The 55,558-nt window shown below is 72.8% G+C and carries 54 protein-coding genes and 1 pseudogene (1 of these 55 cut by a window edge); 23 read left to right on the forward strand and 32 right to left on the reverse strand.

The window, feature by feature from the left end:
* From AB0D10_RS18550 to AB0D10_RS18570, 5 genes are all read left to right on the forward strand, one after another.
* Window positions 1-618: HAD-IC family P-type ATPase (locus AB0D10_RS18550; RefSeq protein WP_360257314.1), on the forward strand; the 618-nt coding region annotated here is incomplete at its 5' end.
* A gap of 13 nt (window positions 619-631) precedes the next feature.
* The gene (gene kdpC / locus AB0D10_RS18555; RefSeq protein WP_360257317.1) at window positions 632-1,249 is read left to right on the forward strand and encodes a potassium-transporting ATPase subunit KdpC; all 618 of its coding nucleotides are present in this window, start codon (window positions 632-634) and stop codon (window positions 1,247-1,249) included.
* A gap of 167 nt (window positions 1,250-1,416) precedes the next feature.
* Window positions 1,417-3,975 (forward strand): sensor histidine kinase KdpD, encoded by a 2,559-nt coding sequence (locus AB0D10_RS18560; protein ID WP_360257319.1) that lies wholly within the window; start codon window positions 1,417-1,419, stop codon window positions 3,973-3,975.
* The gene (locus AB0D10_RS18565) at window positions 3,972-4,646 is read left to right on the forward strand and encodes a response regulator transcription factor (RefSeq protein ID WP_360257321.1); all 675 of its coding nucleotides are present in this window, start codon (window positions 3,972-3,974) and stop codon (window positions 4,644-4,646) included. Before AB0D10_RS18560 ends, AB0D10_RS18565 begins: the two co-directional genes overlap by 4 nt.
* 66 nt (window positions 4,647-4,712) lie before the next feature.
* Window positions 4,713-4,937 carry a hypothetical protein gene (locus AB0D10_RS18570; protein ID WP_360257323.1) on the forward strand — a complete coding sequence of 75 codons (225 nt, stop codon included), beginning with the start codon at window positions 4,713-4,715 and terminating at the stop codon, window positions 4,935-4,937.
* 48 nt (window positions 4,938-4,985) lie between these two features.
* Here the strand turns inward: AB0D10_RS18570 and AB0D10_RS18575 are convergent, their stop codons facing one another.
* The 4 genes from AB0D10_RS18575 to AB0D10_RS18590 form a co-directional block, all read right to left on the reverse strand.
* Entirely contained in the window at window positions 4,986-5,228 is a 243-nt protein-coding gene (locus tag AB0D10_RS18575) for a hypothetical protein (protein WP_360257325.1), read from the reverse strand.
* A gap of 194 nt (window positions 5,229-5,422) precedes the next feature.
* Window positions 5,423-6,046 (reverse strand): hypothetical protein, encoded by a 624-nt coding sequence (locus AB0D10_RS18580; protein ID WP_360257327.1) that lies wholly within the window; start codon window positions 6,044-6,046, stop codon window positions 5,423-5,425.
* 254 nt (window positions 6,047-6,300) lie between these two features.
* Window positions 6,301-7,476 carry a hypothetical protein gene (locus AB0D10_RS18585; RefSeq protein ID WP_360257329.1) on the reverse strand — a complete coding sequence of 392 codons (1,176 nt, stop codon included), beginning with the start codon at window positions 7,474-7,476 and terminating at the stop codon, window positions 6,301-6,303.
* Window positions 7,477-8,022: 546 nt separating this feature from the next.
* Window positions 8,023-8,844: an SDR family NAD(P)-dependent oxidoreductase gene (locus tag AB0D10_RS18590; RefSeq protein WP_360257331.1), complete on the reverse strand. Its 822-nt coding sequence runs from the start codon at window positions 8,842-8,844 to the stop codon at window positions 8,023-8,025.
* A 907-nt stretch (window positions 8,845-9,751) separates the two neighbouring features.
* On the opposite strand from AB0D10_RS18590, the gene AB0D10_RS18595 reads away from it, so the two are divergent.
* Entirely contained in the window at window positions 9,752-10,204 is a 453-nt protein-coding gene (locus tag AB0D10_RS18595) for a GNAT family N-acetyltransferase (RefSeq protein WP_360257333.1), read from the forward strand.
* 167 nt (window positions 10,205-10,371) lie between these two features.
* Entirely contained in the window at window positions 10,372-11,160 is a 789-nt protein-coding gene (locus AB0D10_RS18600; protein ID WP_360257335.1) for a DUF6585 family protein, read from the forward strand.
* Window positions 11,161-11,652: 492 nt separating this feature from the next.
* Here AB0D10_RS18600 and AB0D10_RS18605 read toward each other — a convergent pair whose 3' ends face one another.
* Window positions 11,653-12,423: a class I SAM-dependent methyltransferase gene (locus AB0D10_RS18605; RefSeq protein ID WP_360257337.1), complete on the reverse strand. Its 771-nt coding sequence runs from the start codon at window positions 12,421-12,423 to the stop codon at window positions 11,653-11,655.
* 7 nt (window positions 12,424-12,430) lie between these two features.
* Window positions 12,431-12,970 carry a hypothetical protein gene (locus tag AB0D10_RS18610; RefSeq protein ID WP_360257338.1) on the reverse strand — a complete coding sequence of 180 codons (540 nt, stop codon included), beginning with the start codon at window positions 12,968-12,970 and terminating at the stop codon, window positions 12,431-12,433.
* Between the two features lie 105 nt (window positions 12,971-13,075).
* Between AB0D10_RS18610 and AB0D10_RS18615 the strand changes: the two genes are divergently transcribed.
* The gene (locus AB0D10_RS18615) at window positions 13,076-13,873 is read left to right on the forward strand and encodes a class I SAM-dependent methyltransferase (protein ID WP_360257341.1); all 798 of its coding nucleotides are present in this window, start codon (window positions 13,076-13,078) and stop codon (window positions 13,871-13,873) included.
* A gap of 154 nt (window positions 13,874-14,027) precedes the next feature.
* On the opposite strand, the gene AB0D10_RS18620 is transcribed toward AB0D10_RS18615, so the two are convergent.
* The 6 genes and pseudogenes from AB0D10_RS18620 to AB0D10_RS18645 form a co-directional block, all read right to left on the reverse strand.
* Entirely contained in the window at window positions 14,028-15,257 is a 1,230-nt protein-coding gene (locus tag AB0D10_RS18620) for a glycosyltransferase (RefSeq protein WP_360257343.1), read from the reverse strand.
* Entirely contained in the window at window positions 15,254-16,051 is a 798-nt protein-coding gene (locus AB0D10_RS18625) for a MerR family transcriptional regulator (RefSeq protein ID WP_360257345.1), read from the reverse strand. Before AB0D10_RS18625 ends, AB0D10_RS18620 begins: the two co-directional genes overlap by 4 nt.
* A 130-nt stretch (window positions 16,052-16,181) precedes the next feature.
* Window positions 16,182-16,577 (reverse strand): annotated as a pseudogene (locus AB0D10_RS18630) (DUF6745 domain-containing protein); the annotation flags it as partial.
* A 524-nt stretch (window positions 16,578-17,101) separates the two neighbouring features.
* Window positions 17,102-17,404, reverse strand: coding sequence for a hypothetical protein (locus tag AB0D10_RS18635; protein ID WP_360257347.1), 303 nt, complete (start codon window positions 17,402-17,404; stop codon window positions 17,102-17,104).
* Window positions 17,401-17,874 carry a hypothetical protein gene (locus AB0D10_RS18640; RefSeq protein WP_360257349.1) on the reverse strand — a complete coding sequence of 158 codons (474 nt, stop codon included), beginning with the start codon at window positions 17,872-17,874 and terminating at the stop codon, window positions 17,401-17,403. Before AB0D10_RS18640 ends, AB0D10_RS18635 begins: the two co-directional genes overlap by 4 nt.
* 148 nt (window positions 17,875-18,022) lie before the next feature.
* Window positions 18,023-18,463, reverse strand: a complete 441-nt coding sequence (locus tag AB0D10_RS18645) for an ATP-binding protein (RefSeq protein ID WP_360257351.1) — start codon at window positions 18,461-18,463, stop codon at window positions 18,023-18,025.
* Window positions 18,464-18,965: 502 nt separating this feature from the next.
* Between AB0D10_RS18645 and AB0D10_RS18650 the strand changes: the two genes are divergently transcribed.
* Window positions 18,966-19,346, forward strand: a complete 381-nt coding sequence (locus AB0D10_RS18650; protein WP_360257354.1) for a VOC family protein — start codon at window positions 18,966-18,968, stop codon at window positions 19,344-19,346.
* Between the two features lie 232 nt (window positions 19,347-19,578).
* Here the strand turns inward: AB0D10_RS18650 and AB0D10_RS18655 are convergent, their stop codons facing one another.
* Both AB0D10_RS18655 and AB0D10_RS18660 read right to left on the reverse strand, forming a co-directional pair.
* Window positions 19,579-22,263, reverse strand: a complete 2,685-nt coding sequence (locus tag AB0D10_RS18655; protein WP_360257647.1) for a glycosyl hydrolase — start codon at window positions 22,261-22,263, stop codon at window positions 19,579-19,581.
* A 326-nt stretch (window positions 22,264-22,589) separates the two neighbouring features.
* Window positions 22,590-23,309, reverse strand: a complete 720-nt coding sequence (locus AB0D10_RS18660; RefSeq protein WP_360257356.1) for a rhomboid-like protein — start codon at window positions 23,307-23,309, stop codon at window positions 22,590-22,592.
* Between the two features lie 287 nt (window positions 23,310-23,596).
* Between AB0D10_RS18660 and AB0D10_RS18665 the strand changes: the two genes are divergently transcribed.
* From AB0D10_RS18665 to AB0D10_RS18675, 3 genes are all read left to right on the forward strand, one after another.
* Complete coding sequence (locus tag AB0D10_RS18665) at window positions 23,597-24,256, forward strand: rhomboid-like protein (protein WP_360257358.1); 660 nt, start codon at window positions 23,597-23,599, stop codon at window positions 24,254-24,256.
* Window positions 24,257-24,714: 458 nt separating this feature from the next.
* Entirely contained in the window at window positions 24,715-26,127 is a 1,413-nt protein-coding gene (gene argG, locus AB0D10_RS18670; RefSeq protein ID WP_360257360.1) for an argininosuccinate synthase, read from the forward strand.
* A 289-nt stretch (window positions 26,128-26,416) separates the two neighbouring features.
* The gene (locus AB0D10_RS18675) at window positions 26,417-26,644 is read left to right on the forward strand and encodes a hypothetical protein (RefSeq protein ID WP_360257362.1); all 228 of its coding nucleotides are present in this window, start codon (window positions 26,417-26,419) and stop codon (window positions 26,642-26,644) included.
* A 518-nt stretch (window positions 26,645-27,162) separates the two neighbouring features.
* Here AB0D10_RS18675 and AB0D10_RS18680 read toward each other — a convergent pair.
* From AB0D10_RS18680 to AB0D10_RS18690, 3 genes are all read right to left on the reverse strand, one after another.
* Window positions 27,163-28,002, reverse strand: coding sequence for a hypothetical protein (locus AB0D10_RS18680; RefSeq protein ID WP_360257364.1), 840 nt, complete (start codon window positions 28,000-28,002; stop codon window positions 27,163-27,165).
* Window positions 28,003-28,200: 198 nt separating this feature from the next.
* Window positions 28,201-28,773, reverse strand: a complete 573-nt coding sequence (locus AB0D10_RS18685) for a sigma-70 family RNA polymerase sigma factor (RefSeq protein WP_360257367.1) — start codon at window positions 28,771-28,773, stop codon at window positions 28,201-28,203.
* A gap of 423 nt (window positions 28,774-29,196) precedes the next feature.
* On the reverse strand, window positions 29,197-29,670 hold the full coding sequence (locus AB0D10_RS18690) for a MarR family transcriptional regulator (protein WP_360257369.1): 474 nt from the start codon (window positions 29,668-29,670) through the stop codon (window positions 29,197-29,199).
* A gap of 159 nt (window positions 29,671-29,829) precedes the next feature.
* Here AB0D10_RS18690 and AB0D10_RS18695 point away from each other — a divergent pair, with 159 nt between their 5' ends.
* On the forward strand, window positions 29,830-30,240 hold the full coding sequence (locus AB0D10_RS18695; RefSeq protein ID WP_360257372.1) for an organic hydroperoxide resistance protein: 411 nt from the start codon (window positions 29,830-29,832) through the stop codon (window positions 30,238-30,240).
* A gap of 138 nt (window positions 30,241-30,378) precedes the next feature.
* On the opposite strand, the gene AB0D10_RS18700 is transcribed toward AB0D10_RS18695, so the two are convergent.
* The gene (locus AB0D10_RS18700; RefSeq protein WP_360257374.1) at window positions 30,379-30,798 is read right to left on the reverse strand and encodes an SHOCT domain-containing protein; all 420 of its coding nucleotides are present in this window, start codon (window positions 30,796-30,798) and stop codon (window positions 30,379-30,381) included.
* Between the two features lie 152 nt (window positions 30,799-30,950).
* Between AB0D10_RS18700 and AB0D10_RS18705 the strand changes: the two genes are divergently transcribed.
* Window positions 30,951-31,340 carry a hypothetical protein gene (locus AB0D10_RS18705; RefSeq protein WP_360257376.1) on the forward strand — a complete coding sequence of 130 codons (390 nt, stop codon included), beginning with the start codon at window positions 30,951-30,953 and terminating at the stop codon, window positions 31,338-31,340.
* Window positions 31,341-31,539: 199 nt separating this feature from the next.
* Here the strand turns inward: AB0D10_RS18705 and AB0D10_RS18710 are convergent, their stop codons facing one another.
* Both AB0D10_RS18710 and AB0D10_RS18715 read right to left on the reverse strand, forming a co-directional pair.
* Window positions 31,540-32,190 carry a beta-glucanase gene (locus AB0D10_RS18710; RefSeq protein WP_360257379.1) on the reverse strand — a complete coding sequence of 217 codons (651 nt, stop codon included), beginning with the start codon at window positions 32,188-32,190 and terminating at the stop codon, window positions 31,540-31,542.
* Between the two features lie 263 nt (window positions 32,191-32,453).
* On the reverse strand, window positions 32,454-33,080 hold the full coding sequence (locus AB0D10_RS18715; RefSeq protein ID WP_360257382.1) for a CBS domain-containing protein: 627 nt from the start codon (window positions 33,078-33,080) through the stop codon (window positions 32,454-32,456).
* A gap of 782 nt (window positions 33,081-33,862) precedes the next feature.
* On the opposite strand from AB0D10_RS18715, the gene AB0D10_RS18720 reads away from it, so the two are divergent.
* Window positions 33,863-34,099 carry a hypothetical protein gene (locus AB0D10_RS18720; protein ID WP_360257384.1) on the forward strand — a complete coding sequence of 79 codons (237 nt, stop codon included), beginning with the start codon at window positions 33,863-33,865 and terminating at the stop codon, window positions 34,097-34,099.
* 168 nt (window positions 34,100-34,267) lie between these two features.
* Here the strand turns inward: AB0D10_RS18720 and AB0D10_RS18725 are convergent, their stop codons facing one another.
* The gene (locus AB0D10_RS18725) at window positions 34,268-35,485 is read right to left on the reverse strand and encodes an FAD-dependent monooxygenase (protein WP_360257387.1); all 1,218 of its coding nucleotides are present in this window, start codon (window positions 35,483-35,485) and stop codon (window positions 34,268-34,270) included.
* A 207-nt stretch (window positions 35,486-35,692) separates the two neighbouring features.
* Here AB0D10_RS18725 and AB0D10_RS18730 point away from each other — a divergent pair, with 207 nt between their 5' ends.
* Together AB0D10_RS18730 and AB0D10_RS18735 are read left to right on the forward strand one after the other, a co-directional pair.
* A complete protein-coding gene (locus tag AB0D10_RS18730; protein ID WP_360257389.1) occupies window positions 35,693-36,415 on the forward strand; it encodes a TetR/AcrR family transcriptional regulator C-terminal domain-containing protein in 723 nt (240 codons plus the stop codon).
* Between the two features lie 152 nt (window positions 36,416-36,567).
* A complete protein-coding gene (locus AB0D10_RS18735) occupies window positions 36,568-37,368 on the forward strand; it encodes a HEAT repeat domain-containing protein (RefSeq protein WP_360257391.1) in 801 nt (266 codons plus the stop codon).
* Window positions 37,369-37,420: 52 nt separating this feature from the next.
* Here AB0D10_RS18735 and AB0D10_RS18740 read toward each other — a convergent pair whose 3' ends face one another.
* Entirely contained in the window at window positions 37,421-37,786 is a 366-nt protein-coding gene (locus AB0D10_RS18740; RefSeq protein ID WP_360257394.1) for a hypothetical protein, read from the reverse strand.
* A 258-nt stretch (window positions 37,787-38,044) separates the two neighbouring features.
* On the opposite strand from AB0D10_RS18740, the gene AB0D10_RS18745 reads away from it, so the two are divergent.
* The gene (locus AB0D10_RS18745; protein WP_360257397.1) at window positions 38,045-38,314 is read left to right on the forward strand and encodes a GlsB/YeaQ/YmgE family stress response membrane protein; all 270 of its coding nucleotides are present in this window, start codon (window positions 38,045-38,047) and stop codon (window positions 38,312-38,314) included.
* A gap of 112 nt (window positions 38,315-38,426) precedes the next feature.
* Here AB0D10_RS18745 and AB0D10_RS18750 read toward each other — a convergent pair whose 3' ends face one another.
* Window positions 38,427-40,367, reverse strand: a complete 1,941-nt coding sequence (locus AB0D10_RS18750) for an amino acid transporter (protein ID WP_360257399.1) — start codon at window positions 40,365-40,367, stop codon at window positions 38,427-38,429.
* A gap of 395 nt (window positions 40,368-40,762) precedes the next feature.
* Here AB0D10_RS18750 and AB0D10_RS18755 point away from each other — a divergent pair, with 395 nt between their 5' ends.
* From AB0D10_RS18755 to AB0D10_RS18765, 3 genes are all read left to right on the forward strand, one after another.
* Window positions 40,763-42,298: a N,N-dimethylformamidase beta subunit family domain-containing protein gene (locus AB0D10_RS18755; protein ID WP_360257650.1), complete on the forward strand. Its 1,536-nt coding sequence runs from the start codon at window positions 40,763-40,765 to the stop codon at window positions 42,296-42,298.
* Between the two features lie 241 nt (window positions 42,299-42,539).
* A complete protein-coding gene (locus AB0D10_RS18760) occupies window positions 42,540-43,274 on the forward strand; it encodes a polyprenol monophosphomannose synthase (RefSeq protein ID WP_360257402.1) in 735 nt (244 codons plus the stop codon).
* Window positions 43,275-43,389: 115 nt separating this feature from the next.
* A complete protein-coding gene (locus AB0D10_RS18765) occupies window positions 43,390-44,664 on the forward strand; it encodes an aromatic acid exporter family protein (protein WP_360257404.1) in 1,275 nt (424 codons plus the stop codon).
* Between the two features lie 146 nt (window positions 44,665-44,810).
* Here the strand turns inward: AB0D10_RS18765 and AB0D10_RS18770 are convergent, their stop codons facing one another.
* The 6 genes from AB0D10_RS18770 to AB0D10_RS18795 form a co-directional block, all read right to left on the reverse strand.
* A complete protein-coding gene (locus AB0D10_RS18770) occupies window positions 44,811-45,260 on the reverse strand; it encodes an SRPBCC family protein (protein WP_360257406.1) in 450 nt (149 codons plus the stop codon).
* Between the two features lie 4 nt (window positions 45,261-45,264).
* Entirely contained in the window at window positions 45,265-45,738 is a 474-nt protein-coding gene (locus tag AB0D10_RS18775) for a VOC family protein (protein ID WP_360257408.1), read from the reverse strand.
* Window positions 45,739-45,827: 89 nt separating this feature from the next.
* Complete coding sequence (locus AB0D10_RS18780) at window positions 45,828-47,825, reverse strand: phosphocholine-specific phospholipase C (protein ID WP_360257410.1); 1,998 nt, start codon at window positions 47,823-47,825, stop codon at window positions 45,828-45,830.
* 29 nt (window positions 47,826-47,854) lie between these two features.
* Complete coding sequence (locus AB0D10_RS18785) at window positions 47,855-49,291, reverse strand: endonuclease/exonuclease/phosphatase family protein (protein WP_360257412.1); 1,437 nt, start codon at window positions 49,289-49,291, stop codon at window positions 47,855-47,857.
* Between the two features lie 447 nt (window positions 49,292-49,738).
* On the reverse strand, window positions 49,739-50,005 hold the full coding sequence (locus AB0D10_RS18790) for a metal-sensitive transcriptional regulator (protein ID WP_360257415.1): 267 nt from the start codon (window positions 50,003-50,005) through the stop codon (window positions 49,739-49,741).
* Between the two features lie 105 nt (window positions 50,006-50,110).
* Window positions 50,111-50,467 (reverse strand): PRC-barrel domain-containing protein, encoded by a 357-nt coding sequence (locus AB0D10_RS18795; protein WP_360257417.1) that lies wholly within the window; start codon window positions 50,465-50,467, stop codon window positions 50,111-50,113.
* 349 nt (window positions 50,468-50,816) lie between these two features.
* Between AB0D10_RS18795 and AB0D10_RS18800 the strand changes: the two genes are divergently transcribed.
* Together AB0D10_RS18800 and AB0D10_RS18805 are read left to right on the forward strand one after the other, a co-directional pair.
* Entirely contained in the window at window positions 50,817-51,632 is an 816-nt protein-coding gene (locus AB0D10_RS18800; RefSeq protein WP_360257653.1) for an SAM-dependent methyltransferase, read from the forward strand.
* 276 nt (window positions 51,633-51,908) lie between these two features.
* The gene (locus tag AB0D10_RS18805) at window positions 51,909-52,076 is read left to right on the forward strand and encodes a hypothetical protein (RefSeq protein WP_360257419.1); all 168 of its coding nucleotides are present in this window, start codon (window positions 51,909-51,911) and stop codon (window positions 52,074-52,076) included.
* Window positions 52,077-52,875: 799 nt separating this feature from the next.
* Here AB0D10_RS18805 and AB0D10_RS18810 read toward each other — a convergent pair.
* The 3 genes from AB0D10_RS18810 to AB0D10_RS18820 form a co-directional block, all read right to left on the reverse strand.
* Window positions 52,876-53,526 (reverse strand): hypothetical protein, encoded by a 651-nt coding sequence (locus AB0D10_RS18810; RefSeq protein ID WP_360257421.1) that lies wholly within the window; start codon window positions 53,524-53,526, stop codon window positions 52,876-52,878.
* A 220-nt stretch (window positions 53,527-53,746) separates the two neighbouring features.
* Window positions 53,747-54,424, reverse strand: coding sequence for a response regulator transcription factor (locus AB0D10_RS18815; protein WP_360257424.1), 678 nt, complete (start codon window positions 54,422-54,424; stop codon window positions 53,747-53,749).
* On the reverse strand, window positions 54,421-55,558 hold the 3' portion of the coding sequence (locus AB0D10_RS18820; protein WP_360257427.1) for a sensor histidine kinase. The gene runs 281 nt beyond the window's last position; only the last 1,138 of its 1,419 coding nucleotides appear in the window; its start codon lies beyond the right edge, outside the window — the gene reads right to left on this strand; the stop codon is at window positions 54,421-54,423. The genes AB0D10_RS18815 and AB0D10_RS18820 overlap by 4 nt, the downstream gene beginning before the upstream one ends.

Here is a 55,558-nt window from a genome sequence, read left to right on the forward strand (position 1 = left end):
AAGGCGATCGCGGAGGAGGCCGGCGTCGACGACTTCCTCGCCGAGGCCACCCCCGAGGACAAGATGGCCCTGATCAAGAAGGAGCAGGAGGGCGGGAAGCTGGTCGCGATGACCGGCGACGGCACCAACGACGCCCCCGCGCTCGCCCAGGCCGACGTCGGCGTCGCGATGAACACCGGGACCATGGCGGCCAAGGAGGCCGGCAACATGGTCGACCTGGACTCCAACCCGACCAAGCTGATCGAGATCGTGGAGATCGGCAAGCAGCTGCTGATCACCCGTGGCGCGCTGACCACGTTCTCGATCTCGAACGACGTGGCCAAGTACTTCGCGATCATCCCCGCGATGTTCGCCGGGGTCTACCCGGGCCTGAAGCACCTGAACATCATGGGCCTGCACAGCCCCCAGTCCGCGATCACCTCGGCGATCATCTTCAACGCCCTGGTCATCATCGGCCTGATCCCGCTCGCCCTGCGCGGCGTCAAGTACCGGCCCTCCGACGCGAGTTCGCTGCTGGCCCGCAACATCGGGGTCTACGGCGTCGGCGGTCTGGTGGTGCCGTTCGTCGGCATCAAGCTGATCGACCTGATCGTCCAGTTCATCCCCGGTCTGAGCTGAGAGAACGAGAACCATGCCCACCATCGTGCGCACCCACCTCACCGCGCTGCGGGCGCTGCTGGTGATGACCGTCCTGTGCGGCATCGCCTATCCGCTGCTGATCACCGGCATCAGCCAGGCCGTGTTCAGCGACAAGGCCAACGGCTCGATCGTGAAGTCCGACGGCAAGGCGGTCGGGTCCAGCCTGCTCGGCCAGAACTACAACCTGCCGAAGAAAAACCCGGACGACCCGAAGGAGGAGGCTCAGCCGGACCCGAAGTGGTTCCAGCCCCGGCCGTCCGCCAACAACTACGCCGGCGACAACTCGGGCGCCAGCAACCTCGGCCCGAACAGCGACGACCTGCTGAAGGCCGTCAACGACCGCCGCGCCGCCGTCGCCGCCTTCGACGGCGTCGACCCGGCGAGCGTCCCGGCCGACGCGCTGACCGCCTCCGCCTCCGGCCTCGACCCGCACATCTCCGTGGCCTACGCCAAGGAGCAGGTCAACCGGGTCGCCAAGGAACGCAACCTGCCGGCCGACACGCTGAACCAGCTCATCGACAAGTACACCGAGGGCCGCTCGCTCGGCTTCCTCGGCCAGGAGGGCGTCAACGTCGTCCTGCTCAACAAGGCCGTGAGCGAGACGAAGTGATCGCCGCGGCGACCTGAGGATCCAGACCGGCCCGAGCGCGCAGGACCACCTGCGTGCCCGGGTCGGTCACCCGCGTTGCGCGCCGTCCCAGCGGACCACACTCCACGGTCCGCCTTTCCCGGACACCCCTTCGTACCGGCCGCCCTTCGTCAGAAAGCGCAGCACCCATGTCCCCTGACCTCATTCCCGGCACCGTTCATCGCCGCGGACGGCTGCGGGTCTACCTCGGATCGGCCCCCGGCGTCGGCAAGACGTACCGGATGCTGGACGAGGCCCACCGCCGGCGGGATCGCGGCGCGGACGTGGTCGTCGGCTTCATCGAGACCCACGGGCGCAAGCACACCGCAGGGATGCTCGACGGACTTGACATCGTCCCCCGCGTCCACCGCTCCTACCGCGACGCCGAGTTCGAGGAGATGGACCTCGACGCCGTGCTGGCCCGCCGCCCCTCCGTCGTCCTGGTCGACGAACTCGCCCACACCAACATCCCCGGCGGCCGCAACGCCAAGCGCTGGCAGGACATCGAGGAACTGCTCGCCGCCGGCATCGACGTCATCACCACCGTCAACATCCAGCACCTGGAATCACTCAACGACGTCGTCCGGAAGATCACCGGTATCCCGCAGCGCGAGACCGTCCCGGACGAGGTCGTCCGCCGGGCCGACCAGATCGAACTCGTCGACATGGCCCCGCAGGCGCTGCGCCGCCGCATGGCCCACGGCAACGTCTACAAGGCCGAGAAGGTCGACGCGGCCCTGTCCAACTACTTCCGGGTCGGCAACCTCACCGCCCTGCGCGAACTCGCCCTGCTCTGGGTCGCCGGACGGGTCGACGAAGGACTGCGCGACTACCGCGCGACTCACAACATCGACCGGGTCTGGGAGACCCGCGAACGCGTCGTGGTCGCCCTCACCGGCGGCCCCGAAGGCGAAACGATCATCCGCCGCGCCGCCCGGATCGCCGACCGCACCGCCGGCGGCGAACTGCTCGCCGTCCACATCACCCGCAGCGACGGCCTCGCCGGCGCCTCGCCCGGCGCGCTCGCCCAACAGCGGCAGTTGGTGGAGGACCTGGGCGGCAGCTACCACGTGGTCGTCGGCGACGACGTGCCCACCGCGCTACTGGCCTTCGCCCGCGCTCACAACGCCACCCAGCTGGTGCTCGGGACCAGCCGCCGCGGCCGGATCAACCGTTTCCTCACCGGCCCCGGAAACGGCCAGACGACCATCGACGCGTCCGAGGACATCGACGTCCACATGGTCACCCACGAGTTCACCGGCCGCGGCCGACTGCCATCGCTCGGCCGCCGCCACTCCAAGCGCCGCACCATCGCCGGCTTCGCCGCCGGCCTGGTGGTGCCCGCGCTGCTGACAGCCGTACTGTCCCAGTTCCATCACTCGGTCAACCTCACGACGGACGCGCTGATCTTCCAACTCGGCGTCGTGGCCGTCGCCTTGCTCGGCGGCGCGACCTCGGCACTGCTGGCCTCGCTGGTGGCGTCGCTGCTGCTCAACTACTTCTTCATCCCGCCCGTCCACACCTTCACCATCGACGAGACCAACAACTTCATCGCCCTGGTGGTGTTCGCGGTCGTCGCGCTCATCGTCTCCACCGTCGTCGACCACGCCGCCAGGCTCACCACCCGGGCCGCCCGCGCTACCGCCGAGGCCGAGACCCTCTCCACCCTGGCCGGCAGCGTGCTGCGCGGCGCCGACGCCCTGCCCGCCCTGCTGGACAAGACCCGCACCGCCTTCGGCCTGGACTCCGTCGCCCTGCTGGATCGCGACGGCGGCACCATCGCCCGATGGGGGTCCCCCCGGACGGAGTCTGGGGGAGACTCCGACGGCGACCCGGCCGCGGACCGTACGGTCACCGAACTGCCGGCCGGACCGGACGCGCTGCTGATCCTGGCCGGCCGCCGGCTGTCCGCCGCCGACCAGCGCGTGCTGACCGCCTTCACCGCACACATCGCCGCCGCGCTGGAACGCGACCGCCTCGCCACCGCCGCCGCCGAGGTCGAACCGATCAAGGCCGCCGACAAGATGCGCACCGCCCTGCTCGCCGCCGTCAGCCACGACCTGCGCACCCCGCTCGCCGCCGCCCTCGCCGCCGTCGGCTCGCTGCTCAGCGCGGACGTGGAGTTCGCCCCCGCCGACCGCGACGAACTGCTCACCATGGCCAACGAGTCACTGCTCAAGCTCACCGCACTGGTCGACAACCTCCTCGACATGAGCCGCCTCCAGGCCGGCGCCCTCACCCTCCACCTGGAGGCCGCCCAGCTCGACGAAGTACTGCCCCGAGCCATGGACTCCCTCGCCGACCCGGACGCCGCCGTCCAGCCCCTCGACCTGGACACCGCCCCGCCGGTGCTCGCCGACCCGCCCCTGCTGGAACGCGTCCTGGCCAACCTCATCGCCAACGCACTGCGGCACAACGCCCCCGGCGCGCCCGTCCTGGTCACCGCCAGCCACCACGCCGACCAGGTCGAGATCCGTGTCGTCGACCGCGGCCCCGGCATCGCCCCCGAGGACCGCGACCGGGTCTTCCTGCCCTTCCAACGCCTCGGCGACACCGACAACACCACCGGCGTCGGCCTCGGCCTCGCCCTCTCCCGCGGCCTCGCCGAAGCCATGGGCGGCACCCTGGAGGTCGAGGACACCCCCGGCGGCGGCACCACCATGCTGCTCACCCTGCCCGCAGCCACACAGGTCGAGGAGGAGCAGTGAGCCGAATTCTCCTGGTCGACGACGATCCCCTGCTGCTGCGGACCCTGCAGCTCAACCTCCGCGCCCGCCAGTACGCGGTCCTCACCGCGAGCAGCGGCCGGGAGGCCCTCGACGTGGCCGAGAACGAAACGCCCGACGCCGTCCTCCTCGACCTCGGCCTGCCCGACCTCGACGGCATCGACGTCCTCCGCAGCCTGCGCGCCCACCTCGACGCGCCGATCATCGTCCTGTCCGGCCGCACCGACCCCGAGGAGACGATCCGCGCCCTCGACTCCGGCGCCGACGACTACGTCACCAAACCGTTCGACCCCAACGAGCTGTTCGCCCGCCTGCGGGCCGCCCTGCGAAGACCGCTCCACCTCGTACGCGAACAGAACCCCAGGATCGGCGAGTACGAGATCGACACGGACACCACCACCGCCGCCGGACCGGACGGGCCCGTCCGGCTCACCCCCATCGAGTGGAAGATCCTCACACTCCTGCTGGCCAACCCGGGCCACCTGGTGTCCGGCCGACAGATCCTGCAAGAAGTCTGGGGCCCCACCGCCGAGAAGCAGCGCCACTACCTGCGCGTCTATGTTGCGGGCCTGCGCCGCAAGCTCGAACCCGACCCCGCTCACCCCCGCCACCTCATCACCGAGGCCGGCATGGGCTACCGCTACGAGCCCTGACCAGCCCACGGGGATACCGGGTCCGGAGGCAGTGGGCCGAACACGAACGGCCCATCGGGCAGGTCGATGGTGATCCTCTGGCTGGAGGCCGCCGACGACCTCGGCAACCAGTACACCGACTACGGCGGTGCCCACGGGCTGAGCGCCGACGGTCTGCGGACGGACGGTTCCACCCCCGGGCAGCCGGCGATCGATGCGAAGACCGGCCCGCTCACCGTGCGCCTGGTCTTCCTCCAGGGGCAGACGGAATCCGACTGCGAGTTCTCGTTGGCGCGGCCGGACCGGACCTGAAGCCCGGTCCACCGCCGATCGCCTCAGTCCCCGCCCGGGGCAGGCGCTCTACTCGCCGTGGTCCGCCGACGGCGGGAAGCGGAACATCTGCCGGCGCAGCCATCCGTCCGGCAGGGCGGCCCTGCCGAACATGATCAGACCGATCCCGAGCGAGAATCCGGCGGGATAGACGCAGACCGTGGACAGCCATCCGATCCGGCGCTCGTCGGCGATGCCGCCCACGACGGCAGAGGCCACGAACAGCACGGTGCAGACCGCACTGATCAGCCCGTACACCCACCGCGGGCGCATAGTGGTCCTCCGATCGTCCGGTCATCCGCTGGCCGCAGGCCCATGCGACGCACTGCATACGCAACTGCGCACTGCGATCAGCACTGTAGGTCACTCACGCCGCTCCCGGACGCGGAAACGACCCGGGCTTCCCTGGACGGCCATGGAGCCCGGCCTCGGGCCACGGCCCCGCTCTGCGGCTTCCCACGGCCCGGTCAGGCGAACTCGCGCAGGCGCGGCCGCACGCCCAGCACGGTCAGGGCGAGCGCCACCGCCAGGGCGTCCGCCGAGGGCCGGCCAGCCGCGGCGTGGGCCTGCTCCTCCAGCAGCTGGGCGCGGGCCACCAGGGCTTTGTAGCGGCCGAGTTCACCGATGACGGTCTGCACGGCCCGCTGCCCGGCCGCATCGCCCGCCACCGCTTCCGTGACGCGCTGCAGGTCGGTGTCGGCCCGGGTGCGCCGCTGTTCGTAGGTGTCCAGGGTCTCCTTGCGCAGCGCGGCGTAGTCCGGATCGGCGCCGAACAGCAGCAGGTTCGCGGCCTGGGCGTCCATGTCGTTGAGCGCGAAGTACAGGTCCGCCGAACGCACCACCTGCGGGGCGGCCTCGTGACCGATGACGTCCGTTCGCTCCCGGGCCCCGCCCGGAACGGCACCGGTCGCCGTGCCCGCGGAACGCAGCGCCACCAGGCAGAGGCCGGTGAGCCCGCGCACCAGGCGCGGGGTGTTCCACCACGCCCGGCTGCGCCAGGAGTCTCCGAGCCTGTTCCGGGGGGCGCGCGGCACGGGGAGCGGTACGGCCGTCTCCTGTCGCGCCGTCTCCGACGCGAGCGTTGTCCCCATGACAGCCGTACCGCTCGACGTTCCCGTTGGCATCGCCGCGCGCCCCCTCCCCTGTTTCTCACTGGCCGCCGAACCTGTCCCGGAGGAACCCGCCGGGGGTCGGGGTTCGGCAAACGGTTCGCCGCCAGGCCCCACGCCCGGGCAGCGAACCGTTTCCTCGCAGCTCACGCTAGATGCGGTCGAACATCCGTCCGTCGCTCCTGACGCGTCCTTGATGCCTTCGACGACCGTCTTGACGCAGCATTGGCGGTGCCTCAGCGGGTGATCGGCCACTGCTGCTCGGCGGACCCGTCGCAGGTCCACACGCCGAGCGTCTTCCGGTCCGCGTGGTAGGTCAGGCAGTCCTGGTCGCTGATCCTGATCCGGTACGCGTCACCCGTGATGCTGAGGACCTCCCACCTCTGCTCCGAGCTTCCCTTCCAGCCGTTGACGTCGGCGAAGTAGGTGTTGGTGTTCTCGGTGAGCTCCGGGCCGAGGCCGTTGGTGATCCGGTAGCGGCCGCCACCGGCATCCTTGAACGTCCAGCGGGAGCCGGCGCCGCCGAGCTTGTCGGCGATCACCGTCGAGCCCGGGGCGTCGTCGGTGGCGACGGCGCCGAGGCCGTTGACCGTCCGCAGGTACACCGGGGTGTCCTGCGGCGGGCGGCCCGAGCCGGACGGCCTGCCTGGCTTGGCAGGCCCGCCGGGCTTGCCGGGGTGGGCAGGCTTGCCTGGCTGTATCGGCACGCCCGGCGTGGCGGGCTCCCCGCCCCTGGGGACAGCGGGAACGGTGGGCACGAACGGCGAGGCGATCTGGCCAGGCTGGGCCGGCGTGCCGGACGGGACGGCACTGGTAAGCGTCCGCCGGAAGTTCACTACGGCATCGGTGTGGTTGTACCGCTGGCCGGGGCGGCTGGTGCCCGGCGGATAGGCCCAGTTGTGCTCGCGGCTGGTCCGGTCGAACAGGCCGTAGAACGCCCAGTTCCCCCAGCCGCCGTCGAATCCGTTGGCGAACATGCCGCCACCGTGGAAGATCCAGATCCGGTAGGTCTGGTCCTCCCGCGAGGTCTGGTGGCGGTAGGTGACGTCGTACGTGAAGTCGACATCCTCCAGGTGCTCCTCGTAGTTGTGGACGTACCACGGATCCCCGAAGGCGTTGTTGCCCCTGATGTCGAAGATCATCACGTTGTAGTAGCCGTTCGTCTGCTTCACCAGCAGGTCGAGCAGCCCTTTGACGAAGTCCTCGCGCGCCTTCCGCTTGGCCTCACCGCTCTGTTGCGCCTGCTGGATGCACCACACCAGGGCGGTGGAACCCGGCGTCACCACGTTCGCGGCGTTGCAGTTCTCCTTGCCCGGGTCGTAACTCCCGTCGGCCGCCGCCGGCCCGGCCAGACCCGCGACGGCCAGGGTGCTGAGGCCCGCGGCCACCGCCGCCAACCTGATCCTCGACAACTCGTGCTCTCCTTCGCATTCGGACCCGAACGGATCCGATCGGAAAGCACGATGACAGTGCAGAAGGTCGATTCCGAGATTCCGCAGGTAATCCTGACGCGATCCATGCGAGAGGTGTCAAGAGGGCGCGAATTCTGTTGAACGCCTTTGCGCAGAAGGGCCGTTGATACTCACAGGAGCCTTGGGCCGAAAGAGATGAGCCCCGACACGGAACGTGAGTTTCGGCGTTCCGGATTTCAGCCGGGTCAGGGCCGGAACCGGCAGCCGGCCCCGGGTTCCGCCAGCAGGTGGCGCGGACGGCCCGTGTCGGTTCGAGCTTCCGCGACCGGACATGCCACAACCCCTGAGGCCCACCGTCCGCACACCCGGACGACGGGCCTCAGGGGCCGAGGGAGTGCACCCGGTGCCGGCGGCACACGGCACCGGGTGGGCCAGCGGGTTACTGCCCGGGCTTGCGGCCGTGGTTCGCCTTCTTCTTCCGGCGGGCCTTCTTCTTGCGGGCGCGCTTGGACATCGCGGGTCCTCCGGTCTCTCGGGTCGTACGGTTCAGGCGGCCCGGCCGACCAGCTGGTCGGCCAGCTTGGCCAGGCGCTTGAGCGAGCGTTCCTCCTGAGCGGCCTGCGCGGTGGGCGCGATGGTGCCGCCGTCGAAGTAAGCGCCGTTGGTGACGACCGTCTCCGGCAGGCAAAGCCGGACGACCTCGGCCGCACCGTCGGCGGCCGGCGCGCCGACCCGCCCGTACAGCGGCAGCAGCGCGGTGTCGCACAGGCCGGGGTTGACGCTGACGGCGGTGATCCCGGAGCCGGTCGGGGCCATGTCGGCGGTCGCCATGGTGAGGGCGAGCTGCGACTGTGCGTACGCGGCGACCCGCGAGTACTTCTTCACCCGGTGCGGATCCGACCAGTTCATCGAGGCGGTCCGGTGCAGGGACGAGGACACGTTGACGATCCGGGCGTCGCCGGCCGCCGAGAGCGGGGCGCGCAGCAGTTTCGCCAGCAGGTGCGCGGCGAGGAAGTTGACCTGCAGCGAGACCTCGTTGCCGTCGTCGGTGAGGGTGCAGCGCTCGGGCGCCATCGCGGCGGCGTTGTTCACCAGCAGGTCGAGGGCCGGGTAGTGCTTGACGACCGTGCCGGCGAGCACCGCGACCTCGGACAGCCTCGTGAAGTCGGCTGCCAGCTCGACGAGTCGGTCCCGTCGGACACCCGCGTCGACCAGCCGCTCGACGGCCGCCTCGGTCTCGGCGGTGGTGCGGGCGTGCACCAGCACGGTCGCGCCGTGCCCGGCGAGCAGCCGGGCGGTCTCCCAGCCGATCCCGGAGGAGGCGCCGGTGACGAGGGCGGTGCGGGCGGACAGAACAGCGTCGGACATGACCCATCCAAGGGTGGAAAGGCACCGGCGGGGTGCGAAGGCGGCGTGGCACGAAGCCGTGCGCCTCCGGGGCCGCCGGTGCGAAAGGGGTGTGGTGCGAGGAACGAACGCGCGCCCGTCCCCGGGCCCTCGGAGCCGGTTGGAGCCGAGGGACGGGCGGCGGTGATCAGCACGGGACCGGTGGAAGCCACCGGATCCGTGCCCACGGCCGGCGCCGAGCGGGGTAGCGGCTCGGTCCTACCGGACGGCGGTGGCGACCGCGACAGCGACGATCCGCGGCCGGCTATGCGGCGGGCGGTCGTGGTGGCGTGTCGAGCGGTGCATGTCCCCCATCAAAGCCCTCCCCGCCGCCCCGGGGCAAGCCGGTTCACTCTCCCTGACGAACCCCTGACGCCCCGCCGACGACTCCTTGACGACGCAGGCGCATCCCGTCCTGCCGGAGGTGTCAACCACACCAGCGCTGCGAGCAGTTGCGGACCATCCCCTCGCGACATCGCCAAGGATTCGTCAGAAGGCGCCCCACCACCGCCAGGCTTCCGTCAACGGGGCGACGCCAGGCGGTCGCGGTACGCCGTACTGGAGGGATGCTCGTCAACACCCTCCCCGCCACCGACTGGTTCTCCCCCGAACGGCCCGGCGCACGCGTCCTACCCGCCCACGTCACCCGGAGCGCCCACGGCGGCTGGTGGGCGGACGACCCGGAGGCGGCCCGGGCACTGCTGGTGCACTGCGGACCCGAACGGCTGCTGCACGGGGATCCGGACCACCTGGACCGGATGTCCTGGCCCGCTTCGGGAGAGGCCAGTTCCACGCCCCGGACCGGTTCCTGCCGCTGCTGGGACGCACCTTCACCCACCTCACCCCGTGGGTGCGCGTGCTGCACGTCCACACGGAACGGCCCCGACCGGTGCCGCGCAACACGGCCGCGTGGGTCCGCCCGCTGAACGCCGGTGATGAGGCCGCGCTCGACCGGCTCGCCCGACGAGCCACCTCCCCGGGACAGCGCCCGGACGACCCGCACTGGGCCGCCGCGACCTGGGGCGGCCATCGCGCGCTCGCGAGCAGCGGCTTCGCCTGGGGCGCGTTCCTCGGGCCCTACCTCGCCTCCCTCGCCTGCGGCTACCTCGTCGGACGCGACCACCTCGACATCGCCGTGGCCACGGACCCGGCCTTCCGCCGGCTCGACCTCGCGCTCGCCTGCGTCCACGCCGCGACCACCGCCGCCCACGCACAGGGTTTGACCGCGACCTGGTCGGCCCCCGGGAGCAACCACGCCAGCCGCGCGCTGGCCGCAGCGGCTGGCTTCCGGCCGGTTCACCAGGAGGTGGTGTACTGGGCGGGCCCGGCCCTCCCCCGCTGACAGCAGTGCTCGAAAGGGTGCCAGGAAGGCGTCGGAGCCGTGCCCGACGCCGTCGAGCCCGCATCAACGACCGCCTTCGACCACCTACGCCGTGGTCAACTCGGACCGTGTCCACCCCCTAATTCAGCGCGGAACAAGTGCTCGCCCGATCAAAGCCGGAGGTTCAGATGGACCACACCACCGGGCCTGATGACGGCCCGCTGCCGAATCAAGTCGTCGAGGCGGCCGCGCAGCGACAACTGGGCAGCCACCGTGCGACCTACGTTCCGATTCCGCCCTCACCAGCCGCCCATCGGTCGGACCGCATCGTCCTGTCCGTCTCCTTCGCCCTCCTGGTGTCCGCCGGCATCGCCCTCGCCCCCACGTCCCCGGCCCTCGGCGTCTTCTGCATCGCGCCGATCACGGTCCTCGTGGTCTCCCGGGTCGTACGCGAGAATCGCATCAGGAGAACCCGGAAGGACGCCGGCCTCCATTTGTACGAGCACGGCCTGGTCGTCGCCGCAGGGGGGAGGCTGCGGGCGCTGCGCTGGGACGCCATGACGGTGCACCAGAACATCGGCCGCTACCACACCTTCGGCCGGAGCACTCGCATCAAGCACGCCTACACGCTGCGTGATGGCGACGGCCGGGAGGTGACCGTCCGCGAAGGGTTCCCGAACGCCGAGGAGTGGGGCCCGCGGATCCAGCAGGCCGTGGCCGACGCACAGCTGACGGACGCGATCACCGCGCTCCGGGCAGGAAAGACGCTGCCGTTCGGCTGCTTCCGGCTGAGCCGTAACGGCATCGATGCGGGCGGCAGGCGAGTCACCTGGTCCCAGGTGAAGGGTGTCGGCACGAGGCAGGGACTCGTCAGCGTCGAGGTCGCCGGCAGGCGCGCGGGGCTGTCCGGCGACCCGGTTCGGATGTTCCCGAACCTGCGGCTCTTCACCTCGCTGGTCGAGCAGCTGCGTTCGTGACCGGCGAGCGTGATCGGCCACGACCGAACTGTTCCTGGATCGGTCGACCCCGTGCTGGGCCTTCGTCCGCCTGCGGAGCCGCCAGGCCCCTCGCAGGATACGAGGGGCGGTCACTGCCGTCAGGCGCTTCACTGTGGCCGCAACATATGCCTGATGAGCCATCAGGCGCGGTCAGCAGAAGGTCAGCATAGGTACGAGCAAACCCTGTCCAACGAGCACAGACGTGAGACTCGACCACTCGCGGAGCCCCCACTCGACGAGGAGCCCCCTGACTGGAGGCCCATGAGCCCTCTCGTGCCGACTGGAGTCGGCCGCTCGGCACCTGTCGAAGAGCTCTAAACGCACGACTGCACGAGGCATCCGTCCAGTTCAGAGCGATATCGGGCCGTCTCCTGGATCAAACGGTGCTCTCAGCAGGGACGGCCAGCCGGACCTTCCGGGCTTTCCTCAACCCTTCCATATCTGTACGGTGCGGACACCGGATCGGTCGATCTACTTGCGCGCCTCGATCAGGAAACGCGCCGAGTGAGCGACGAACGGCCCCTCGGAGCGGATCCGGGCGTCCAGTTCGCGCAGCCGGTCGAGGTGGCCGGCCACGGTGAAACCGGGCACCATCCAGATCACCTTGCGCAGGAAGTACACCACCGCGCCGATGTCGCGGAACTCCATCCTCAGCCGCTCGGACCGCAGGTCCACCACCTCCAGTCCGGCAGCCCGCGCCTCCTCGCTCTCGACCTCGGGCCGGCGGCCCTCGCGCGCCTCCGGCTGCGGCCCGAGGAAGTACTCGACCAGCTCGAAGACGGACGCCGGACCCACGTGCTGGGCGAAGTAGCTGCCGCCGGGCCGCAGCACCCGGGCGATCTCCGCCCACCAGGCCCGCACCGGGTGCCGGCTGCTGACCAGGTCGAAGGCCCCGTCGGCGAAGGGCAGCGGAGGTTCGTCCTGATCCGCGACCACCAGCGCGCCCAGCGGGTGCAGCAGCCGGGTGGCCCGGGCGAGGTTCGGCGGCCAGGACTCGGTCGCCGCGAGGACGGCCGGGATCCGGCCCTGCGGCCCGGCGAGCCGCAGGGCCCCGGCCAGCACCTCGCCACCGCCGGTCTGGATGTCCAGGGCCGCCGACGCCTCACCCAGGCGTCCGGACAGCAGCCGCTGGTAGCCCCAGGACGGGCGTTCCTCGGTGGCCCGGCCGTCCAGCCAGGAGAAGTCCCAGCCGTCCACGGACACGGTCCCGGCCTCGGCGATCAGCTCTTCGAAGGTGCGCATGCCCGCATCATCCCGGTGGCGGTGCCGTCCGGCCACCGGATTCCTGACCGCGCGAGTGGCCGGCAGGGTCCGTGTGGCACGAGCCGGGCGGACGGCCGTCGGGCTGCTGGCCGGGCCGACGGCCGTCGGACTTCTGGCCGGGCGGACGGCCGTCAGGCTCCGCGCCGCGTCCGTAGCGCAGGACCAGCCCGACCCGTACCTCCAGACTCCCGGCGGCGATCAGCCCGGACACCGGCTCCGCGCCACCGCCGTCCGCCTCGAAGGCGACCAGCACACCCGGTGGTTCGCCGCACTGCCGCTCGACGAGCCGGCGTTCCTCGGGCGCGGGAGCGCGGAACACCGGGTCCTGGAAGCCTGCCGGGCAGCGCACGTAGAGCGGATCGGCGAAGACCAGCTCCAGCCCGTGGTGGTAGGAGAGGTCGTACCCGGCGGCCAGGCGCAACTCGCCCGGGCGCCAGGAGAAGACGTCCCAGTCCCACCAGGAGCCCTCGGGCAGCACCACCGGCTGCTCCACCGGGCCGGCCGACCGGTCCTGCCCGGCTTCCATCCGTTCCTCCTGCTCGGCCCGTCCCCGCCCGCCCCCGGGTGATCCCGGCGCCCGGCGCCTGCGAAAACCGCTGCACCGCGCCGACGGCCCCGCGAGGATGGTGCCATGACCACATCCCCCGTCGCCCGCTTGTACGACGACTTCGCGCCCGGCTACCACCTCCTCTACGCCGACTGGGACGCCTCCGTCATCCGTCAGGGCACCGCGTTGGACGCCCTGGTCCGCGACCGGCTCGGGGACCGCGCCGCCGAGGTCCTGGACTGCGCCTGCGGCATCGGCACCCAGGCGATCGGTCTCGCCGGCCGCGGGCACCGGGTCACCGGGACGGACCTCAGCCCGGTGGCCGCCGGCCGCGCCGCCGCGGAGGCCGTCCGGCGCGGGCTGGAACTCCCCACCGCCGCCGCCGACATGCGGCACCTCCCCTTCCCCGACGGCAGCTTCGACGTCGTGGTCTGCGCGGACAACGCGTTGCCCCACCTGCTCACCCCGGAGGACGTCCTGGCCGCGCTCGGTGAGATGCGCCGCGTCCTGCGCCCCGGTGGCCTGCTGCTGCTCACCACCCGCCCGTACGACGAGCTGCGCCGCGGCCGGCCGTCCTCCACCGCGCCGCAGACCGCCGAGCGGGAGGGACAGCGGTCCGTCGTCTTCCAGCTCTGGCAGTGGCACGAGGACGGCGAGCGGTACGACCTGGAGCTGTTCCAGTTGCTGTCCGACCACGCCGGACAGTGGCGTGTCGACGTCCACCGGTCCACCTACTGGGCCCTCACCCAAGCGCAGTCGAGTGCCTTCGCCACGGCGGCGGGCTTCATCGGGGCGGAATGGAAGGCACCCGCCGATACCGGGTTCTTCCAGCCCGTCCTGATCGCCCGTACGCCCGAACGCCCGGATGCCTTGACGGCCTGACGGCCTGACGGCCATGCGCCCATGCGCCCTGCTCGTACTCCGCCCCGACCTTCGGTCCCCAGCGTTGCCACTCACGCTCTCCGGCGCCATCACCTCCCTCGTGCCGTCGCCTCCGTCGCGCACCGATTCCTCCCCGCCGCCGCAGGGCAGCGACCTACCGGCCACCTCCCAACGCCGCCACCGCCTCCGCAACCCGCGCCGCACCGTCCTCCTCAGCCATCGCGCGCGCCGCCGCCCGTGCCCGCGTGCGCAGGGACCGGTCCTCCACCGCCTGCCGAACGGCCTCCGCCAGCCGGGCAGTGGTGAGATCGGCGAAGCGGAGCGGAGCGGTGGCGGCACCGATCCGGGCGAGCCGGTCGGCCCAGAAGGGCTGGTCCGCCATCACCGGGACCGGAACGCTCGGGACTCCGGCCCGGAGCGTCGCGGCCGCCGTACCGGCTCCGGCATGGTGCACGACAGCCGCCAGGTGCGGGAAGAGGTGGGCGTGCGACACCTCGCCGATGCTCAGCACGTCACTCCCCTCTCCGACCGTCCCCGCCCGACCCGCCTGCAGCACGCCCCGCAGTCCCGCCTGCCGCAGCGCCTCCACGGCAAGGACACCGAGCCGCGCGCCCTGCCCCTCCGCCATGCTGCCGAACCCGATGAACACCGGCGGCGGCCCGGCCCGCAGGAAGTCCTCGACCTCGGCCGGGAGCCGGTAGTCCGCCGCGACGTACGGCCACCAGTTGCCGACCACCCGCAGTCCCTCCCGCCAGTCCTCCGGTCGTGGCACGAGGGCGCGACTGAATCCGTGCAACACCGGCCAGCCCGCCCGCTCCACCGCTCGCCGACGCGCGCCCTGGGAGACCGCCGGAAAGCCCAGCCGGGACCGCAGCCGGCGCGCGGCCGCGGTGTGCAGGCGGTCGACGACCTGCTGGCCGAGCGCCCCCGCGGCACGGTTGCCCCAGCTCCCCAGCGAGCGACCGCCCCCGACGACCGGCGGGAACTCCCGGGTCGGCAGGGTGGGTTGGAGGTAGACCCCGAGACACGGCAGGTCCATTGCCTCGGCGAGGTGCCAGCCCAACGGAGCGGTGGTGACGCTCAGCAGCAGCACGTCGGCACCGGGCGCGGCGGCGTCGGCGAGCCCGTCACCGAGTCGGTCGATGAACTCGGCCGCCCGCGTGAGCAGTTCGGAGCGGCCGCCGCGCGAACCGGCGGGCGCGGACGTCCCGCGAGGGTCGACCGGGAGCGACCGGAACTCCAGGCCACTGCCGGCCGCCAGTTCGCGGAACGCCTCCGGCGCGACGAGCGCGACGTGGTGCCCCTCGCCGCGCAGCCGCGCCCCGAGTCCGGTGTAGGGCGCGACGTCACCGTGGGAACCGGCGGTCATCAGGAGGATCCTCATCGGGTCGCCTCCCGGTCGCCCGTGCCGTGCCGCTCGGCGTTGCGGCCGATGGCGGTGCGGAGGTACCCGGGCAGCTCCGGGCGCTGCTCGGCTGCCGGTACGACGAGCGCGAAGGCACGGGCGTCCGCCTCGTAGTCGTCGGCGATCCGGCAGTGCATCTCGGGCGGGCAGGGCGTGAACCACCGGGTGATGTGCTGCCGGTGCTCCTCGGCGAGGTCCAGCACAGCCTCGTGGTCCGCCGGTAGACCCTCGTCGAAGGCCGCCAGCAGCCGGCCGCGCCAGGCGGCGGCCTCCGCCATCAACTGCCGCCAGTCCTCCTTCGAGTGGGCGGCGGCGCGGGCCAGGGCTTCCTGGTGGCTCTCCCGCTCGCCCCACTTGAGGTGGGCGTCAGCGGCGTAGCTGAGGTCGAAGACGACGTCGCCGAAGACCTCGAAGCGCTCCTCCGGGCCGAGTTCGAGCCCCGTGCGCTGGACCTCGATGGCCCGCTCGGCGACGTCGACGAGCTTCTGCAGCCGGGCGATCTGCTCGGTGAGGGCCTGCCGTCGGGCCAGCAGGTGGTCCAGGGCGTTGGCCTGCGGGTCGGCCAGGATCTCGGCGATCTCGTCGAGCGGGAACCCGAGCTCCCGGTAGAAGAGGATCTGCTGCAGCCTGGCGAGGTCCGCGCCGTTGTAGAGCCGGTAGCCGGCCGGACTGCGTTCGCTGGGCGACAGCAGCCCGGACCGGTCGTAGTGGTGCAGGGTCCGGATGGTGACCCCGGCGAATCCCGAGACCTGTCCCACCGACCAGCAGCTCATGAGTCCCTCCCGTGTGTCCGTGTGTCCGTGTGTCCGGCCGTCCGCTGTGCTCACCGTGCGACCTGACGTGGGGTGAGGGTCAACACGCGCAGCTCAGCGGCCTGCTCCGGGGACCGGGGACCGGGCCCGCTCAGGTCTCGCGCTGCGGGTGGTAGGCGCTCTCGGGCATGCCGAAGGTCCAGGCGACCCCGGCGCGGGCGGTGCGGGTGCTCGGGGGGACGCGCAGCCAGTAGGTGCGGAACGTGCCGTCCGGCTCGGGAGTGGAGTTGACGACCTCGACCATCACCACCGGCTCGTCCTCGGGCAGGACGATCCGCCAGAGCACACCGGTCTCGTCGCGGTGCAGGGGCTCGGCGCCGGAGTCCTCCAGGTAGCGGTCGTAGCCGTAGTGCTCCAGCAGGACGCGGCGCAGCTCGGCGTTCTCCTCGGTGCGGATCCGTTCGACGGTCACCTCGGCCAGCCCGGCCAGGAACTCCGGCGGGACGGGCATACCGCGCCAGACGTGCAGGGCGAAGCCGTCGGCGTACACCCGCACGCCCTCGACGACGCCGGACGGTTCGCCGGACACGCTGATCGTCGTCCTCGTACAACAGTCTCTCAACTCCCCTGATCAACAACCGAACCGGCCATCCGTGCGCACACGTACCGAGGAGCCCGATACCATCGGCACCGGGTTCCGACCCACCGGACCACCCTGCTCCCGCCAAGGTCACGGGGTGGTCCGACACGTCTTCAGTTGTCCCTGATCAGGTCAGGGGCCCTACCGGGCAGCCTCGCTCTCTTCGGGGTCGTGACCGAAGATCCGCCGGAACAGCTCCGCCTCGTCCAGTGCGGCCAGCGGATCGTCAACTCCGGTGCGCTCCCGCCAGATCCGCCGCATCAACCGCGCCCGAGAGCTGTCGAGGTACCCAGGCTCAGCGAACCACGCCGTCACCGCACGGTGAGCAGCACGCCGCCGGGGGGAGAGGGCCCGCACCGGCCAGAAGAACCGACCACGCAGCGACCACCACCACACGACCCTGCCCAGCCAGGTCCGAGGGTCCCGCCGCATCACGGGCACACCCCGGGATCGGCCGGGTAGAGCTTGATCACGTACGACGTGATCCCGACGAACGCGAGCGCCTGCACCTGCCCGTATGTCGCGAGCCGGTGCTCAATCGACGGCACCGCCGGCGGCCCGAACAGATCGTCGAAGTACTTCCACTGATCCGCGTCCAACGGCAGTGCCCGCAGCGAGCCGAGGAGCGCGGTCAGCGCGTCCGACAGTTTGGAGAACTGCGCGGGCTCCGTGACCCCCCGGACCTCCACCGTCACCGGAAACCGGTGCGGGGCTGTGTGCTCAGCGCCGGTCATGACCTCCCCTTCCTCCGCGCACGGCGCTTGAACGCCAGCCCGTTCAGCTTTCTCTCCACGACTTCCAGTTCCACCCGCACCCGCACCGAGGGCTGACGCATCCGCCACACCTCTCCGACGAACGCCGCCGCGCCGCCTCTGAACGGCATGTCCGTGTCCAGCGCCCACGTCAGGTAGTCGCGGACGGGTTCGATCGCCGCATCGAGCGTCGCCGGCTGGTCAATGGGGAACGCGCACTCCACCGCCTCCAGCAACTTGATCAGGGAGTCCACGTGCGACAGGGCGCATTCGGCGGTGGACAGCAGCTCGGCGTGATCCAGCTCCACCAACGGCACCCCGGCCCGGATGCGCTCTGCAGCCCAGTACGCCTCATCCACCCGCCACTGCCCCAGGCTGAACGCAAGGTGCGGAAACCGGTCAGCCGGACGCGGCCGGGCGCTTGCAGCAGGATCAGTGGGAAGGGCCGTCACGCCGACACCTCTCCCGCACGGCGCGGGTGCCACGTGTGGACACCGACCGCCTGACCGTTGACGACGATGTTCCGGGTCACCGCTTTCCGTAGCCCCGCACCGCAGTAGAAGCACCGCGTCCCCACCGTCGAGGACGGCCGCCTGAGCCTCATCGCGCACCACTTTCCGGGCCCACCAGAGCCCAAACGATCTTCCCGATACCTTCCGGCCGGGCCTGGCAGCCCCACTCCACAGACAGGGCCTCCACCAGACACAGCCCCCGGCCCGACACGTGGTCGACAGAGGTGGAGCGCCGGATCACCGGCCTTTCGCTGCTCGCGTCATGCACCTCCATCCGAACGTGGTCACAGACCGACTCGAAGCGGATGGCGATGCGCCGCCCCTTGGATACCCGGGCATGCACCACAGCGTTCGTCACCAGCTCGGAGAGCACGAGCAGACCGCCGGGCAGGAGCTCAAGACCCCCCGGGACACCGATCAGGAAGTCCCGCAGCAGCAACCGGGCCGAGGAGACCGACGATCGATGGCGAGGAAGCCAGAAGAACGCATCGCCCGACAACGCGGGCGGCGTGGCAACTGCGTCGGGCATTCCGGTCCCTCCGTCTGCGCCCCCGAATCAGGGCGTGATCACGGCAGACAACCGGCTTGACAACAGAATCGCGTCCCTGCACGAGCTCCTCAGGGCGGCGAACTCCTCGGAGTGATCGGCGCCCACCAGTGCCGCACCCGGGGCGTCGAGGTCCCAGGGCGTCGAGGTCCCCGCACCCGGCGCCCGCATCCACCCGCACGACGGGCCCTCGCGCCAGCCGCGGCAAGCACGTCCGCCGCGTCGCCAGGGCGCCGCTGCCACCGGCCGCCCTCGACCACCCCACCGCCCGGGACCCGGGCACCGGCACCGGGGGTGCTCGCCGCCGTCCTCGCCTGGCGCGTGGCCGGGCCCTGGTCACCGACGCCAAACCGGCGGGCGCTCGGCCGCGCGCACTCGTGACTCCAGGCGACCGCGCGCGCACGCCCCGAAGCGGGCCCTCGCTCACCGGGCGGCCCGGCCCCCGCGTCCCTAGCCTGGTAACACAGGGAGGAGGCAAAACACCATGCTTGGAGACGCACCACTGCAAGCAGTCATCCCCGCCGCCGATCTCGCACGCGCCAAGTCCTTCTACACCGACACCCTCGGCCTCAAGCTCACCGATGAGAGCGAGGAGGAGTTCGTCTGCGACTGCGGCGGCACCCAGTTCAGCGTCTACCGCACACCGAGCGGCGGACAGGCCGCCCACACACTCGCCAGCTTCAAGGTCGCCGACCTCGACGGCGAGATGGCCGGTCTCCGCGACCGCGGCATCACCTTCGAGGAGTACGACTTCCCCGGTCTGAAGACCGTCAACGGCATCGCCGAAGGCGAGGGCATGCGCGCTGCCTGGTTCAAGGACAGCGAGGGCAACATCATCTGCGTGTCCCAGCGCGTCGGCCCGTAGGCCGTCCCCACCACCCACTCAGCCGGTGGACGGTTCCCCCGGGCCCGCCCACCGGCCCGTCACACCCGCCGGCCCACAGGCCAGCACCCGCCGGAACCGGCCCGGCGGCCCCCGCGCATGCCGCCAGGGCCCCGTCGGACGACGCCGCTGCCCGGCCCGCTCGTGCGGAGCGGGCCGGGCAGCAGGGGCAACGGTCGGCCGACAGCGGCTTGGCGACGAACCGGTACGACGGTCAGTCGTCCGTCTCGTCGTACCGGCCGTGGCCGAGGCGGCGCAGGTCGAAGGACCAGATGCCGCGGCCGAAGGTGGCGGCGTAGAGCTTGCCGTCGGGGCCGATCTTCAGCTGCTGCACCGCGGTGGTGGGCAGGTTGCGGCCGAGGGTCCGCCAGTCGGTGGTGTCCGGCGCTCGGTAGAAGGCGGCGAGGTCGGTGCCGAGGGCGAGGCCGCCGTTGGGGAGGATCTTCACCGACGTGGCCGGGACGTCGGGCAGGTTGGCCGAGACGTCGGTCCAGGTGGTGCCGCCGTCGTGGGTCTCGAAGACGTGGCCGATGCCCGCGCCGGGGCCCTCGGTCCAGGTCCGCGAGAAGCCGTTGAACGCGACCAGGACGTGCTGGGCGTCCTTCTCGTCCACCGCGAAGGAGGAGATGTAGCGATTGGGCAGGGTGCCGTCCACGGGCAGGTTCAGCTGGTGCCAGCCGGTGCCGTCGGTCTTGCCGACCGCGATGCCACGGCTGAAGCCGACGTTGTTGCACGGGCCGCACCAGCCCGCGTACACGGTGCCGTCGACGGTCGCGACCGCGGTGGCGACGTGTCCGGCGCCGAGGTCGTAGGCGGAGGTCCACTCGCTGCCGCTGCGGATCGCGTAGCCCTTGTGCTGGACCCAGACGTGTTGCCCGCCGGCGATCCAGGTGTTGACGTCCTTCGGGTCACTGGTGATCGGCGCGATGAAGCGGGCCGCGCTGGTGTCCTTGTCCGGCGGGGCGACCTCGTAGGAGGTGGCCTTGCTCGGGTCCTTCGTCCAGCTGCCGTCGTTGACAGCGCAGTTCTGGGTGACCCACATGTCGAGGTAGACGTACTCCTCGGCGATGTTGCAGCCGTTGTTCGGGTCGACGAGGGTGTCGGCGCCGTCACCGCCGAAGTTGGAGCCCATCACCTTGTCGTGGGCGCGCAGGATCGACTGTCCGTTGTCCTGCAGGCCGCCGCTGACGATGACGCCCCGGCCCGAGCGGTCCGCCGGATCCTTGCCGATGCCGACCGAGTAGTACTGCAGGGTGTCGATGGTGCCGTCGTTGAGCGGCGTCCAGTCCTTGGCGTGGCCGTACGCGTCCAGCTGCCCGTTGGTCGGGCGCCGGTAGATGCCGCCGTCGTTGCCGACGTAGACGGTGGACTTGCCCTGGTAGCTGCCGAAGGCGACGGCGTGCTGGTCGGAGTGGGTGGTCGGCGAGCAGTCACCGGTCTGCTTGGCCGGGTCGATGCTCCAGCACGGGAAGCCGTTGTTCCAGTAGGGCCCGACGGTGGCCCACGTGCTGCCGCTGTCGGTGGTCTCGAAGACCTCCTCCAGGCCGGCGTAGACGTGGTCCGGGTTGGCCGGGTCGACCTGGAGGAACTGGTTGTACCAGGCCTGGATACCGGGCTGGTAACCCGCGTCCTGCAGCGCGGAGCCGGAGTTCTTCAGCTTGTCCTTGTCCGCGATCTGGGTCCACGGACCGAACGGCGAACCGGACTTGGACACGTAGATGCCCTTGAGGCCGGTGTCCGGGTCGCTCGCCATGACTGCCGGGGACTGGTCGATCGCGTAGTAGCGGGAGCCGTCCGCGGAGGCGGCGAAGGTCACGTTGCCGACGTTCGCCGCGTCGGTCGGCAGATCGCCGAGCGAGGCGACGCGCTGCCACGTGCCGTCCGCGGCCTTGCTGTAGAAGCCGTTGTAGGTGTCGCCGCCGCGCCAGCCCACCGCCAGGACCACCTTGGTGGGGTCCCTGGGGTCGATCGCGATGTCGTTGGCGATGTTCTTGTACGGCGCGGCCGGGTCCCCGGCCTTCGAACCACCCGGCAGGTACTCCGGGTTGGGCGCGAACTCCAGCGTCCACGGGCCCGACAGGGTGGTGGCCGAGTGGCTCCAGACACCCCGGCTGGTGGCCGCCCACACCTTGCCGCCGCCGAAGCGCAGCGCGTGGATGATGGTCGATTCGAGCTCCGCGCCGCCGACCCGGTTGCCCGGCTGGAACTCCCCGTGCTTGGGGTCGGAGAGCACGTACACGCCGGTGCCGACGTACGAGGTCGCGCCGGTGTTGGACTCACCGGTGGCGTACCAGAGCCGGCCGCCGCCGTCGAGGTTCAGGGTGCCGGTGGACAGCGTGGGCAGCCTGTCGGCGATCGGCTCCCAGTGGCCGCCGCCGGTGCGGGAGCGGAACACCCCGCCGTTGGCACCGCCCGCGTAGACGTAACCGTCCTTGTCGGCCGCGACGCCGGTGATCCGGCCCGTCACCAGCCCGGAGCCGCCGCTGGAGTTGGAGTTGACGTCGCGGTAGCGCGGGTCGTCGGAGTTGTACGGTTTGTCGGTGACGTGGTCCCAGCTGCCGCCGGTGTGCGGCATCGACTGCAGCTGGGCCCAGGCCGCGCCGTAGGCACCGGGCGCGACGACACCGGGCGCGGTGCGGGCCTCGGTGTACTGCGCGGTGCCCTCGGCGGAGTTCTCCGCCTCGTCGCCGCCGTCCCCGGCCTCCGCCTCGGCCCGCGGGCCGAGGTTCGGCGCTGCGGTCGACGGCGCTGCGGTCGACGCGCCGGTGGCGCTCCGCACCTTCTGGGCGTGCGTCTTCCCGATGTCCGCCTGGTGCCGGACCTGCCACGGTTGCGGCTCCGGGGTCACGGGCGGCGCGGCGAACGCCTGGGTGGTGGTCAGTCCGATCACGGTGAGCATGACGGCGCTCAGCAGCAGCCGTCGTCGTTGCCTGGTGGGCACGGTCGCGGTCCTCCCCTGCGGCCGGTCGCGCGGTCGTGCGACTCGGCGGAAACAGGGGGCAAGCCTGGTCGGCCGCTCCGGCCGGGGGTAGGGGTATACGGTAAGAACCCGGTAAAAGCCTTACAGTTTCGAACAGTTGACTTTCACCGAATGCCGAACGTCCGTCACGTCTGTCACTCCTGTCGCGCCCGCCCCTGCCGTCATCACCATCACGGCCGTCACGACCATGCCGGCCGTAGCAGCCGGAGGGTGCCCGCGGGAACAGACCCGCGAGCACCCTCCGGTCACCGCCCGCGCGCCCGGCGCACCCGGCTCAGGACCGCGCGCACCGAGGCGACCGGGTCGAAGGCGCCCGGGCGGTCCCGGGTCAGCGGGTAGCAGGCGAACCCGATCAGCGCCGCGCTGAGGTGGCCGATGCTGGTGTAGTCCCGGTTCTGCTGGACGCCCAGGACGTAGACGGCCAGCACACCGGCCGCGTACAGGTACCGCCAGGGCCGCACGATCAGGTAGGTGAGCACCGCGACCACCCCGGCGAGCGCGTAGCTGACGCCGTAGTCGAGGGTGTAGACGGCTCGCGGCGGGGCCAGCCCGTTGTGGATCGCCCAGCCCAGCACACCCTCGCTGAGGTAGGTCGCGCCGACGTGCGCGAGCATCGCCACCGAGATCCAGCGCAGCGTGCCGAGCCAGCGCTCGGCAGGCACGTGGAAGAGGTTGTAGAGCAGGAAGTAGGAGAACCAGCCGCCGCCCGCGATCCACAGCGCGCTGGTCACCAGGACGCGGACCGGCGAGACCTGCAGGTGGTGCAGGTTGGTGGAACGCCGCTGCAGGATGCGGTCGGCGGTCAGCGGGTCGACGTGCCGGATCACCTCGGTGGTGACGAGCAGGACCGCCAGCCACGCGTAGGTGCCCGGGGCCCGCCGGACGTAGGCCCACACCGCGCGGGCGGCGCGCGCCCACCAGGGCCGCCGGTGCGCCTCTGGGCCCCGGACGGTGCTGCCGGCCATCGGCGCCTCCTCGACAGTCCTCCCTCACCCTCCCCCCGCCCCGCCACCGCCCGCCGCCGTGGCGGCCCGTCCGGGTGACCTGCCTCCCGCCGCCCCGCCCGCTACCTCCGCCACGTCCCGGCATCGGGCGGCCGCGCCCTGCGGTGGCCGTCAACCGTCCGATGACGGTGCCCGGCCGTCGCCCTCCACTGTCGTACGCTGGCGCTCCGACCCTCCCGGCCACGACCTCCTCGGCCACGCACCGGGCGTGCCGACACCGGGAACAGCAGACAAGGGCACCAGGCACGATGAGCGATCGCCTCGGGACGAGGACACCGACCGACACCGCCACGCCCTCACGATCCGTGCCCGGAACGGCCGCCCGCCCGCGGCTCACCGCCGCGTACGTCCTGCTGCTGACCATCACCGCGTCCTGGCTCGCCAGTCAGGGCCACGCCGAGCGGGCCCGGTTCGTCCGGCACAACAGCAGCAACGTCCACCACATGGAGGTCGGCAAGTGGTGGACCCTGTTCACCAGCGGCCTGGTGGTCGACGGGGTACCGGCCTGGGCCGGCATCGCGGCGGTCGCCGTCGTGCTGGGCCTGGCCGAGTGGCGCTGGGGCCCCGCCCGGGCCGCCGCCGTCTTCGTCTTCGGGCACCTGGGCGCCACCCTGCTCACCGAGGGCGCCATGTGGGTGATGCTGAGCACCCACATTCCCGGCGCGCTCTCCCGGGCCCGGGACGTGGGCATCAGCTACGGGCTGGTCGCCACCGGCGCCTGCCTGCTCGCCCTGGGCCCGGCCCCGCTGCGCCGCTACGGGCTTCCGGCGCTCGCGCTGGCCCTGGCCACCGCCTGGACGCTGAACCAGCAGCTGGCCGACGCCGGGCACCTGGTCGCGCTCGGCCTCGGCGTGCTCGCCTCCCGGACGGCCTGGGTGCGCACCCGCGCGGCTACCCTCCCCCGCTGACCCCGCATCAGCACGAACCCTCACGAACACGCATGAACCATCACGGACAGGCACGGACGCGCACGTTCGGGCCGGACTCCCCTCGGGAGCCCGGCCCGTCCCGGATCCCCGCCCTTCTCGGCCTCCGCACTCCACGCCCATCCTCCGCCCGCAGGTCCGCCGACCTCGACCGCCCCGACGGCCCGACGCCCTCGGCCACCCGACGGCCCGACCGCTGCACGCGCCACCGACCCCGAAGCCGTTCACCGGTCCCCAACCGTCCGGCAGGTCGGCCGAGTTGACACCTCCGGCACGTGGCGGAGGGCGGCCTCGGGAGTCGTCGCCGCCATCGACCTGATCGCATGCCCTTGCATTACTCTGCAAATCTATGCCAGAGTTCGGGCATCGGATCGAATACGCCGAATTCCGTCACACATCGCTGATTCAGGAGCCCGCCAGCGCGGGTCAAGGGTGCATCCATGTCGAAGGTCTTGAGCAAGCTGCCGGTCGGTGAACGGATCGGCATCGCATTCTCCGGTGGGTTGGACACCTCCGTCGCCGTCGCGTGGATGCGCGAGCACGGTGCCTTCCCCTACGCCTACACGGCCGACATCGGCCAGTACGACGAGCCGAACCTCGCCGACGTCCCGGCCCGGGGCCGCGCGTACGGCGCCGAGCAGGCCCGGCTGGTCGACTGCCGGGCCGCGCTGGTCGAGGAAGGCCTGGCCGCACTCGCCTGCGGTGCGTTCCACATCCGCTCCGCCGGCCAGACGTACTTCAACACCACCCCGCTCGGCCGCGCCGTGACCGGCACGTTGCTGGTCCGCGCCATGCAGGAGGACGAGGTCTCCATCTGGGGCGACGGATCCACCTACAAGGGCAACGACATCGAGCGGTTCTACCGCTACGGCCTGCTCGCCAACCCCAGCCTGCGGATCTACAAGCCGTGGCTGGACCAGGCGTTCGTCGACCAGCTCGGCGGCCGCAAGGAGATGTCCGAGTGGCTCGCCGAGCGCGACCTGCCGTACCGGGACTCCGCCGAGAAGGCCTACTCCACCGACGCCAACATCTGGGGCGCCACCCACGAGGCCAAGCGGCTGGAGTACCTGGACGCCTCGATGGAGATCGTCAGCCCGATCATGGGCGTGGCCTTCTGGGACCCGGAGGTCGAGATCCGGACCGAGGACATCACCGTCGAGTTCGAGTTCGGCCGCCCGGTCCGGATCAACGGCCAGGAGTTCGCCAACGCCGTCGACCTGGTCCACGAGGCCAACAGCATCGGCGGGCGCCACGGCCTGGGCATGTCGGACCAGATCGAGAACCGGATCATCGAGGCCAAGAGCCGCGGCATCTACGAGGCCCCCGGCATGGCGCTGCTGCACATCGCCTACGAGCGGCTGCTCAACGCCATCCACAACGAGGACACCCTCGCCACCTACCACACCCAGGGCCGGCGCCTCGGCCGGCTGCTCTACGAGGGTCGGTGGTTCGACCCGCAGGCGCTGATGCTCCGGGACAGCATGCAGCGCTGGATCGGCCACCCGGTCACGGGCAGTGTGACGCTGCGGCTGCGGCGGGGCCAGGACTACTCGGTCATCGACACCCAGGGCTCCAACTTCAGCTACCACCCCGAGAAGCTGTCCATGGAGCGCAGCGTCGACGCCGCGTTCGTCCCGGACGACCGCATCGGCCAGCTGACCATGCGCAACCTCGACATCGCCGACTCGCGCAGCAAGCTGGAGCAGTACGCGGTGCACGGCCAGCTGGCGCCGTGGAGCGGCCTGATCGGCGAGCTCGCTCCGGGCGGGGCCGCGCCCATCGCCGCGGGCACCGGCGACGCGGAGGAGTCCACCGCGCTCGACCACGCGGCGATCGAGTCCGGCACCGACTGACCGGCTCGCCCCGGCCGACGGAGCCGACGCGTCCGGGGAGGCCGTCGCACCACACCGGTGCGACGGCCTCCACCGTTCCAACCATCCGACGCGCCCACGGGCCCACCCGCGGACCGGCCCGCCACCGCGCCCCCGGGCCCGGCTACCGACCCACCCGCCGACGCCACCCGCCGCGCCCGCCCCGCGCCCTCTCCACCATCACCCGAATGGCGGCACCGGCCGTGCAGGCCCGGCCCTGCCGTAGCCGAATGGCGTACGTGCGCCCGGCCACAGGAAGGCAGGCCCGGGAATGGGTGAAGCAGTCGGTTCGATGCCGGCGGTGGCGGTCGCGCTCTGCCCGCTGCCGGTGATCACCGTCATCCACATCCTGGGCACCCCGCGCGGCCGCACCAACGGCCTCGCCCTCACGGCCGGCCGGTGGTCGGCCTCGCCGGCCGCCGGTGTCCGTCACCCCGGCGGCCGGCGGCCGGCAGCTGACGGCGCACCGCGTCCAGACCACGCCCCCTGGTCGTCCTGACTCAAGCTCGCCCTCGGCGCGCCGCTCCTGCCGTCCACCGAACGCCCCCGGCAGTGGCACGACCGGCCGCGCGCGGGTCACGTCACAGCGCCGCCCGCCTGGCTGCGGCCCTCGACCGCTACCCGCCCGCCAGATCCGCGGGCCTCGCCCGGCACTGGCCGTGGGCAGTCCGACCGCACTCCTCCCGGCCGTCGGAGGCGCCGCCTCGATCGACGCCACCGCCACGGTCACCGCCGCCGCCAAACCGCGACCGGCTCCGGAGCTGAGGCTGCGGCGCCGCTGGTGACGCTCGGCACGCTCGGCTCGCTACTGCCGCTCGCGGTCCGGCTGCGCGCCCGTCCCGCCGCGCGGGCCGGATCCTCGGCAAGTGGCGGGCCCGGACGGGCCGCCCATCAGGCCGCGGTCCTGACCACGGCCCCAGCCGTGCTCTGCGCCGGTTACCTGGGCGACGCCCTCTCGGGGCTCGTGTGCCCCGGCCTCGACCGACCCACGCGATCGGCGGTTCTCCCAGGGCCGCCTCAGCGGATCCGCACCACCCCCCTGCCCCGCACGGCCCGGACACCCAGCCGCGCGGGGTCCGGCCGCGGGCGTGCCGCCACCGCCTCCCGCAGCGTCAACAGGATTTCCCCGTCGTAGCGCTCCGACAGCACGCGGGCCAGCTCGGCCGCTCCCCCCGGCCGCACCTCCTGCGCCAGGTCCGGCAACCGGCCCGGGGCGCTGAGGTCCTGGGCCTGGGCGGCCCAGCGCGCCGCGTCCCGCCGTTCCCCCTCGGCGGTGTAGTGCACGGCCAGGCAGTGCACCGCCAGCTGGTCCCCGTACTGGGCCGCTATCCGCCACCAGAAGACGCCGTCGGCTGTGCGCCCCATCCCGTACAGCAGACAGCCGAGGGTGCGGAAGGCGGTCTTCTCGGCGAGTTCGAGGTCGAGGGCCAGCTCCCCCGGCGTCACGGCGCCCGCGACGCCCGCGCACAGGTGCCGCAGGTCCCGCCGGAGTTCCGCCCTGCCCCCGGCCCAGGGGGACTGCCCCGCACCCGACAGCGAACCCGCTCCCGGTAGGCCGCCCGGCGCCGAACCCCAGCCCGGCCACGGCCCCGGACCGGGCCCCGCACCCGGCCCCAATCCCACGCCCGGGCTCGACCCCGACGCCGGAGCGTGCGGCGGTCGGGCCGCTGCCGGCGGACGGGCCGGACGTTCCCGCACGGTGGGGGCGGGCCGTCGGGCGGCGGCGAGCCGCTCGGCCAGCCGTCGGGTGAAGGCCACCGGGTCGTGGTCGCCGAACTCCCGTTCCAGCTCGGCGGAGTGTGCCCGCAGCAGGTCACCGACCCTCGTCTCCCCGACGTCGGCGCTTCCACCCCTCATGTCCCCGACGTCCGCGCATCCGTCCCTCGTGTCCCCGACGTCCCCGCATGCGCCCCGCGCGTCCCCGACCCTCGCGTCCCCGGCGCTCACGTCGCCACCCTCATGCGTCCACCCTCATGCGTCCACCCTCATGCATCCGCCTTCATGTCCGCGTCCTCATGCCTGCGTCCTCACGTCACGACCCCCACGTCACGGCGCTCACGCCTCCGCGTCCTCCTCGTCCGGATGCTCCAGCAGGTACTCCAGGTGGCGGCGCCCGAGGCTGTAGTAGGTGCGGGCGGTGGTGTGGGCGATCCCGAGCGACCGGCCGATGTCGTGGTAGGACAGGCCCGCCTGGCGCAGCCGGACCACGTCGGCCTGGACCGGGGCAGCCCGCGCAAGCTCGTCCATCGCCCAGTCCAGGGCGTCCAGTTCGGCGAGTTCGTCCAGCTCGTCCTGGCTGGTGTCGGGACGGCGCTGGGCGATCACCCGCAGCCGTTTGCGTTCGGTGCGCCGGCGGTCGCGCAGGACGTCCACCACCGCGTCCTTCACGACCTTGAAGGCGAAGGCCTGCGGATCGGCGCTGGCCAGGGCGCGGCGCCAGTTCTTGTAGAGCGTGGCACCGGCGTTCTGCACCGCATCCTGGGCGTCCTCGCGGTGACGCAGCCGCTGTCGGGCGTAGCGGAGGTAGCCGAGGTTCTCGCGGGTGAAGAAGGCCTCGAAGTCGTTCGGCAGGTCGCCGAGCGGGTCCGCCCGCAGGCCCCGCTCCTCGCCCGGCCCGGAAGTGTTCACGCACGCCCCCCTTTTCGTGGGTCAGCTGGCCGGCTCACCGGGTGGCACGCCGACGGCCCTTTGGGGGCTCGTCGTGTAACCGTCCGGGGGGCCGGGGATGTTGACCGGATCGGGCGGACAATTGGCGAACGTTTCCGTTCACTTTCGAACAACCCCACTGACCTGCCGATTCGAGCCCGCCGATCCCATCGGAACGCCGACCGAGTGACCCAGATCACACTGCCCGCGACGCCGGCTTGACAAGCCCGCCGCACCACCTCGCAGCCACGCCCGACCCGCGCCGTCGGCACCGCAGCCCGGCCGCTTCACCGGCAGCTCGACCGCGGCCCGGCAGCCACCCGCGCACGCACGGGGGTGCCGCGCCGCGACGCCGGAGGGCGACACCGCCTCGGCGAAACCGGCGGCCACCACCCGGGCCGGGACCTACGGGGCGGGCTCCACCGCCGCCGAGTCCAGCGCGGCAGTGACCCGCTCCAGCAGCCCGCGCAGCTCCGCGAGGTCCCGGACCGGCAGCCCGGTCGCGGCGAGCAGCCGCCGCGGGACCTGTCCGGCCCGCTCGCGCAGCGCCGTCCCCTCGGCGGTGAGCGCGACGGTGACCGACCGCTCGTCCTGCGGGCTGCGTTCACGACGGACCAGTCCGGCCGCCTCCAGCCGCTTGAGCAGGGGGGAGAGCGTGCCGGAGTCGAGCCGCAGGCGCTCGCCGATCCGCTTGACGGGCAGTTCGCCGTCCTCCCAGAGCACCAGCATGACCAGGTACTGCGGGTAGGTCAGCCCGAGGTCCCGAAGGAGCACCCGGTAGACGCCGCCGAAGGCGCGGGAGGCCGCGTTGAGCGAGAAGCAGATCTGCTGGTCGAGGCGGAGCAGTTCCTCGTCCGCCATGCCGGGAAGCGTGGTCATGGACCCATCGTACCGATGACGCGCACGCCATTGAGTTGTGCGCAATTGAATTGTGTGCTCTACTTGTGCCACGGCAGGGCACGGACGGACCGCAAGAACGACGGCGGCCCCCGGCCCGTCCGCCACCGAGCACACGAAGCACCACGAAGGGGACCGACCATGGACGCGCTCTACACCGCAGCCGCCACCGCCAACGGCCGGGAGGGCCGTGCCGTCAGCTCCGACGGCCAGCTGGACCTCGCGCTGGCGATGCCGCCGGCGCTCGGCGGCAACGGCCAGGGCACCAACCCCGAGCAGCTGTTCGCGGCCGGCTACGCCGCCTGCTTCGCCAGTGCGCTCGGCCTGGTCGGCCGGCAGGCCCGGGTGGACACCAGCGAGGTCTCGGTGACCGCCGAGGTGTCCATCGGCAAGGACGGCTCCGGCTTCGGCCTCGCCGTCGTGCTGCGCGTCGAGCTGCCCGACACACTCGCGGGCGAGACCGGCGAGCTGCTGGTCAAGCAGGCGCACGAGGTCTGCCCGTACTCCCGCGCCACCCGGGGCAACATCCCGGTCGAGCTGGTCGTCGAGTAACCGGTCCGCCGGCCGGCCGGGCAACCGGTCGGGCAACCGTCGCCCTCGGGACGCGATTCGACCCCGGGGCTCCGCAGACGCACCGGGCCCGCCGCACTGGACGTGCGGCGGGCCCGTCCCGCACCACGCTCCGGGCTCCTACTCCCCCGCACCGGGGCCGCCGGGGCCGGGCGAACCGCCGGCGGGCGTACCACTCCCCGGGGCACCACCCGCAGGGCCACCGCCACCCGGCCCGTTCGCCGAGCGCAGCGTCTCCAGTCTGTGCCGGTACTCCTCGGCGTCGATCTCGCCCCGGGCGAACCGCTCCGCGAGCACCTGTTCCGGGGCCGGGCCGGTCGCCCAGCCGCTCGGGCCGCCCGCGCCGTGCCCGCCGCCACCGGAGACGCCCGGTGCCGCAGTCGCCGGCGGGACCGGCTGCCGCGAGCGCGAAACGTAGCGGAACAGGGCGACGGCGGCGAGCACCAGGAGCGCCAGGACCAGCAGCGACCCGATCACCATCAACCCGATGCCCCAGCCGCCCATGCCGTGGCCGTGCCCGTACCCATGCCAGTGCCTCATCAGGACCTCCTCCTCCGGCCCCGTCCGGGCCCACCGAGGTGATCAGCGCCTTACCACCATCGTGCGCCCGGCACCGGTGAAAGTGCTGTGAAGAAAGCCTGAGAAAACGTTTCGGCGGCCGGGCCCGAAGTCCACGGGGTAGCGTGCCGCTCGTGAACCGGCACGCACGCACGACCCACCACCCGCCCCACGACGGCCGCTCCCCCGAGCAGCTCGTCGCCGCCGGGGTGCTGCGGCGCCACGCCGACCCCAGCCCCCACCCGACCCTCGGCCACTCCCCGATCGCCTACGTCGACACCGCGCTCTGGGCCGAACTCACCGCCCTCGCCATCGCGCCGACCGCCGCCGAGGCCACCGCGACGGCCCTGCTGCACGCACTCGCCGACCGCGCCGTGGACGCGGCGCTCGCGCCGGGCAACGAGCGCGCCCCGCACGACGACCTGTACGTGACCGACCCCGCCCACATCGGCCCGGACCGCCGTGCGGTCTGGTTCCAGCGCACCGGCCCGCACGGCCCGATCACCGCCGCCTTCGCACCCTGAGTCATGGGCTGCACCGGCCGCACCGGCCTGGCCCGCCGGGCCAGGCGGGGCGTACCGGCCGCGACCGCCGAACCCCGGACCCGAACGACCCGGACCCGAACGGCCTGGACCCGAACGGCCTGGACCCACCCAACCCCGATCCCGGCCCGCCCAGCCCAGCCCAGCCCTGCCACCGAACCGGAACTCCCTCAGCCTTGGTTCAGCGCTCCACCTGCAGGCTGTGGCAGACCCAGCTGAGCCGGTCCGGCCCGCCGCTCGGCGGCCGGTCGTGGTACGTCCCGTCCGCCACCGACAGGTTGACGATCAGGTAGGCGTGCCAGCCGGCACCAACCCCGTGCAGGTCCGCGTAGACCAGTTCGTCCTCGACGTACCAGTCCACCGAGTTCGCGCCGAGCACCACCCGCAGGCCGAAGGTCGCCCCGGGGCCGATCCCCGCGCCGCCGCCGTGCCAGTACCGGAAGCCGCCCCGGACGTGGTTGGAGATCTCCAGCAGGTCCGGGTTGTCGGGGTGGTACTCGAAGACGTCGACCTCGTTGCCACCGTCCCGCCAGGTCCAGATCGCCGGCCAGGCCCCCAGCTGAACGGGCAGCGTCACGCGCGCCGACAGCACGTCCCCGGCGCGGACCTGGAAGCCGTCCGGACTGCCCTCGGTGGTCAGCAGGTTGCAGTTCCACAGGCCACCGGTGTGCCGCCGGGTGGCGGTGAACACCCCGCCGGGGCAGTAGCCGCGGACGAGGTAATCGAGTTTGTGGTCGCTCCGGTTGGTCGGCCCCATCTGGGGATAGGCGCTGCTGCGCCCGGTGGTCCACTGCCTGGTCGAAGTGAAGTCCGCGTCGAACACGACTGTCACGGCCGCCTCCCCGGTGCCCGGGTGCCCCGGCAGTCCGATCGGCCGGGCACACAGAGTGAGTTACCCGGTACGGTCCGCTGTATGCGAAGCGGACCGCCCAGGTCCGAGACGGACCGACAGCCACCGGCTCCACTTGCCGGACCGCTGCAGCCCGACCGGCCGGACTCACCCGGCGAGCCCGATCATCCCGATCGACGCCACCTGCCGGACCCGTCCGACCAACCGGATCAGCCCGATCGGCCCCGCCCGGCCGGCTCGGCCCGTCAGCCGACCGTCGCCGCGCCCCCGGCGCCGAGCCGGTCGGTCACGGAGACCACGCCGTCCACCGAGCGGCACAGGTTGAGCACGATCGGCACCAGATGCGGCTCGGGCACGGTGCCGCTGAGCACCACCCGGCCCTGGCTGACCTCCACCCCGATCTCCGCCGGGCTGACGCCTTCGATCCGGCCGAGCACCTCCTCGACGATCTCCCGCCGGATCACCGTGTCCTCGCGCAGGAACACCCGCAGCAGGTCGCCCCGGCTGACCATGCCGACGACCCGCCCTTCCTCGTCCAGCACCGGCAGCCGCTTCAGCCCGTGCCGGCTCATCGTGCGGGCCGCCGCGACCACGCTCACCCCTGGTGTGGTGCAGACGGGCTGGGCCGTCATCAGGTCGGCGGCGGTGACCTCGCCGTCCGGGCCCACCTGCGCCGACTCGGGGGCCGGCAGCAGGCTGCCCGGGTCGTCCTGCGCGGCCAGGGTGCGCAGCAGGTCGGCCTCCGAGACGACGCCGAGCGGCCGCCCTTCCGGGTCCACCACCGGTACCCCGGTGATGTCGTACTCGCTCAGCAGCGTCACGATCTCCCGGAACCCGGTCTCGGGCGAGACCAGGACCACGGGGCTGGTCATCACGGATTCGACGGTGGCATGCCGCACGCCGGTTCACCTCGTCCAACGGTGCTGGTCCGACCGGGCGCGGATCGTCCCGGCCGGTTACCGGCAGCATGGCGTGTGGCGGCGCGGACCGCCAGGGGCCAAGGGGCCGAACGGGTGGGACCTTGGGCCTCGCACCTCGAACACGAACCCGACACGGACCCGACACGGACCGACGTGGCCCGACGTGGCCCGACGTGGCCCGACACGGACCCGTCCGCCGGTCACGGCCCTACCCGTCCGGGGTCCACACAAGGGCCTCACCCGTCCGGGGCCCCTCCCCTCAGGGGTCAGTCGTGCGAAACCGCCCCGCAGCCGACGGCGAATGGTCGCGGATGGCCGTGGCTGTTCCGACGCGTGGGGTCGGGGCCTCGGCCGGCGGGCGGCTCGCCCACAAACGCGGGGTGTCCGGCCCGGCGTGAGCCCGGCCGTCGAGCAGGGTGCCGTTGAAGCCGCTCGACCGTGCCGCCGGACCGCGGCCGGTCCCCGCAGCCGGCCCGGGAGCCGCGCGAGGCGACGGCTCAGGAAGCGCTGCAGGCCTGGGCCCGGGCGGGCTGTGCCGTCCCGGACGGGAAGCCGGGCGTCAAGCAGCTCAACCTGTGGGCCTTCGCCGTCCAGCCGCTGCCGCAGAACGCGGGCTCGGCCGCCTGGGTCTGTCTGCGCGCCGACCGCTGGAACGGCGAGGGCAGCGCGGCCACCGCCGTCGTCCTACCCGCGGGCCGCGGCCCGCAGCGCACCGGCGGCGGCCCGGGCCGGGCGTGCAGCCGGTTCGAGCAGGACACGGCGGCCTGGACGTGGTGGCGTTCGCCGCAGGGCACGGAGTTCCTGCTGGCGGCGGGCAGTCGCCGCGTCACCGGTTCACCGTCAAGGGGCCGGACTGGTCCACCGACCGGACCGCACCGGACCGGACGCTCGCCGTCGAGCGCCCCGCGCGCTCGGCCGTCCAGGTGGAGGCGCTCCTGGACAACGGTGTCAGGATCACCCCGCCGCACTGAACCCGCCCCTGCAGCAGCGACCGCCCAGCCCGTGCACACCCCGCCACCCACTCCGCCCGCTCGACCCACGCATCGCGCTCACCCTGCCGAACCTGCCCACCCCACCGAGTCCGCCCACCTCACTGAGTCCGCTCACCCCACTGAACCCGCTCACCCCACTGAACCCGCTCACCCCGCTGAACCCGACCGACCCGCAGGGCCGGCCGCACCCGACCGCTCCGCCCCGTAGTCCGGCAGTTCGACGCTGCTGACCTGCTTCCCGAGTTCCAGCATCTTCTCCAGCGCCCACCGCCGGTTCAGCACCGCGTTGCGGAACCGCAGCCCGGTCGCGGTGCGCGGTGCCAGGAACGGTCCGGTGCGGTCGCCGCCCTTCTGGCAGCCCTGCGCGTAGCCGCGCAGCAGTTTCTCGTAGCGCTCGAAGGCGGTGCGGTGGTCGCCGCGCGCCCGGACCAGCTCGCCCGCCAGGACGTACGCGGCGACCACCGCTGTGCCGGTGCCCATGCCGCCGATGGTCGCACCGCAGGCGGCGTCGCCGATCAGGGCGATCCGGCCGCTCGACCAGGCGGGCACGTCGGCCCGGCTGATCGAGTCGAAGTACACCTCGGGGGCGGCGTCCAGGCGCTCCAGCAGGTGCGGCACCCGCCAGCCGAGGCCCGCGAAGGCGGCCCGGACGAGTGCCTTGTGCTGTGCCGGGTCGTGGCGGTCGTAGCACAGTTCGGGCGAGGCGAACAGGCAGAAGGCGCCCGCCCGGCTCGGGTCGCGGTGGGCGGCGCCGACGGACATCAGCCGGCCGGGGACGTTCAGGCCCACGGATCCGGCGGGCAGCCCGGGTTCGTTCGGCAGCTGCCAGGTGGCCGCGTAGTAGCCGAGGTGGCGGACGTAGCGCTCCTCCGGGCCGAAGGCGAGCCGTCGGACGGTGGAGTGCAGCCCGTCGGCGCCGATCACCAGGTCGAACTCGCGGGGCGCGCCGTGCCGGAAGGCGACGCGGACCCCGCTCGGCGTCTCCTCCAGCGCGGTGATCGAGTCTCCGAAGACGTACTCGGCGCGGGCACTGCTGTGCCGGTGCAGCAACCGGGAGAGTTCCCCGCGCGGGATTTCGAGGTCGCCGCCCGCGAACTCGGCGGGCAGGTGCAGCAGTCGGCGACCGTCGGCGTCCACGAAGGTCATCGGGCTGCCGCCGGTGCCGAGTGCCCTCAGTTCGTCGAGCACGCCCATCCGTTCCAGCACGGTCAGGTGGGTGCGGCCGCGGAAGTCGACGTCCTGGCCGCCGTCGCGCAGCGCGGGAGCCAGCTCGACGACGGTGACCTCGAAGCCGTACCGGACCAGCCAGTGGGCGAGTGCGGGGCCGGCGATGCTCGCGCCCGAGATCAGGATCCTGGTGTTCACGGGAACCACTCCGTCCGGAGGTCAGAAACTGTGTCCGACGGACACTGTTTGTTGCTGTGTACGGTAAACACAGTTGAGGTGGATGGGCAACCCCCGAGGCCGAACGGGCGGAACGCCCGCCCCGGGCCCGGGAAGGCCCGGGGCGGAGCCGTGCCCGGCCCGGTACGGAGCGCCCCGGCACGGAGCACCCCAGGACGGAAGCGGACGATGAGCGGAACGGCGAACGAGACGGCGAACGACACGGTGCGGCTGCTCTGGGGCCCGCCGGCCAAGCCGACCCGGGGGCCGAAGCCGGCTCTCACCCCGGAGCGCATCGCGGCGGCAGGCGTCGAGGTCGCCGACGCGGAGGGCCTGGGGGCGGTGTCGATGCAGAAGGTGGCCGGCCTGCTCGACTTCACCAAGATGTCGCTCTACCGCTACGTCCCCGGGAAGGCCGAACTGGTCGCCCTCATGGTCGAATCGGCCGTCGGCGAGCCCGGGGCACCTGCGGACGCGGCCGACTGGCGAGAGCAACTCACCGCCTGGGCAGCCCAGTTGACCGATTCCTTCGCCCGGCACCCGTGGCTGCTGGACGCCACCGTCGGCCCCCGGGTGATTGGCCCGAAGGAACTCATGTGGCTGGAGCGGGTGGTGGCCGCGCTCGACGGCCACGGCCTGACCGGGCCCGAGCGGATGGACGCCGCCGTCCTGCTCGCCGGGCACGTGCGCGGGATCGCCGAACAGTCCCGCACCGCCGGCCCCGCCGGCTCCCCCGAGGCCGAACTCCTCGCCGTCCTCGGCACGGTGGTGCGGCAGCACGCCGACCGCTACCCCGCCGTCGCGGCCGCCATGGCCGAGCCGGGCGGACGCGACCAGGCCTTCGACTTCGGCCTGGAACGCATCCTGGACGGCCTGGCCGCCCTGATCGAGCGCCGCGCCGGGCAGGCCTGACCACACAGCCGGCCCGATCGCCCACCACAGCCCCGACCACGCCGACCGGCCCAGGCCCCGACCCCGACCCCGACCCCGACCTCGACCGTCCCCGGCCGGGCGCCCGGAAAATCCCTCGGACCGCGCCCGGCCACCCACTACCATCGCGCCCCATGGCGATGTTCGTGCACCTCACCTCCGCGGCCGACGCGCCGCGCATCCGCCGCGCCGGGATCCGAGCGGACAGCCGGGGCCAGGACGGCGCGCGCGGGCTGTACTGCTTCCCCGTGCTGCCCTCGTACACGCTGACCCACCAGTGGCTGCGCGAGTTGGCCCGGTTCGGGCCCAAGGGCTCGCTGGTCGCGGTGCACGTCCGGCTGGACGACGCGCAGGAGGTCCTGGCCGGGCACTACCGCGACCGGGCCAGGAGCGCACAACAGTCGGTGTCCGCGGCGGAGGCGGTCCGGCGGATCGGCGCACTGGCCGACCCGCGCGGCTGGGAGGTCTTCCTGCCACGTGCGGTGGGCGCCCGCGAGGTGCACCGGATCCGCGCCGTGCCGCAGGTCGCCGGCTGGCGCTACCTGCCGAACGCCCACGGCACCCGGCCGTGCACCTGCTTCGGCTGCCGGATCCGCGGCGAGTACGGCGGCCGCCGGCTGCGCGAGCGCCACCCGCACCCGCTGGACGGACCGCCGCCGCCGGTGCCCGTACTGCTGGCCCGGATCGGGGCGGCCGGCGATCCCGGCAACCCGGCCGAACTGCGGGCCGCCCTGCACTGGTTCGGGATGCGCCGCCGGGGCCCGGTGGGCGCCCTGGCCCGCCTGGCCGGCCACCCCGATCCCGGCGTGCGCGAGGAACTGGTCTGGGCCGTCGGTTCCTGGTCCACCCCGGGCACCGCCGAACTGCTGGACGGCCTCGCGGACGATCCGCACCCGGATGTCCGCGAGGCCGTCGAAGCGGTGCGGGACCGCTGACAGCGGTGCTGGACCGCCGAGGCCCCGCACCGCCGCAGGTCGTGCGCAGCCGTCAGGACACGCGCTTCAGCTGCCAGGAGTTCTTGTCGAAGCTCGGCACCGCGGAGTACTGACAGCCGACGCTGTAGAAGCTGCTGACGATGGTCCAGCCGTCGGGCGGCCAGGTCGAGGCGCAGGCGTTGACCACGGTGCCGACCGGGTAGCCGGTGAGCTGCATGATCTTCTTGGTGTTCGGGTTGAACCCGGAGCCGCAGCCGCCGCTGTTCCACCACTGCACGTCCACGTAGCCGCCGGGCGTGAGCGAGGAGGAGCACATGGTGCTGGTGTCGCCGGGTGCGGCCTGGGCCGTTCCCATGGTGAGGGTGAGTGCGGCGGCGGCAGCGCCGAGGGTCAGCGCGGCGGCACGGAGACGTATCACGGGGCGGGCTCCTCTCGATGACGCGGGACCTCCGCATCACCGCCCATTCCTATCCGTGTCAGTGGGTGGACGGACAGCGACTTTCCGGCCCGACTGGCGGCGCGTTCTCGCCCCTCCGTACCCGACTCACCCCGGCCCCGCGTCCGTGACCTGCGGCGATCTCCTCCGACATGCCCGTTCGGCCGATCCGGGTGATCATGGGACGAGCCGCGTCTTCGGCGATTCGGCGCGCCGGTCGCGCCCGGAAGGTGGACCGCGATGTTCCAGCTCCTGTGGATTCTGCTCATCGGCTTCGTGCTGGGCGTCCTCGCCAAGCTGATCCTGCGGGGGCCGCAGTCGATCCCCTGGTGGCTGACCATGCTGCTCGGCGCCGCCGGGGCCTGGCTCGGCAACGCGGTCTCCGGCTGGGTCGGTGTCCGTCACACCTCGGGCATCGACTGGATCCGCCACATCCTGCAGCTGGCCTTCGCCGTGGGCCTGGTGGCCCTCGTCGCCCCCGCCTGGAGCAGGTCCCACCCGAACCGCTGACACCGCGACGGCCGGATCCCCCGCGCCACCTCCACGGCGCCGACCCGCCGCGCCACGCCCCCTGCGCGGACCCCCGGCCCGCCGGGCGGCTGCCGCCCGGCGGGGGCGCCGGTCAGCCCACGTGCACGGACGGACGCCGCAGGCGGTCCGGTTCGGCCTCGCGCAGCACCTCGCGCGTCACCGGTGCGATCTCACCCTGGCCGAACAGGAAGAACCGCAGGAACTGGGCGAAGGGATTGCCCTCGGTCCACTCGAAGTAGATGTGCGGCTGCTGCCCGGTCAGGTCGCGCACCTGCAGCAGCAGGGCGGCCAGCGCGTTGGGCACGCTGGAACTCTCCAGCGACAACACCCGGTAGCGCTCGTGCAGCACCTCGCCGCGCACGGTCAGTTCGGCCTCGAAGTCCGACGGGTCGAGCACGGTGACCTCGACGAAGACCAGGTCGTCCTCGGGCGGGATGTCGTTGTCGGTGCGGATCTGGCGGATCTTGTCGCGGTACTCGGCGAGGTCCCGGCTGTTCGGCTCGTTGGCGATCAGCCGCAGCGGGCGGTGCATGTAGTCCCGGACGAACCGTTCCGCGACGTCGTCCAGCACCACGTCGGTGACGCGCAGTTCGAAGGCCCGCTTCAGCCGGGAGAGGAAGGAGAGCAGCATGATACCCGCGATGAAGCAGGCACCGATCTTGACGCCGTCCGGCCGCTCGGCGATGTTGACCGCCGTGGTGTAGAGGAACACCGCGGCGATCACGGCGAAGCCGGCCCGCCAGCGGCGCTGTCCGGCCTTGTGGGCGGCGATGGTGACGGCGATCGCGGCGGAGCTGATCAGTACCAGGACACCGGTGGCGTAGGCGCCGCCCTGGGCGTCCACGTTGGCGTCGAAGATCCAGGTGACCAGGAAGGCGATCAGGGTGAGCACGATGACGGTGGGCCGCACGGCGCGCGCCCAGTGCGGGGCCATGCCGTAGCGGGGCAGGTAGCGCGGCATCAGGTTGAGCAGCCCGGCCATCGCGGAGGCGCCGGCGAACCAGAGGATGGCGATCGTGGACAGGTCGTAGATGCTGCCGAAGGCGCTGCCGAGGTACTCGTGGGCGAGGTAGGCGAGCGCGCGCCCGTTGGCCGCGCCGCCCGGCTCGAAGGCCGCGGGCGGGATGAGCAGCGTGGTGATGAAACTGGTCGTGATCAGGAAGCAGCTCATGATCGCGGCGGCGGTGGTGAGCAGCTTGCGGGCGCCCCGGATCCGGCCGGTCGGCTTCTCCTCGGTGTCGTCGGGGTCGCCCTCGATGTGCGGCATCACGGCGACGCCGGTCTCGAAGCCGGAGAGGCCGAGCGCGAGCTTGGGGAAGACGATCAGCGCGACGCCGACGACGGCGAGCGCGTTGCCGTGTTCCGCGAGGAGTGCCGAGGTCCAGTCACTGAACAGGTGCGGGGCCTTGAGCACGTTGTAGAGCCCGTCGACCACCACGACGACGTTGAGCGCGAGGTAGACCGCGACCAGCACCACGGCCAGGCCGATGGCCTCGCCGAAGCCCTTGAGGAAGACCGCGCCGAGCAGGGCGATCATGATCAGGGTCAGCATGACCTGCTTGCCGGTCAGCGCGCTGTTCAGGTGCGGGTTCTCCACCAGGTGCGCGCTGGCGTCGGCGGCGGACAGGGTGATGGTGATCATGAAGTCGGTGGCCGCGAAGCCCAGCAGGGTGAGCACGAAGAGCTTGCCCTGCCAGAACGACAGCAGCCGCTCCAGCATCGCGATCGAGCCCTCGCCATGGGGGCTCTCCTTGGCGACCCGCCGGTAGACCGGGAGCGCGCCGAGCAGGGTGACGATCACCAGCACGACGGTGGCGATCGGCGAGACCAGGCCGGCCGCGAGGGCGGCGATGCCCGGCTGGTAACCGAGCGTGGAGAAGTAGTCGAGGCCGGTCAGGCACATCACCCGCCACCAGCGCTGGCCCTTCACGTGCGGGGCCTGCGCGTGCGGGCCGGGGTGCTGCTTGGCCATGTCCGCCAGGCCTTCGAGCATCCACGCCCGGAACCACCCGCGCCTGGTCCGGGAGGGCATCCCCGGTTCGGCCGAACCCGACGAGACCACGTGCACCCCTGTCCACGAATCGGCCGGCCGCGCGCCGGCCCGGGCCCCCTGCGGCCGCCGGACGGCGGGCCCGGTCAGGCTAGGTGACCCGGTCTCCGCGGCCCGGGACCGCGCGGGGCAACACGCCGCGGTGCGCCCGTACGGCCCCCCGGACGGCGGGCTGCGGGCGGCCGTGTGCGGCGGCCCGGCGCGTTGGCCCGGACGCGGCCGCCGGACGGGGTAAGGATGTCCGCGCGCGTTGACGCTCCGGGTTGACACTCCGGGTCGACGCCCCGGATCGGCACGGGCCGGCCGGCACGACTGCGAACCACAGGGAGGCCGCGGTGACGGTACCGAGCCGGCGGGGGATTCTGGGCCTGGGTCTGATGGCGGCCGCCGCCTCCTCCTGCGGGGCCCGCCAGCCGGAGGCGGCGCCGGCCCCGCACCCCTCCGACGGCCGGCCCACCGGCCCCGCCACGGGTGACGGCGGCGCGCAGCCCCCCGGGCCTGCGGACGACCTGAAGGACGAACGGGCCCGGCCCGGCACTCCCGGCTGGGAGATCACCGACCCCGGCCCGGAATCCGCGATCGAGGGCTTCGCCGACCGGGTCAGCGTGCTGCCCGGGGAGCCCTTCGGCCTGCACGTCTCCACCCCCGCCGGCGCCTTCACCGTCTCCGCCTACCGGATGGGCTGGTACGGCGGCGCCCGCGCCCGCCTGGTCTGGCGCCGCCGGCACGTCCCCGGCACCGGGCAGCCCGCGCCGCACGTCGACCCGACGACGCGCACCGTGCTGACCGGCTGGCAGCGCACCCTCACCGTGGACACCGCCGGCTGGCCCGCGGGCGCCTACCTGCTGCGCCTGGACACCGAGGACGGCTCCGGCCACCGCTACGTCCCGCTCACCGTGCGCTCCGCCACCACCACCGGCCGGACCGTGGTCATGAGCGCCCCGGCGACCTGGCAGGCCTACAACGAGTGGGGCGGGCACAGCCTCTACAACGGCCCCACCGGCGGCCTGGCCACCCGTTCGCTGAAGGTCGTCTTCGACCGGCCGTACGACTACGACCACGGCGCCGGGCTGTTCCTGGTCTACGAGGCGCCGCTGATCGCCCTCGCCGAGCGGCTGGGCCTGCCACTCGCCTACACCACCGGCATCGACGTGGCCCGCGCGCCGGGGCTGCTGGCCGGCGCCACCACCGTCGTGTCCCTGGGCCACGACGAGTACTGGTCCCCCGAGCAGCGCGCCGCAGTGGTCGCGGCCCGCGACGCCGGGACCAACCTGGCGATCCTGGGCGCCAACTGCTGCTTCCGGCGGGTGCGCTTCGAGCCCACCGACCTCGGCCCGGACCGCACCGTGGTCTGCTACAAGGACGCCTGGGCGCAGGACCCGGGCCACCAGGCGGGCGCCCCGGCGACCACCGACTTCCGCGCGGGCCCGGGCGCCGACCCGGAGAGCTCGATGCTCGGCGTGATCTACGACGGCTACCCGGTGGACGCCCCGTACGTGGTCTCCTCCCCCGGGCACTGGGCCTTCGAGGGGACGGGCGTCGCGGCCGGGGACTCCTTCCCGCACCTGGTCGGCGTCGAGTACGACCGGGTGGACACCGGCTTCCCCACCCCGCGCCCGATCGAGGTGATCGCCCACTCCCCCGTGGTCTGCGAGGGCCGTCCCTCCCACGCCGACACCGCCTACCACACCGTGCCGAGCGGCGCCGGGGTCTTCGCCTCGGGCACGATGCGCTGGGTCGAGACCCTCGACGCCCGAGGCCCCGGTGGCCCGGCCGACCACGGCATCGACGCCCGGGCCGGGGACCTGGTCCGCCGGGTCACCGAGAACGTGCTGCGTACCTTCGCCGCCGGCCCGGCCGCCCTCACCCACCCGGCCCAGGACAACCTGGGCTCCGTCCACGGCCCGGCCTGACCACCCCGGCCCGGCCGCCCCCGACGGAACGCCGCGGGAATTCTCCGGGCCGGCCGACCGGACCGGGGCGGCCCGGCACCGCACCCCATCGTGATCGAACGGACTTCCGGCCCACCGTCCACGGCCGGAGCAGGCCCGCAGCCCCGATACACTCGCACGGTCCAACCAGCGCAGGTCGTCCACGCAGAACGGACCGGTGCGGCACAGGTGCCGACCGGCGAGGGCACAAGGGAATCAGAACATGGTCGAGGCCTCCCCCAAGGTCGTTGTCGTCGTGCCCACGTACAACGAGCGGGAGAACCTCCCGGTCCTCGCGGGTCTGCTCGCCGAGCTCCCGCTGCCGGACCTGCACCTGCTGGTGGTCGACGACAACTCGCCCGACGGCACCGGCGAGATCGCCGACAAGCTCGCCGCGGACTCCGGCGGCACCGTCGGCGTGCTGCACCGCACCGAGAAGAACGGCCTCGGCCGCGCCTACCTGGCCGGGATGGACCGGGCCCTCGCCGAGGGCGCCGACGTCGTGGTCCAGATGGACGCCGACCTCTCGCACCCGGCCTCGGCGATACCCGAGATGGTGCGGACCCTGCTCACCGACGACACCGGCGTGGTGATCGGCTCCCGCTACGTCACCGGCGGCTCCACCGCCGCCGAGTGGCCCTGGCACCGCAAGGCCCTGTCCGCCTGGGCCAACCTCTACGTCAACACCATCCTCGGTCTGGGCGTCAAGGACGCCACCGCCGGGTTCAAGGCCTGGCGGGCGAGCACCCTGCGCGCCATCGACCTGCCGACCGTGCAGAGCAACGGCTACTCGTTCCAGGTCGAGATGAACTACCGGGCCGTCAAGCGGGGACTGACGATCCGCGAGGTGCCGATCCGCTTCGAGGAGCGGATCGAGGGCGCCTCGAAGATGAGCGTCGGCGTGCAGGTCGAGTCCGCCCTCGCCCCCTGGAAGCTCCGCTTCAACCGCGGCGAATAGGCCGGACAGCGACTGGCGAGCCGTGTCCGCCGTTCCCACCGGGCGCACGGGTTCATACGGGTGCCGGGCGGGCCACGGGGCGGTGTGAAGGGCGGTGACGGGGAAGAAGGGCGACATGGCCCTTATCCCGGAGTCCCTCACGGCCCTGATCCGCCGCAGCGCGCGGGAACCCTTCGTGGTCCAGAGCGTACGGGCCACGGTCGCGGCCACCATCGCCTTCGCGGTGGCCACGCAGCTCAGCAGCGAGCCCGCCCCGCTGACGGCGCCGCTGACCGCGCTGCTGGTCGTCCAGGTCACCGTCTACTCGACCCTCAAGACCAGCGTCCGCCGGGTCAACTCGGTGGTCGTCGGGGTGCTGATCGCCATCGGCTTCAGCGCCGTGGTCGGGCTCTCCTGGTGGAGCCTCGGACTGATCATCCTGGCCTCGCTGGTCGTCGGCCGGTTCGTCCGGGTCGAGGAGTTCGTCCAGGAGGTCGCGATCAGCGCGATGCTGATCCTGGGCGTCACCAAACTGGCCTCGCAGGCCTGGGACCGGGTGCTGGAGACGCTCATCGGCGCCGCCGTCGGCCTGCTGTTCAACCTGCTCTTCGCACCGCCGGTCTGGGTGGACACCGCCGGGGAGTCCATCGAGGACCTCGCCCGGCGGGCCCGCCAGCTGCTGCTCGACATCGCCGACGAACTGGGCCGCCCCACCCCGGTCGCCCGGGCCGCCGAGCGGCTGCACGAGGCCCGCCGGCTGGACCAGGCGATCGCCGAGGTGGACGCCGCCCTCCGGCAGGCCGAGGACAGCCTGCGGTTCAACCCGCGGATCAGCGAGGGGCTGCTGTCCCGGCTGGTGCTGCGCACCGGTCTGGACACCCTGGAGATCTGCGTCGTGGTGATCCGGGTGCTGGCCCGCTCGCTGACCGACCTGGCCAAGCGGCGCACGCCCGGCGAACGGCTCTTCCCGCCGGACGTCGCGGTGGGCCTGGAGGAACTGCTGGAGCACGTCGGCGGGGCGCTGGTGAGCTTCGCGGTGCTGGTGACCACCCAGGTGAGCAGCAGCGCGGAGGAGGCGGAGACCCGGCTCACCTCCGAGCTGGCGGCGGCCTGGGTCTGCCGGGAGAACGTCGCCCAGGTGCTGCTGCGCAAGGTGCAGGAGCACCCGGAGGCCTGGCAGCTGCACGGCGCGATGCTGGCCGAGGTGGACCGGATCCTGGACGAGCTGGACCTGGAGCACCGCGGCCACCGGCTGATGGAGGAGCTGGACCGGGCGTCGGTGGCGAACCGGGAACGCTTCGCGCGGTTCGCCGGGCTGCGCCGCTTCCTCCGCGGCGAGCGGTGGCGGGAGCGGCGCGGGCGGAAGCGGCGGGAGACGACGGGGCGCCCGGCGGCGGAGGCCGGGCGCTGATCCGCGACGGGGGCCGCCGGCTCGGCGGGGCCGGGGTGGTGTGCTGCGGCGCGGTGTCGAGACTGCGGGGGCGTCGAGGCTGCGGAGGCTTCGCGGTTCAGGGACCTCGGGGTTCAGGGACCTCGGGGTTCAGGGGGCTTCGCGGTTCAGGGCATCAGCCAGGGCGGCTGCGGGAGCGGGTGGCCGGTCTCCAGGTAGGTCTTGAGGTTGGAGAGCACCGCCGCCCAGCCCCGTTCCGCGTCGGCCCGTTCGGCCTCGTCGGCCAGGTCCTCGTGGGTGACGGTGAGCCGGGTGAGGTCCTGCCAGCCGTCGAGGTCGAAGGTGACCCGGGAGGGCCCGCCGGGGCGCCGCTCGTCGGGGCCGGCCCAGGTGGTGACCAGCCGGTGCGGACGGTCGACCGCCTCGACGGTGCCGGCGACGTCGGCGGTCCCGGAGCCGTCCGTGCGCCGGTGCTCCCAGGGCGCGCCGGGCAGCCAGGTCGAGACGTTGCGGTGGCCCCAGTAGAGGCCGGACTCGTCGGCGTTGGTGAGCGCGTGCCAGACCCGCTCGGGGGTGGCCCGCAGGTAGACGACGGCGCGGTGGGTGGGGGCGGTCACGGCGTCAGTCCCCGGCCGCGTCGAGCAGGGGCTGGATGTCGAGCTTCTGCATCTGCAGCATGGTCGCCACCACACGGTCGGCCTTGGCCCGGTCCTCACCGCCGATCAGGTCGAGCAGGACGCGCGGCGTGATCTGCCAGGACAGGCCGAAGCGGTCCTTGAGCCAGCCGCACGGGCCGGGCTCGCCGCCGTCGGCGGTGAGCTTGGCCCAGAGTTCGTCGATCTCCCGCTGGTCGTCGCACTCCACCTGGAGCGAGACGGCTTCGGTGAAGGTGAACTGGGGGCCGCCGTTGAGGGCCACGTAGGGCCGGCCGGCGAGTTCGAACTCGACGGTCAGGACCGTGCCGGCCGCGCCGGGGCCGGCCTCGCCGTTGCGGGTGACGCGCGTGATGCGGGAGTCGGGGAGCAGCGAGGTGTAGAGGGCGGCGGCCTCTTCGGCCCGGTCGTCGTACCAGAGGAAGGTGCTGATCTTCTGCATGCGCCCGACGGTAGCGGCGGGGTCCGACGGTCGGGCCGAGCCACGGCCGGGGGTCACCGGTTCGGCGCCCCCGGCCGCGGGGAGGTGGGTCAGTGCACCCAGCCCGCGTAGCGCTGGGTGAAGCGCCGGCCGGTGTGGGCGGTCACGACGACGTCGTAGCGGCCCTGCTTGTCCAGCGGCCAGGCCAGGTCGACCTGCTTGCCCGGCTTGACCCGGACGGTCTGCGCGGTGCCTGCGAAGTCGTTGGGCGCGGCGGTGAAGTCCACGTCGGTCATGCCGTCGTTGGCCAGCTGGAGGGTGAACCGGCCGTTGCCGCGCAGGTCGGCGGTGACGATCGGCACGCCGACGTCGTTCTGGCCGTCCTGCCCGTCGCGGACGACGGTGCCGGAGAAGCGGCGGACGAAGCCGTCCGGGCCGTGGACGGTGAAGTCGTAGCGGCCGTTGGTGGCGGCCGCGTCCCAGACGTACCGGGCGGTGGCTCCGGGGGCGACGGTGTACGGCGTGCCCGCGAAGGGGAGCAGGATGTTCGGGTAGACGGTGTAGGGGAAGGCCACCGACCCGTCGTTGGTCATGGTGCAGGTGACCTTGCCGGTCTTCCGGTCCACCTCCGCGTCGGCCCACGGCTGGTACGGCAGCGGGCGGTGCGGGCGCTCGCCGCGCTCCTGGACGGGCATCGACTGGGCGCCGGCCGCCGGCAGGACGACGCCGGGCAGCTTGACGCCCGCGTCGGCCTTGGCCATCAGGGCCTTGGTGTCGGGCAGTTTCGGGATCGAGTACTCGGGGGCGGCGAAGTCGAAGCAGCTGGTGAGGTCGCCGCAGACGGCCCGGCGCCAGGCCGAGATGTTGGGCTCGGCCACACCGGTAACGACCTCCATGAAGCGCAGCACCGAGGTGTGGTCGAAGACCTGGGAGTTGACCCAACCGCCGCGCGACCAGGGCGAGATGACCCAGAGTGGGACGCGGTTGCCGAGACCGATGGCGCGCCCGTGGGTGAACTCCTCCGGGGTGTCGGGCTCGGGGGTCGGCGGGACCATGTGGTCGAAGTAGCCGTCGTTCTCGTCGTACATGACCAGGAAGACGGTGTGCCGCCAGACCTCCGGGTTGGACATCAGCGACTGCAGCGCCTGGTCGACCCAGTGCGCGCCGTAGGCCGGGCCGGCCTCCGGGTGCTCGGAGAACAGGTAGGGCGCGACGAGCCAGGAGACGGTTGGCAGGGTGCCGTCCTTGCAGTGGCGGTCGAAGTCGGCCGGGTCGAACTTGGTCATCGCGTTGACGTAGCGCGGGTCGTCGGGCCCGAACGCGTGGAACTGCTTGAAGTAGGAGAGCGCGTTGTCGTCGTAGTCGCCGGTGCGGTCGTCCTTGCTGGGGTTGTGGTAGACGCGCCAGGTGACGCCGGCCGCCTGCAGGCGCTCGGCGTAGGTGGTCCAGTCGGCGACGGGGTTGTCGGTGACCGGGGTGTTGTCGATCCACGGGCCGGTGGTGCCGTCGCGGCCGGGGCCCGAGGTGCCGGTCCACAGGTAGAGGCGGTTGGGGTCGGTGGGGCCGGCCAGGGAGGTGAAGTAGGCATCGCAGACGGTGAACGCGTCGGCGAGGGCGTACTGGTAGGGGATGTCGTCCCGGGTGAAGTAGCCCATGGTGCGCTCGCCCTTGGCGGCGACCCACTTGTTCATCGCGCCGTTGTTGATGGCCTGGTGGCCGGTCGCCCAGTCGTGCGGGAGGCCGCCGGCGTTCTGCGCGTTGTACCTGTCGGTGTCCATCCGGTACGGCAGCATCGCGCCACCGTCGCTGCGCCGGCTGTCGGGCTGGCGGAACACGTCGGTGCCGTCCGGGAACTGCAGCGCCTGCTTGTCGCCGAAGCCGCGGACGCCGGCGAAGGTGCCGAAGTAGTGGTCGAAGGAACGGTTCTCCTGCATCAGGACGACGACGTGCTTGACGTCCTTGACGGTGCCGGTGAGCGGGGCGGCTGTGGTGGTGCCGGGCGCTGGGGCCGGGGCGGCCTCGGCCGGCGCGCCGGCCAGACCGGTCAGGGCGGTGGCGCCGGCCGCGGCGGTGGCGCCGACGAAGGTACGGCGGGAGAGCTCGGGCATGACGAACTGGCCTCTCGGGGCTGTGGGTCTCAGAGCTGGAAGGTGGCGACGGCGGCGGCGGTGTCGGACGGCCACTCGTTGCCGGCCGCGTTCGGCTCGGGCTGCGGCCAGTCGGCGACCAGGGTGTGCGCCTCCACCAGCTTCAGCGGGCCGGCGTACTGCACGTAGTCGATCCGGTCTTGCGGCTCCGGCCGGTCGCCGCGCCGCTTGCGGGTGGGCGACCAGGTGGCGCCCGGGGCCTTGGCCGGGTCGCGGTTCTCCTCGCGGAAGGTGTCGGTCAGTCCGGCGGCCTGCAGCGCCACGGTGACCGGCCAGTCGAGCGGGCCGATCCCACCGTGCGCGGCGGCGGTGGCGGCCGTCCAGTCCAGGTGGGAGGGCGAGGAGAGCGCGCCGGCCAGGACGACCGGGACGCCCCGGGCGGCGTCCGCGCGCACGGCGGCGGCGAGCGCCTTGGCCTGCTTCAGCCGCAGCGAGCCGTTCTCGGCGGCCACGGCCTGGGCGGCGGTGCCGCCGTCCTGCACCGCGTACGGGCCGTAGCCCGCCTCGTCCAGGTGGGCGGCCCAGAAGCGGACGGCACGGCCGCCGGGCAGCTGGAGGGTGGCCGCGGCGGCGGGCAGGTCGGCGGTCGGCGGGGTGATGTCGGCGAGCGGGTGGCGGCTGAGGATGCCGACACTGCCGGGGCTCTGGTAGGCGTACCAGCCGAGGGCGTCGGCCAGGGTCCTGGCGCGCTCCCCCGCTGTCTCCTGGAGGGCGAGTACGTCCAGGCCCTGGGCGAGGACCACGCGCAGCTGCTTCTCCAGCGCGTCGGTGTAGGCCGCGCCCGCGTTGTGCAGGTTCCAACTGGCGGCCTTGAGGCGGGGCTTGGCCGCCGGGTCGACGACGGGTACCAGCACGGTGACGGTGTCGACGGCGCCCGCGCCGTCCTTGACGCCGACGACGACCACCTCGGGGTTCCTGCCCGTGGTGGCGGGCGCGGTGCCGGTGAGCGTGCCGTCGGCGCTGACGGACGCCCAGGCCGGGCCGCTGACCTTGCGGAAGGTCGCGGAGCCGGGCACGTTGCCGGCCGGGCGGGACCAGAGGCCGCCGAGCTTGACCTGCACGGCGGCGCCCGGGGCAACCGGCGTGGCGGTGAGGGCGTCGACGGCGGCGTGCGGGCGGACGACCGCGGGCTTGGGGCGGAAGCTGAACGGGGCGGTCTGGGCGAGGATGCCGTAGCCGTCCTTGGCGAGCAGGTAGGCGGTGTACGGGCCGCCGGTCAGCGCGGAGGTGTCGAGCTGGACGTCACCGGCGGCGTCCGGGGTGTACTTCCACAGCAGCGAGGATCCGGTGCCGGGCTGACGGCTGCCGTCGTAGATGCCGACCCAGTTCTTGGCGTCGGGCGCGTCGGTGCTCCAGTGGAAGGTGAGCCGGTCGCCTTCGGTGGGGTCGGAGGATGAGGTGAGGGTCAGGGCGCTGCCTGCGGCCACGATTGTCCTGTCCGCCGCGCCCGGGGCCCGGTCCGCCGGGGGACGGTTCACGGGGTCGGTTACGGCTGGTCACGGAGTCAGGGAGGGAGGGTTCACCGCGGTCGGCTGTACGGGCAGTTGCGGGCTGTCCGCACAGTTGGCTGTACAACTGCGGGCGGCCTCATTCACCCGGAAGCCAGCGACCGGGACATGAACGATGCGTGACGGGTCATCGGGCGGCACGGGAACTTCAGCGGGCACGCGAAGAGGGCCGCGACGGATGAACCGTCGCGACCCTCCGGTACGTGCAACCAGGCTCGTTCGCGCCTCTCGGAGGACACGCCGAGCCGGGCCGCCAGGGCAGGGCGTCAGGCCAGGGCAGAGCAGGCCGGCGCATCAGGCGGCCAGGGCAGAGCAGGCCAGCGCGTCAGGCCAGGGCGTCAGGCCAGGGCAGAGCAGGCCGGCGCGTCAGGCCAGGGCGAGGAACAGCTTCTCCAGCTCGGCCTCGCTCATCGGCGGGGCCTCCTCGTCGGCGACGGCCATGCACTGGCGCATGCCGCTGGCGACGATCTTGAACCCGGCCCGGTCAAGGGCGCGCGAGACGGCGGCGAGCTGGGTGACCACGTCCTTGCAGTCCCGGCCCGCCTCGATCATCGCGATCACTCCGGCCAACTGGCCCTGGGCGCGACGCAGCCGGTTCAGGACCGCACCGACCGCCTCCTCGTCCACCTGCATGTCGGGGCCGCCTTTCACATCGACTGTCGATGGACAAGTGTACCCGGTGGGGTATTCATTCCCCGGTGGACCGAGACCGTGGCGACCGCACCACCCCGCGCCCCCTCAGCGACGGGCGAGGCGGCGCTCGCCACCGGCGCCGGTCGCGTACGGAAGCTCGTAGTGCGCGAACACCGCGGGCTCGTCCTCGGCGGGCAGGACGTCGTCGGTACCGATCGCCGGCGCCTGCTTGACCTGGTTCCGCCCGTACGCCACCCGGACGTAGTCCGGCCCGACCACGGCCCCCTCCAGCGGGACGAACACCAGGCGGCGGCGCCCGGCCCAGCCGACCGTCACGGTGGCGAAGAACGCCTCGTCGCTGACCGTCTCGACGTAGACGGACTCCAGCGAGCCGATGCGGCGGCTCTTCTGGTCGACCACGGAGTGGCCGCGCCACTCGCGGATGTCTGCCATTGCGATCACCACGGCCGGGACCTCCCGTCGCCCGATGTGCCACTGCCCCGAGGCTCCCATCCTCCGCCGGGACGGGCAGGGCCGCACGGTGGGACGCGGGTGTGCGCGGCGGCGGCGAGCGGCGGGTGCGAGCGGCGCCCGGGGCCTCGTGACGTCGGCGGTGCGCCCGCCCGGTGCCACCCGGGGCCGCGTGGGGCGCATGGGACGACGAAAGGGATATATGGGGGCGACCCGACCTACCGGCACCGGCGCCTTGACCCGGCCTTTAGGCTGTCCGCCAGCAAGGCCGTGAGTGGATCATCAGACTTTTGCGGGCAAAGTGTCCGGGCGAAGGGCGGCAGCCGTGGGATACGAGGACATGTGGGCACCCGGCGGGGCCGGAGCCGCGGCCGACCTGCGGCCCGACATCCCGCATCCGGCCCGGATGTACGACTACTACCTCGGCGGGAAGGACAACTTCCCCGCAGACCGCGCCGCCGCCGAGAAGGCCCTCGCCGCCAACCCCGAGTTCCGGTCCACCGCCCGCGCCAACCGGGGCTTCCTGACCCGCGCCGTGCGCTGCGTCGCCGACCTCGGCACCGACCAGTTCCTCGACATCGGCACCGGCATCCCGACGGCCGGCAACACCCACGAGATCGCCCAGGCCGCCGACCCGGACGCCCGCGTCGTCTACGTCGACAACGACCCGATCGTGCTCAGCCACGCCCGCGCCCTGATGGCCGGCGCGGGCCACGGCCGCACCACCGTCATCCAGGCCGACCTGCGACAGCCCGAGCCCCTGCTGGATACCGTCCGCGCCGCAGACCTCCTCGACTTCTCGCGCCCCGTCGGCCTCGTCCTCGCCGCCGTCCTCCACTTCCTGCGCGACGAGGACGAGCCGTACCGGGCCGTGGCCACCCTGCTGGACGCCCTGCCCTCCGGCAGCCACCTCGTCCTCTCCCACGGCACCGCCGACTTCATCCCGGCCGCGGTCCGCGACCGCGTCACCGGTGTCTACGACAAGGCCACCGCCCCGCTGGTCGGCCGCAGCCGGGCCGAGGTGCACGCCTTCTTCGACGGCCTCGACCTCCTCGACCCGGGCGTGGTCACCGTCCCGCTCTGGCGCCCCGACACTCCCCCGACGGCGGGCGCCGAGCGCGTGAGCATGTACGGAGCAGTGGCCCGCAAGCTCTGAGCCGTGACCCATGAGGCGTGTGGCCTGCCCGGCCACCGGCGGCAGTCTCGGCCTCGGACACCTCGAATCGGCCCCCACCCCGGGCACCGAACACCCCGGGTGGCTGTGCGGGAAGTCGAACTTGCCGCCTTCCCGCGCGACCACCGACACGACCGTGAGTGGCAGAAGCTACCGCAGCTCGTGCGCCGCGAGAGCATCGGCTCGGCTCGCTACGTTTGCGGCCACACCGCGCCGCAATGTCGTTGGACGATGCGTCAGCCGTCTCAAGGAGCAGCGATGAAGCGCACGTTGATCGGCCGTCTCGTCATCACCACGGTCGCGACCGCCGCCCCCGCCGCCGCGGGCCTGGCGATCACCTCGGCCGCCGCGGTCCAGGGCAGCGCCTCGTCGTCGCAGGTCGTGGCCGGCGACCACTTCATCCTCACCGTCCTGAACGCGAAGTGAGTCGCGTCGGCCGCGCGCACCGACCGTAGGGTCGACCGCGCCCCGCCGGCACCGACGACGGCCCTCCGGGTCGCCCTCCCGCGGGCGGGGCTCGGCGTACCGGCGGCCCGGCGAACCCGCATCCTGGTGCCCCAGGCGTTCCGGCGTCCGCCCGAAGCACTCGACCGGCGAAGAGGCGGCGCAGCGCCGGCCCGAGGAGGTCCGCGTGCGGGCCGGGGAGGGCGGCGGCCTCGGTCGGCGAGCCGATCAGGATCCGGCCGTCGTCGGCGAGTTGGACGACGGCGACGTACAGCGAGCCCACCCGGCTGGTGGCGCCCGGGACGAGGCGCGGGGCGAAGCGGCGGTAGCCGATCCGCGCCCAGTTCACGGCGAGCGTGTCGGGGCCGTCCTGCACGAGACCGGTGCAGGCGGCGACCGGCCCGCCGAAGAGCCCGGGGTCGGCCCGGACGACCTGCGCCCTGGCACGGTCCATCGCGGCCCGCTCGGTCTCGGGGAGGGGCGGTGCGGGGGTTTCGAGCGGACGGATGCCGGCGGTTTCGAGGAGTCAGACGTCGACAGGCCCGGTCGTCCTGGCCGCGGGCTTCAGGTCTTCGGTCATCCCGCCATGACGGCAGGGCCCCGGGTTCGTCGGCGGTCGACCGGAATTGTCATGACCGGACGGCGAGTTCACGAATCGGGGGCGGAGAAAGCCGGTTGGCGCGCGATTCGCCGAATCGTGGGCGAATTGATCGGCCGGGCGGGAAATGCCGCTCCGGGCGCACGCGTCGACGTGTGCACCCGGAGCGTGGACGTCCTGCAGTCAGAGGCCGACCTGGATCTCGGCGCGGTGCCGGATGTACTCGTCGGGGTGCGAGCGGGCGATCGCGACCGCCGCCTCGACCAGGCCGTGCAGCTCCGCCGGGTAGGCGCGGAGCACGAGCGGGAGGCCGGGGAGGATGCAGCGGCGGACGTCCAGGTCCTGGTTGGCCACGAACTCCCGCAGCGCGGTCTCGTACCAGGTGTCCCGCACGCTCGCGCCTTCGTCGGCGGCGGCGCCGTTGCTGCCGTCCCCGACCGACAGGGCCGTCCAGTACCAGGCCCGCGCGGCTCCCGCCCGCTCCGGGTTGGTGCCGGTACGGAGGCAACCCAGCAGGGCGAGGCGGACCCGGCGCTGCCCGAAGGCGAGCAGGGCGGGCTCGACGAAGCGCCGGTTGAAGCTCGGGTTGGGGTCGTGAACCGCCGCCTCCAGCAGTGCCTCGAAGTACTCCTCGGGCAGCTCGGACCGTCCGGCTACCGCCTTGTGGACCTCCCATCGAGCCGAACTCTGGTAGTCGGGTCCAGGTGCGACCTCGGCCCCGAGCAGGCGGAGCAAACGCGCGAGCCGAGTGTCGAACGCCTGCGATTCGTCCGCCGTACGCCCGGGCAACGGCTGGAGAATCCGCACCTCGCCTGCCGTGTCCTTGGTTTCCACGAACATCCTCCTCATTCTGAGTCATCGGCAGACTACTCGCCGATACACCAGTTCGGAGGCGGTTTTCGGCCAGGCCAGGAACTTGATCGCTTTCCAGCGCGGAAATATGACGAACCCTCAGTCCACAATCGGCCCAAATGGCGCGAGTCGGCCGGTCCTGCCCGACCCCGGTCCGCCCCCGTACGGTCCGGGTCGCCCCGGTACCGGCCGCCCGTCGCGGTCAGGACGGGCGGCCGGGCGGGACCAGGCCGGACTGGTAGGCGATCGCGACGAGTTGGGCGCGGTCCCGGGCGTCGAGCTTGGACATCGCCCGGTGCACGTGGGTGCGGACGGTGAAGGGGCTGACGAACATCCGCTCCGCGATCTCCTCGTTGGTGAGGCCGGTGGCGGCCATCGACATCACCTCGCGCTCGCGGGCGGTGAGGACGGCCAGCCGCTCGCTCGCCGCACCGCCGGCGCCGCGGTCGGGCTGGGCCAGGAGCCGGTCGATCACGGCCCGGGTCGCGGCGGGCGAGAGCAAGGCGTCGCCGGCCGCCACGGTGCGCACGGCGGCGAGCAGTTCCTTCGGGTCGGCGCCCTTGCCGAGGAAGCCGCCGGCGCCCGCGCGCAGCGCCTGGGCGACGTACTCGTCGATCTCGAAGGTGGTGAGGATGAGCACCCGGGTGCCGGAGAGCTCCTCGTCCCCGCAGATCGCGGCGGTGGCGCCGAGGCCGTCGGCACCGGGCATCCGGATGTCCATCAGCACGACGTCGGGCCGGGTGGCCCGGGCCAGCTCGACGGCCTCGCGCCCGTCGGCGGCCTCGCCGACCACCTCCATGTCCTCCTCCGCGTCGATCAGCATCCGGAAGGCTCCGCGCAGCAGTGCCTGGTCGTCGGCGAGCAGTACCCGGATGGTCATGCGTGGTCCCTGTCCTCTCGGGCGGCGCGGGCCGGCCGGGTGGCGCGGTCCGGTCCTTCGGCTTCGTGCGTACGGGCGGCGCGCGCCGTGCGGGGGCCGCACAGGGAGGCGAGGCCGGTTCCCCGAACGGCGTGATCTTGTCCCCCGGCCCCTGCCCCGGCCCGGTGCTCGGTCCCGGGCCCGTCGACCGCGCCCGAGCGGGCGGGGCCGTCGTCACGGGCTCCGGTGCGCAGCGGCAGCTCGGCGGTGACCAGGTAGCCGCCGTCGGACCGCGGGTCGGCGCTGAGCCGGCCGCCGACCGCGCCGGCCCGCTCGCGCATGCCGATCAGGCCGAAGCCGCTCTCGCCCGGGACGGGCTGGGGCAGCGGCGCGGCGCGGGGGCGCCCGGTCGCGGTCGGACGGCCGTTGGCGACGCTGACCGAGACCCGGCTGCCGCTGTAGGCGAGGGTGATCTCGGCGTCGGCGCCGTGCGCGTGCTTGGCGATGTTGGTCAGCGACTCCTGGACGATCCGGAAGGCGGTGAGGTCGACCCCGGGCGACAGCGGCCGGGGCTCGCCCCGGACGGTGAGCCGGACCGGCAGTCCGGCCCGCTCGAAGGAGCCGATCAGTTCGGGCAGCCGGTCGAGGCCCGGGGTGGGTTCGAGCGGGGCGGGCTCCTCCGCGCGGCGCAGCAGGCCGACGGTGGCGCGCAGCTCCTGCAGGGCCGAGCCGGTCGCGTCGGTGATGTGGCTGAGCACCTCGCGGGCCTGGACGGGGTGGTTGTCCATGAGGTGCACGGCGATGCCGGCCTGGGCGTTGGCGAGGGCGATGTGGTGGGCGACCACGTCGTGCAGGTCACGGGCGATCCGGATCCGCTCGTCGGCGACCCGGCGCAGGGCCTCCTCCTCCCGGGTGCGTTCGGCGCGTTCGGCGCGTTCCTCGATGGCCGCGAGGTGGGCGCGGCGGTTGCGGACGGAGTCGCCGATGGCGCCGGGCAGCAGGGCCCAGGCGAGGACGCCGAGGCGTTCGCCGATCGGGCCGCCGGAGCCGAACAGCAGCGATATCCCGGTGAGCAGGACGGCGGTGGCGATCGAGGCGCGCAGCGCGGTGGCGCGGTCGGTGCGCATGGCGAGGAAGTAGAGGGCGAGCAGCAGT

The sequence above is a fragment of the Kitasatospora sp. NPDC048545 genome, assembly GCF_040651155.1.
Taxonomy (GTDB): Bacteria; Actinomycetota; Actinomycetes; order Streptomycetales; family Streptomycetaceae; genus Kitasatospora.

What these genes read in the sequence shown, in the direction of transcription:
- kdpC (WP_360257317.1), top strand. Translation starts at nt 632, where the DNA reads ATGCCCACCATCGTGCGCACCCACCTCACCGCGCTGCGGGCGCTGCTG.
- AB0D10_RS18560 (WP_360257319.1), top strand. Translation starts at nt 1,417, where the DNA reads ATGTCCCCTGACCTCATTCCCGGCACCGTTCATCGCCGCGGACGGCTG.
- AB0D10_RS18570 (WP_360257323.1), top strand. Translation starts at nt 4,713, where the DNA reads ATGGTGATCCTCTGGCTGGAGGCCGCCGACGACCTCGGCAACCAGTAC.
- AB0D10_RS18575 (WP_360257325.1), bottom strand. Translation starts at nt 5,228, where the DNA reads ATGCGCCCGCGGTGGGTGTACGGGCTGATCAGTGCGGTCTGCACCGTG.
- AB0D10_RS18580 (WP_360257327.1), bottom strand. Translation starts at nt 6,046, where the DNA reads ATGGGGACAACGCTCGCGTCGGAGACGGCGCGACAGGAGACGGCCGTA.
- AB0D10_RS18590 (WP_360257331.1), bottom strand. Translation starts at nt 8,844, where the DNA reads ATGTCCGACGCTGTTCTGTCCGCCCGCACCGCCCTCGTCACCGGCGCC.
- AB0D10_RS18600 (WP_360257335.1), top strand. Translation starts at nt 10,372, where the DNA reads ATGGACCACACCACCGGGCCTGATGACGGCCCGCTGCCGAATCAAGTC.
- AB0D10_RS18605 (WP_360257337.1), bottom strand. Translation starts at nt 12,423, where the DNA reads ATGCGCACCTTCGAAGAGCTGATCGCCGAGGCCGGGACCGTGTCCGTG.
- AB0D10_RS18610 (WP_360257338.1), bottom strand. Translation starts at nt 12,970, where the DNA reads ATGGAAGCCGGGCAGGACCGGTCGGCCGGCCCGGTGGAGCAGCCGGTG.
- AB0D10_RS18615 (WP_360257341.1), top strand. Translation starts at nt 13,076, where the DNA reads ATGACCACATCCCCCGTCGCCCGCTTGTACGACGACTTCGCGCCCGGC.
- AB0D10_RS18620 (WP_360257343.1), bottom strand. Translation starts at nt 15,257, where the DNA reads ATGAGGATCCTCCTGATGACCGCCGGTTCCCACGGTGACGTCGCGCCC.
- AB0D10_RS18625 (WP_360257345.1), bottom strand. Translation starts at nt 16,051, where the DNA reads ATGAGCTGCTGGTCGGTGGGACAGGTCTCGGGATTCGCCGGGGTCACC.
- AB0D10_RS18635 (WP_360257347.1), bottom strand. Translation starts at nt 17,404, where the DNA reads ATGACCGGCGCTGAGCACACAGCCCCGCACCGGTTTCCGGTGACGGTG.
- AB0D10_RS18645 (WP_360257351.1), bottom strand. Translation starts at nt 18,463, where the DNA reads ATGCCCGACGCAGTTGCCACGCCGCCCGCGTTGTCGGGCGATGCGTTC.
- AB0D10_RS18650 (WP_360257354.1), top strand. Translation starts at nt 18,966, where the DNA reads ATGCTTGGAGACGCACCACTGCAAGCAGTCATCCCCGCCGCCGATCTC.
- AB0D10_RS18655 (WP_360257647.1), bottom strand. Translation starts at nt 22,263, where the DNA reads ATGCTCACCGTGATCGGACTGACCACCACCCAGGCGTTCGCCGCGCCG.
- AB0D10_RS18660 (WP_360257356.1), bottom strand. Translation starts at nt 23,309, where the DNA reads ATGGCCGGCAGCACCGTCCGGGGCCCAGAGGCGCACCGGCGGCCCTGG.
- AB0D10_RS18665 (WP_360257358.1), top strand. Translation starts at nt 23,597, where the DNA reads ATGAGCGATCGCCTCGGGACGAGGACACCGACCGACACCGCCACGCCC.
- argG (WP_360257360.1), top strand. Translation starts at nt 24,715, where the DNA reads ATGTCGAAGGTCTTGAGCAAGCTGCCGGTCGGTGAACGGATCGGCATC.
- AB0D10_RS18675 (WP_360257362.1), top strand. Translation starts at nt 26,417, where the DNA reads ATGGGTGAAGCAGTCGGTTCGATGCCGGCGGTGGCGGTCGCGCTCTGC.
- AB0D10_RS18680 (WP_360257364.1), bottom strand. Translation starts at nt 28,002, where the DNA reads ATGAGGGGTGGAAGCGCCGACGTCGGGGAGACGAGGGTCGGTGACCTG.
- AB0D10_RS18690 (WP_360257369.1), bottom strand. Translation starts at nt 29,670, where the DNA reads ATGACCACGCTTCCCGGCATGGCGGACGAGGAACTGCTCCGCCTCGAC.
- AB0D10_RS18695 (WP_360257372.1), top strand. Translation starts at nt 29,830, where the DNA reads ATGGACGCGCTCTACACCGCAGCCGCCACCGCCAACGGCCGGGAGGGC.
- AB0D10_RS18700 (WP_360257374.1), bottom strand. Translation starts at nt 30,798, where the DNA reads ATGAGGCACTGGCATGGGTACGGGCACGGCCACGGCATGGGCGGCTGG.
- AB0D10_RS18715 (WP_360257382.1), bottom strand. Translation starts at nt 33,080, where the DNA reads ATGACCAGCCCCGTGGTCCTGGTCTCGCCCGAGACCGGGTTCCGGGAG.
- AB0D10_RS18730 (WP_360257389.1), top strand. Translation starts at nt 35,693, where the DNA reads ATGAGCGGAACGGCGAACGAGACGGCGAACGACACGGTGCGGCTGCTC.
- AB0D10_RS18735 (WP_360257391.1), top strand. Translation starts at nt 36,568, where the DNA reads ATGGCGATGTTCGTGCACCTCACCTCCGCGGCCGACGCGCCGCGCATC.
- AB0D10_RS18745 (WP_360257397.1), top strand. Translation starts at nt 38,045, where the DNA reads ATGTTCCAGCTCCTGTGGATTCTGCTCATCGGCTTCGTGCTGGGCGTC.
- AB0D10_RS18750 (WP_360257399.1), bottom strand. Translation starts at nt 40,367, where the DNA reads ATGCCCTCCCGGACCAGGCGCGGGTGGTTCCGGGCGTGGATGCTCGAA.
- AB0D10_RS18755 (WP_360257650.1), top strand. Translation starts at nt 40,763, where the DNA reads ATGGCGGCCGCCGCCTCCTCCTGCGGGGCCCGCCAGCCGGAGGCGGCG.
- AB0D10_RS18760 (WP_360257402.1), top strand. Translation starts at nt 42,540, where the DNA reads ATGGTCGAGGCCTCCCCCAAGGTCGTTGTCGTCGTGCCCACGTACAAC.
- AB0D10_RS18765 (WP_360257404.1), top strand. Translation starts at nt 43,390, where the DNA reads ATGGCCCTTATCCCGGAGTCCCTCACGGCCCTGATCCGCCGCAGCGCG.
- AB0D10_RS18775 (WP_360257408.1), bottom strand. Translation starts at nt 45,738, where the DNA reads ATGCAGAAGATCAGCACCTTCCTCTGGTACGACGACCGGGCCGAAGAG.
- AB0D10_RS18780 (WP_360257410.1), bottom strand. Translation starts at nt 47,825, where the DNA reads ATGCCCGAGCTCTCCCGCCGTACCTTCGTCGGCGCCACCGCCGCGGCC.
- AB0D10_RS18790 (WP_360257415.1), bottom strand. Translation starts at nt 50,005, where the DNA reads ATGCAGGTGGACGAGGAGGCGGTCGGTGCGGTCCTGAACCGGCTGCGT.
- AB0D10_RS18800 (WP_360257653.1), top strand. Translation starts at nt 50,817, where the DNA reads ATGTGGGCACCCGGCGGGGCCGGAGCCGCGGCCGACCTGCGGCCCGAC.
- AB0D10_RS18805 (WP_360257419.1), top strand. Translation starts at nt 51,909, where the DNA reads ATGAAGCGCACGTTGATCGGCCGTCTCGTCATCACCACGGTCGCGACC.
- AB0D10_RS18815 (WP_360257424.1), bottom strand. Translation starts at nt 54,424, where the DNA reads ATGACCATCCGGGTACTGCTCGCCGACGACCAGGCACTGCTGCGCGGA.